This is a genomic window from Paucilactobacillus suebicus DSM 5007 = KCTC 3549 (genome assembly GCF_001434475.1).
GTDB classification, from domain to species: domain Bacteria; phylum Bacillota; class Bacilli; order Lactobacillales; family Lactobacillaceae; genus Paucilactobacillus; species Paucilactobacillus suebicus.
The window spans coordinates 57672-115342 of record NZ_AZGF01000004.1 but is presented as its reverse complement, the minus strand read 5'-3'; the positions used below and the strand labels follow the sequence as shown (position 1 = coordinate 115342).

Sequence of the window (57671 nt, the reverse complement as noted above, 5' to 3'; positions counted from 1 at the left end):
AGTTGCGGAGAAAATGGGATAGTTATCTTACAAGATGGAAGTGAATTTACGTGACAAAGTTATTAATCATTCATACCGGCGGAACTATTTCAATGCATACTGATGAAAATGGAAGCGTTGAAAAATCAGATCATAATCCGTTACTCACATTAATTGGCAATCAATCAAACGGCGTGACAATTGATCAAGAGGAACTATTTAACGAACCTTCTCCACACATGACACCAGCAAAAATGCTACAAATCAGCAACAAAATTAACGCTGTTGGTCAAAAATACGATGGCATTGTTGTCACACATGGTACCGATACACTTGAAGAAACTGCCTACTTTTTAGATTTAACAACCGATGTAGCTTGTCCAGTGGCTGTGACTGGTGCAATGCGATCCACAGATCAAATCGGCGCCGATGGAATCTCAAACATTCGGGCTGCTTTAACCGCGGTACTATCACCATTAGCACATGGACAAGGTGTAATGGTAGTCCTGGACCAACAAATTCATGCAGCTCGATATGTAACTAAATCAAATACCACCAGCTTGAGCACATTTAAAAGTCCTGAAATTGGCCCACTCGGAGAGATTATCGGTAGTAGTGCGTTCTTCTACAGCAACGTTACTAGGGATCAAACACTGAATATTGATCATCTCGCCACTGGTTTTTATATGTTCAAGGCATATGCGGGTATGGACGATTCTATCATTAACTTACTTGATATTACCACCACTCACGGTATTGTCATTGAAGGCATGGGAGCTGGTAACCTCCCCCCTAAAGTCGCTGAAGCACTTCAGCGATTCATCGATGCTGATATACCAGTAATTCTTGTGTCACGTTGTTATAGCGGTCAGGCGGTGCCTGTGTACGCCTATGATGGCGGCGGTGTGCAACTAGTTAAACACGGATTCATTATTAGTCGATATCTGAATGGTCAAAAAGCCTTGATCAGACTGCGTGTTGGGGTGAGTGCCGAGTTAAGGGGTAAGGAATTAGCAGATTATTTAAGGAATTAATGCTATTTAATTTTTTAACCTGAGCAGTGTTGAAGGGCAACAGTAATCAATTTAATGTTACTGTTGCCTCTTCTTTAATTTTGATAGTCGAAATGAGCTACGCCAAGCAAGCATCCATGATATTAACATAAAAAGAGGGTCATGCGTTCACAGTTCGAACGCATGACCCTCTTTTTATGTTAATATCACAATGCCTGAACGCTTGGCTACGCTCTCTCTATTTTGAGTACGACATTCTCTTCTCAAAGTAACGTGCAATGAGAGATAATGCATAACATACTACAAAGTATAGTACAGCTAACGCCACGAACATTGGGATGATGTAGTTTGTATTCTGACCGTAAATGATTTGAGCATGATACATCATTTCTGGTAACACAATGATCGTTGCCAACGATGTATCCTTAACCAGCGAAATAAACTGACTTACCAACGCTGGAATCATATTACGTAATGCTTGCGGTAAAATAATGATTCTCAATCCCTGCCAGTACGAAAGACCATTTGATAATGCTCCTTCCATCTGACCTGAATCGACCGCCATAATGCCTGACCGAACAATTTCCGCAATCATCATTGATTCGAACACCGTCATTGCTAAAATTGCTGCTTCAATAATTGCTGGTTTGAATCCTAGGTTTGGCAAACCAAAGTAAGTAAAGAAGATAATGATCAGCAATGGTAGATTACGAATCAGATCAATAATAAAGCCAATAATTGCCGAAACGTATTTGATGTTAGCATATCTAATAACACCTAAGATCGTACCAAAAATGAAACTAAGAATAATCGAAGCAACTGAAACTTCAACCGTTACCCATAACCCTTGAAGCAGGTAGTGGATATTGGTCCATGAATATGCATTAATAAAATTTTGCACGGTTTCCATCTACCTCCTTAGGCTAATTTCTTTTCAAGATGACGCATGTAATAACTTAATGGCATGGTAATAACCAAATACAAAACCGCCACAATGAAATAAGATGGCATTGTTTGAAGTGTATTATTAGCAATCATGTTACCTTGATACATCAAATCAAAACCGGCCACGAAGGCTAGCACTGATGAGTTCTTAACCAAGTTAATAAATTGGTTACCTAACGGTGGGATAACGATTTTAAATGCTTGTGGCAAAATAATAAATCGCATCGATTGCCAGAAAGTTAAACCATTTGATAACGCACCTTCCATTTGACCAGACTCTACTGACTGAATTCCTGATCGAACAGTTTCAGCGATAAAGGCTGAAGTATAGATTGTTAGGCCAATCGTGCCGGCAGTGAAGCCGTTAATCTTAGTAACGTATAATGGTATAACAACAAAGAAGAACATGGTAATAACCAGCAATGGAATATTTCTGAAAATTTCCACATAGACGTGACCGATAATTCGCATGACTCGATTAGGCATAATTTCAAAAATCGCAAACAACGATCCAATAATTAAACTGAAGAACAGTGCAATCACACTGCACAATATTGTGTGCCACAAGCCGGTTAACAGCAGTGGCCATTGGGTTGCAACAATATGGGCCATTAGCGCATCATCTCCTTATAGTTAAGTCCTGGAACATTACTGAACCACTTCTTCAAGATCTTGTTGTAGGTTCCATCTTTTTCAACCGCAGTAAGGGCCTTATTCAAACGATTACGGAAGTTCTTTTGTCCCTTGTTAACTGCAATCCCGTAAGGCTCTTTGGTAAATGAGCCCCCGACAACAACATAACCTGGGTTTTCAACTGACATACCATATAAAATACCGTTATCAGTAGTCAGTGCATCCCCCTGTCCAGATTTAAGGGCTGTAAATGCTTGAGCGTAATCTGATAGCTGAAGCACTCGAGCCTTAGGTGCGAACTTGCCGATGTTTTCAACGGAGTTTGACCCAGTAACACCCAGAACGACCTTGCCAGACTTGTTAAGATCGTAAACGTTCTTAATTGGGCTACCTTTTTTAACTAAAATTGCTTGGCCGGCATCAAAGTATGAACGAGTGAAATCAACTTGTTTTGCACGCTGAGGTGTAATCGTCATAGTTGCCATAATTGCATCAATATTGCCGTTACGTAACAGTGGCATCCGTGTTTGACTTGTCACAGGTACAAAGACGGCCTTACCGTTTTTACCTAGAATTTCTTTAGTTAGTGCTTTGGCGAGGTCAATTTCGAAACCTTCAACCTTACCAGTTTTAACATTCATTAAACCAAACAGCTTGGTATCAGCCTTAACACCCCAAGTAATGGTATTAGACTTTTTATCAGCTTGTAATACGTCTCGTTTTGATAGAGCTGTTGATGATCCACAAGATGTCAATGTAATTAACATTAATGTCAGAACAGAGAACAGCCCCATGAAGCACCAAAATTTTTTCATGGCTGTTCCTCCCCTACTTGTGAACGATAATTTTACTTAAGAATTGACGAGCACGCTCGTTACTTGGTTGGCCGTCAAAGAATGTTTCCTTGCTATCGTCTTCAAGTATTTGTCCATCGGCCATGAAAATAACACGATCGCCCACTTCACGAGCAAATCCCATTTCATGAGTTACGACAAGCATCGTCATATCAGAGTCACGAGCAATATCCTTCATAACATTCAAAACATCATCAATCATTTCTGGGTCGAGTGCTGACGTTGGTTCATCAAACAACAGACACTTTGGACGCATCGCTAAACTACGAGCAATCGCAATTCGTTGTTGTTGACCACCAGAAAGTTGGCGAGGATAGCTGTCCGCTTTGCTTGCCAGCCCGACTTGATCTAAGAGTTTCATCGCAAAGTCGCGGTTTTCATCATCATCACGTTTGAGAACAACTTTTGGTGCTAACATGATGTTTTCTAGCACAGTTTTATTGGCGTAGAGGTTAAAGTGTTGGAAAACCATCCCCACGTTTTTTCGAATTTTATTTGGATCTGTCTTCTTGTCAGCTAGATCATAACCATTGACAATCAGCTTACCATCTTGGATTGGTTCCAATCCATTAATCGTTCTGATTAAGGTACTCTTACCAGAACCTGATGGCCCAATTAAAACAACAGTTTCACCCGCTTCAACGGTTAAATTAATGTCCTTCAGGGCGTGGAAATCACCATAATATTTTTGAACATCGTGAAATTCGATCATCGACATGCGAATCTCCTCCAATTTGTAAAATTTATATGAATATTAACTTAAGATTTCCGTTCTAATTTAATAAACATTAAGCTAAATTTTAATTCATTTTTTTGAACACGTCAAAATATAACGTTAAATAAAATATTTTTATTTTGAAAATAACTTTTAAATTGGTTAACGTAGCCTAACTTTATAGGAATAGGATATCAATAATTAATATTAGTTAGCTTTTAAATTTGTGGCTAACAAATTTTATTATAATTATTTAGTTAGCCAGTGTCAATCTTAACTAAATACATTATGAACAAAAAGAACCAAGACCTCTGTCCTAGTTCTTGCTAACAATATCTAATTTCCATACCGGTCATTCAGATAGTTTCGGATACGTTCCATCGCTGAATGCAATTGTGTCATCGAAGAAGCATAACTGATTCTGATATGATTGGCACCACCAGGTCCAAACGGCGAACCAGCAGCTACTGCAACCTTATTTCTGTATGCTAAATTATGACAAAATGAAGCTTCATCTTCGTCAAACCAATCTGGCAATTCACAGAATAAGTAAAATGCTCCTTGAGGTTTATCGACACCAAAACCCATACTCTTCATCTGATCATAACAATAATTACCGCGTTTTTCATATTCTTGCCGCATTTTTTGACCGTCATTTAGTCCATTTTCAAAAGCCTCCTGCGCTGCATCTTGAGCTACATAGGTTGCGGTCGTCACACTGAATTGATGTAGCTTAAACAAGTTATCTACAATCAGCTTAGGTGCACAAATCACACCAATGCGCCAGCCGGTCATTGCATGAGACTTGGAAACTCCGTTGATCAAAATTGTCTGTTCAGGTAAATATTCAGCCACCGATACATGAGGCTCTCCATAAGTCAGTTCACTGTATATTTCGTCTGAAATGACAAAGACGTCGTACTCGGCAAGCACTGCAGCAATTGCCCTTGTGTCTTCACGGCGGTAAGTAATTCCAGTTGGATTAGACGGAAAATTTAACACAACCGCCTTCACACTGTCTCCATATTCTTGCAACGTTTTTTTCAAGCGCGCCGGTGTCAGAACATAGTTATCCGCTGAAGTATCAATAAAAATTGGTTCTGCTCCCTGCATTCGTGCAATCGGAATATACATGGGCCAAATTGGAGTTGGAATAATGATCCTATCACCTTTATTAACTACGGAACCAATGGCCACCGAGATGGCCTCAGTAGCTCCTACCGTGACAATCACGTTATCTGGTTGATAGTTTAAGTTATACTTCTGATTCAGAAAATTGGCCGCCGCCTTGCGTAAGCCAGGAGTCCCAATTGACTGAGGATAATGTGAGTGATCCGCTCTAATACTTCTAATCGCGGCATTTTTGATATGTTCTGGTGTACTGAAATCAGGTTCACCAAGCGTTAGCTTAATAATTCCTGGGATATCAGAAACTTCTTGATCGAACGCTCGAATTGCTGATGGTTTAACATTCCTTAGATCCGTGCGCATTCGACCTAGCAATCGTTGTACTTTGTCACTCATATTGCAATCCCTCAATCTTTTATTAAAATTTGATTAGACTACAGTATATCAATTTCTCATCTTAAAATCAAATTTCAATCAGTGGTTTTGGTCTTGTAAGCTACCTTAACATTCAGGTCATATGGTTCTTCAGAAACAATTGTTGAGTCCGACCGACCGGCTATTTTGACTGGTCCCCCGGAAATGAACACATTGGCCAAATACAATTTATAATTTTTTCTAGCCGTGCTTACTTCGGTCAGTCCAACACTGGTAATATGCCCAACTGCTAATCGTTCCATTTGGTTAATCCCAACGTAAATTTCCAGCCGTGCTCCGGTTGGTACCAGTTCAAAGTATGGAATTGGTTGTTCAGGCCTAAGTGCTGGAATTGCTTCTCCAGTTTCGCGATTTTGCGAAATAATTTCACTTTCGCTCATGCCATTGTAGTCATTCAACAATACCTCAGCTTCGATCATTTGTTTAACTACGCGCTTAAGGTTAGCCTTCTCATGTTCATTCGTAACCACATCTGCTGGCAATATTTGATCATCAGTAAAAAGTCCATTCGCTGGAATCACTGGCGCTGTATTTTGAACATTATTTTCTTGTTGTAGATCTTCTTTTCTTGGCCCACCCATTAATTTTTCAATTTTTGGGGAAATATCAAATTTACTACGTTTATTTGTAAAATAATAAATGATATTGAGCACAGAAAAATAGAAAATGAGGATGAACACAATTGTATACAACGATCCTCGCAATAATTTACCATTTTGAAGTAGTCGGATCGCAACGTACAGCAAATACCACTGCCCGACAAAGCCAATCACAGTGTAAAGCCGATTTTTAAGTTTCACATTAAGGTTAAAATAACCCAATGAATGGTTAATCATATCTAACAGACTAAGCATGAATTATTCCCCCTTAATTTAATTACTTTCAGAATCATCCGTTGTTGTCGTAGTAGTCGTTGGTGTTGAACTCGTTGTGGTTGTTGATGAACTAGATGCTTTTGTCGTATCATCCGCAGTTGAATTATCGTTGCTGGTTGCATTACTGGTTGAATTTTCATCTGTTGAAGTTGAATTAGCATCTGACGTCTTTGTTGCACTAGACTCATCTGTTGAAGACGACATATCACTACTGCTCTCACTAGGCTTATCATCCTTACTCGATGAATCACTACTTGATAGTGATGATTTGGATGACGTAGTGCTCGATGAGGTACTCGTGATGGCCGCCCCTTCATTAGTATGTGTTGTTTTGTTAACAACAATGTTTGTTGCCCCTAAGGCAAGAACAATCGAAACAATTGCAAAAGGTGTCATAAATGGTGGTGTACGATAGGCCATAGGTTATTCTCCTCTTATATTTTCCTAACAATATATTAACTCAGAATATTGAACTTTAATACGCTGAGATTATTAAGATTTATCAAAGTCACATTAATTTTTTATAATAAAAAAGCGGCCTTTCAGCGATCTCCATTTGTAAGGAGCGCATTAGGTCACTTGCTATCATTCTTAGCAGCACGACATTCGGCACATAGTCCCACCAGTTCAAATCTGTGACCGGTAATTTCCGCACCTGGTAGTTGGCTTTCAAAAAAAGACATATCAATTGGGCACATCTGAATTTCAGTTACCCGACCGCAATTTTGACAAACAAAGTGGTGATGGTGCTGATTAGCATAATCACACTGATATTTAACTTGCATTTGGTCATTTTCAATATGAGTCTCAACAATGCCGATTTCTTCAAATTCTTTGAGGTTACGGTAAATTGTATTGTGACTCATGCCTGGATACAATTGTCTTAAATATGAATCAATTTTTGTGATGTCCACGTAACGCTCCCGATGTGTAGATAAAAAGCCAATCAAGGATTTACGTTGTTTCGTCAATTTATAGTGGTTATCTTGTAGTATTTCTAGTGCTTGTGCAGTTGTTGTTTCCATTGGGGATTCGCCTCGTTCAATCCGTGATAATCTTTATAACTGTCATATTAACATAGACCAATGTTTAACCCAAACAAAGTGTGTTGTGTCAATGCTCTAATGATTTAACTAATTTATCAAGTTCCATCTTAGTTTTCTCCCAATCGTCGTTAACGATCACATTAGCAATGTCACTAAGTTGATCTGGCAGTGTCAGATCTCGATGGTACTCAGCACTGGCGATTCTCTGTTTGACCGCTGTCTTTAAGTCTCCACGCTGAGCTAATCGTCGCACCAAAGAATGCCGCTTAGTCACAGTTAGAAACAACACCACTGCTTTTTCACCAAGTGTTTTCCGATAAGTCTGTGCACCCTTTGTGTCTAGCACGATCGTTGCTAATTCACTATGTGCCCATGCTTTCTCAAGTCCCTCATATGACGATCCGTACAAATTATGATCGTACTCAACCTGTTCAAGCAAGTGCAACCGATCCATTGATTCGCGAGTTTCAAAATAGTAATCCACTCCATTAACTTCACCGTCACGTGGTTTTCTAGTCGTATGCGTGATTACTCGTGGTATATGATACGTTTCATTGAGATACCCACTCACCGTCGTCTTTCCCGATCCTGCTGCACCGGTGACGATTAATACATGCTTCATCAGTCTTCTTCCTATCTAGTTAGATTATTTTTCAGTTAAATGTTTATCGACTTGATCTAATAAACCTTTTAAATTATCGTATGTTAATTGTTGACGAGCATCAGAGTAATTAAACCAACCGGAATTTTTGATTTCCTCGTTCTGAAGTTTAATTTGATTTTGCTGATTTAATTCAGCTGTAAACAATGTCATTTTCTTATGATTGCCATTTGGTAAATCATATTCTGTTTTAACAGAAAAATCACTATTAATCTCCAAGTTAAGGTGAGTTTCTTCCATAATCTCTCGTTGGGCAGTTTGAATTAAATTTTCTCCATCTTCTACATGGCCCTTAGGAAATCCCCAAAAATGTCCCGGGTTTGGCTTTGTAGTAGTAAATACTCGATCTTATCATTTACCTGGCGATAAACTACTGCACCACTCGTTACTTCAATCTTCATAACTTCACGATTCCTTCCAAATATCAATAAATTAGTCTAATTTTAATTGACTTTTAATCTTAACCAACGGTATGATGTTACCTAGTTTAAACGCAATCATTCATTTTATCAAAGGTGGTTTGTTGTATGTTTTCTAATTTATTCCGTAAGGAAAGTCTAGACCGTTATCTTGAACGTGACAATCGTTTTGCAAAGACATTATCGGCATTTGACTTAATGGCCTTAGGAATTGGTGCCGTCATTGGTACCGGTATCTTTATTTTACCAGGAACTGTTGCTGCGACAACTAGTGGACCAGGAATTATTTTATCATTTTTAGGATCCGCAATTGTTTGTGCTCTTGCCGCAATGTGTTATGCAGAATTTGCTTCATCAATGCCCGTTGCCGGCAGTGCGTATTCATACGGTAACGTTGTTTTTGGAGAAATCATCGGCTGGATTCTTGGATGGGCACTAATCCTTGAATACATGTTGGCCGTTGCTGCCGTATCAACTGGATGGGCTGCTTACTTTAATTCGTTTATTGAAGGATTCGGCCTTCACGTACCAACGGCCATTGCGGGGCCATTTGATCCATCTCATGGTACGTACGTTAACTTGGTCGCAATTATTATCGTATTGTTAATTTCATTCCTCTTATCTCGTGGAATGACAACCTCAATGAGAATTAATAATTGGGCGGTCATCATTAAAATTGCCATCATCATTATTTTCATCATTGTTGGTGCATTTTACATCAAGCCAAGTAACTGGCATCCATTCTTACCATACAAATCAAGTGGTGTTCTACAGGGTGCAGCATTAGTTTTCTTCGCTTACTTAGGATTTGATGCCGTTTCTTCCTCTGCCGCAGAAGTAAAGAATGCTAAGAAGAATATGCCAATTGGCATTATTGGAACGCTGATCGTCGCCACTATTCTTTACATGGCCGTTTCAATTGTCCTGACTGGAATTGTTAAATATACCAAGTTAAACGTTGCTAACCCAGTAGCTTTTGCACTACAATACGTCAATCAAAACTGGGTTGCCGGATTAATTTCAATCGGTGCCTTGATTGGCATGTTCACCATGATGGTTACGATGATTTATTCTAGTTCTCGATTGGTATATTCAATTGGCCGTGATGGCCTCTTACCTAGCTATTTAGATAAGATTAACGAGAAACACAAGATACCAAGTAACGCCTTGATCACAGTGACCATCATTATCGCCGCAATGGGCGGACTAGTACCACTTGATCAATTAACCAGCTTGGTTAATATCGGTACACTACTGGCATTCACATTCGTCTCATTTGGAATTATTCCATTACGTCATCGTAAAGATATCAAAAATCAGGGTGGTTTCAAGGTTCCTTGGTACCCATTTCTGCCAATTTTGTCAGGCCTTGCTTGCTTGGTAATGCTGACACAACTAAAGATGGAAACATGGATCGGTGCCGGTATCTGGTTCTTGTTAGGAATCATTTTATACTTTAGTTATGGCTACAGACATAGTAAACTGAGTCATTCAAATTAATCAGTGTAATTTAAACAGTTAATCATCGTTAGAATAAGCCTCTAATCTAATAATCACGAAATCAATGGTTGTTGGAGTAGAGGCTTATTTTTTATTGTCGCCGTGATTTTGTGTAAATGTTCATTTTTCAAATAATGCCTGATTTTCATAATTTTTTTCTCTTCAATTTTCAGCTTATTCGTCTGAAACGTGCTTCAAGAGACTGCCCCACATCAAATAAGACTTTCGTTTTATTTCTCTTTCCTTTTGAGCTTTCCTCTTATGCAGCTGAAACGTGCTTTAAGAGACTGCCCCACATCAAATAAGACGATAACACATAAGTCCCAAATTCGGGGACTTATGTGTTATCGTCTTATTTGAAACGGGGCATAGCGTCTCTTAAAACACTCTCCTAAAATAATACTTCAACATCAGCGGTGCGATTAGCGTACTCAACACAATCACAATTACCAAATCAGAATATTGTCCACCCGATAAAATATTCGCTGACAACCCAATTTGTGCAATTATTAATGCCATCTCTCCTCGCGAAATCATTCCAGCTCCGACTGCTAACCCGGACGACCAACTGAAACCCGTCAGTTTGGCTCCAATAGCGCCACCGTAAAGTTTAGTTACAACTGCTAAAATCGTTAGTACTAAAATTAATACCCACTGATCCAGTACACCATCAAACTTCATTTCTAATCCAATGCTGACAAAAAATATTGGAATAAAAAATGCATAGCCAATTGGTGTAACTGTGTTTTCAATTTCTTGTCTGACACTTGTCTGGCCAACCGCAATTCCTGCGAAGAAGGCCCCGACAACGGCACTCAATCCAACTAAATCAGCGACATATGCCATTGTCAAACAAACAACGATCGAAAGAATGGTTGGTGCCGAATTAACTAACATTCGATTGCCAAGTCTCATCACCCATGGTGCTACCCATTTTACGAATAGATAAACGGCAACAAAGTAAACCAATTGAATCAACAGGCTCCACTGTAACGGCAGTTGATTACCGCTACCACCATCGTGGGTTAAAGTAACAAACACACTCAAAATTAAAACTGCCAATATATCGTCCACCACTGCTGCCCCTAAAATTGTGGTTCCTTCTTTGCCGTTCAGCCGCTTCATCTCTTGTAAAACTTCAACAGTAATTGAAACCGATGTTGCAGCAAATGTAATTCCCCAGAAAACGGCATGTTCCGTAGTGAGGTTGGCCACCTTGCCTGCCACCACAAACACAACCATTGGTACAATTACACCACAAACAGCAACACTCAAAGATGGCCTAAGGTAACGCTTTAGCAATTGCAAATCACTTTCTAACCCAGCCATAAACATCAGAATGATCACACCAATTTCTGCTAAAAACGATAGAATTTCGTTTGGATGAACTATGTTTAGTAACGCAGGACCAAGGATAATACCAACAACAATTTGCCCGATCACGGCTGGAATCTGAAATCTCTGTGCTAACGTGCCAACAATTGCTGTACAAAACAACATCAGTGCAATAATTCCTAATTCCGCCATTGTTTTTCTCCTCTAATTTGTCTTACTTCTTAAACATCTTAAACTCTAGAAATAAATCGTTGTAGTGACCGATCACTTTTAGTGGTAGGTCACGATAAACCTGTAAATGAGCAACCGTACTATTATCTGGATAAAATTCTTTATCATTTCTAACATTGGACGGTAAATACTTCATTGCGGCCTTGTTTGGAGTTGAGTAGCCAATATATTCCGCATTTTGAGCAGCATTTTTGGGTTCAAGCATAAAATTCAAAAACATGTAGGCAGCCTTTTTATGCTTAGCAGTTTTAGGGATCACCCAATTGTCAAACCACATATTACTGCCTTCGCTAGGTACCACATAATGAAGGTGTGAATTTTGACTCATCATCTCAGCCGCTTCACCAGAATATGTGACCGCAATTGGAGCCTCATTTTGCTCCATATACATTTTTATTTCATCTGCCACGACTGCCTTAGTATTAGGTGCCAACTGATCAAGTTTTTGCGATGCTTGTTGTAGATGGTGATAGTTGGTTGAATTAACTGAATAACCCAGAGTAATCAATGCCACTGCCATCATGTCCCGTGCGCTGTCAGTGAGCATAATATCATTTTTAAATTGCGGGTTCCATAATTGCTTCCAATGTTCAACCTGACTTCGTTTAACAAATTTATCATTATAAACAATGCCAAGAGTCCCCCAAAAATATGGTACCGAATAATCGTTGTGCGGGTCAAACGTTAAGTTCATAAACCGCGAATCAATATTTCTCAGGCCTGGTAGTTTACTCTTATCAAGCTTATCTACGAGGTGCTGTCGTCTCATTCTTTGAACCGTGTAATCACTAGGTACAGTTAGATCATAGCTAGTACCACCCTGTTTAATTTTAGTTAGCATTGCTTCGTTACTATCAAATGTCTCATAGTCGACGTGATAACCAGTTTCATGTTCAAACTTAGTTATCAGGGATGGATCAATATAATCTCCCCAATTGTAAATAGTCAAAGTCTTCTTTGTGTCACTGCCTGACTTCAGATTAATTTCATAATTAATTCCAAATAGTACTAAACACAAGGCTAGAATTCCCGCTAAGATTATCATTAATTTTTTCATTGGCTAATCTCTTCTTCTGCGGCTCTCGCACGATGGATTTTTTTACTTTCATTGTACCTAGTCAATGCGTAATATCCACCAACTAGTAACAATGACACCACAAACATTAATGTTGAAAGTGCGTTAACCTCCAAATCAATTCCTTGTCTTGCACGCGAATAAATTTCAACCGACAACGTTGAAAATCCGTTTCCAGTTACAAAAAAGGTCACGGCAAAATCATCGAGCGAGTACGTAAATGCCATAAAATAACCGGCAAAAATTCCTGGCGTAATTGCTGGTAAGACCACCCGAGTTAATGCTTGCCATTTTGTTGCTCCCAAATCATAGGCTGCATCGATCATGACCTGAGACATTTCATCAATTTTCGGTAGCACCATCAGGACAACAATTGGAATTGAAAAAGCAATATGGCTCAGTAATACGGAGCCAAATCCTAATTTAATTCCTAAGAAGGTAAAAAAGATTAAAAAACTAGCCCCAATGATAACGTCTGGAGAAACCATTAAAACATTATTCAAAGATAAAATACAATTTCGCAACGATCGTTTACGCAATTGTTGAATTCCCAGCGCGCCAAATGTCCCAATCAAAGTGGCAATCAGAGCAGATAAAACGGCGATAATGACAGTATTAATCACAATGCTGATCATTCGAGTATCTGCAAACAATGTTAAGTAGTGTTGCCACGAAAAGCCAGTGAATTTATCCATCGTCTTGCCAGCATTGAATGAGTAGAAAATCAAATACAGAATTGGTAAATATAAAACTGCAAATACCAAAATTAAGTAGAGGTTACTCAAATGAAACTTCTTTTTCATCGAATTTGACCTCCTCTATTTTTACGATCTCTGGTCAAAAACATGACCACAAACATTGCTAGAATCAAAATAATCCCAATTGTGGATCCCATCCCCCAGTTTTGAGTCACCAGGAAATGCTCTTCGATAGCAGTTCCAAGCGTAATCACCCGATTGCCACCAATTAATCTGGTAATCATGAAAAGGGATAACGACGGAATAAAAACGGCTTGAAATCCAGCCTTCACTCCAGGCATTGTCAGTGGCACAATCACTCGTCTAAAGGTTTGCCAATTACTTGCACCAAGATCACGACTAGCATTGATCAGAGATGGGTTTAGCTCATCCAAAGAATTAAAAATTGGCAAAATCATAAATGGAATCTCAATATACGTTGCCACAAAAATAAAACTCGCATCAGTAAATAAAATTTGATGACTACCAAGACCCACAAATCTCAAGAAATCATTTACGGAACCATTTTGACTAAACAACCCAATAAATGCATATGTCTTTAACAATAGATTAATCCAGGTTGGTAAAATAATTAGCAGCAACCACAACTGTTTATTCTTCAGCTGGTTAATTAAATACGCGGTTGGATAACTGATGGCCAGTGCCAACACGGTAATAATCAGGGCATACCAAATAGAGTTAAACGTCATTTTTAAATAAACGCTGGATGATAAATATTCTTCGTAGTTAGCGAAGGTGAAATGCCCTGTGATACTGAAAAATGATTGATACAAAATCAGTGCCATTGGTGCAATAACAAATAACGCAATCCATAGGAAATATGGTGTCAGATATGCAGCTTTACTTTTCACAATCCCATATCTCCTATTCATATTGTTCTAGTCTGGCGTCAAAAGTAGCCTCATCTTCACCAAAGCGCATCACGTGAATGTCTTCAGGATCAAAGTTCAGACCAACCATTTGACCAACGGTTGTTTTATGAATTGAATTAATCTTCCACTCATTATCGTTCACATCATGGGCTGTAATCTGATAGTCAACACCGCGAAATAGTTGTGTATCTACAGTTACATTCATTTTACCGGTATTTGCTGGGGCAATATCCAAATCTTCAGGACGAATAACGATTTCAACTGCTTCATTGGTCTTCATACCTGCATCCACACATTCAAAATCATGGCCATCAAAAGTGACAATATAATCGTCTTTCATTTTGCCGGGAATAATATTACTTTCTCCAATAAAATCTGCCACAAAATGGTTAATTGGCTCATCATAAATGTCAACTGGCGTACCGCTTTGTAAAATTTTGCCTGCATTCATGACAAAAATCTGGTCACTCATTGCTAAGGCCTCTTCTTGATCATGGGTTACAAAAATAAAGGTAATACCTAGGCGTTGCTGCAGTGCCCGCAGTTCACCTTGCATTTCCTTTCTTAATTTATGATCTAGCGCAGACAACGGTTCATCCAATAACAGCACCTTAGGCTCGTTTACAATTGCACGTGCAATCGCTACCCGTTGTTTCTGACCACCAGACAACTCATCAATATTTCGCTGACCATAGCCACTTAGCTGAACTAATTTCAAAGCGTCAGATATCTTATTCTTAATAATTTTTTTATCGACTTTTTTTATTTCTAACCCAAAAGCAACGTTTTGTTCCACATTTAGGTGCGGGAATAATGCGTAATCTTGGAATACTGTGTTAACTTGTCGTTGATTAGCTGGCACCTCGTTAATCGTTTGCCCGTTAAACAATATCTCACCGCTGGTTGGATGTAAAAAGCCGGCAATCAAACGTAAAATTGTCGTTTTTCCACAGCCTGAAGGCCCTAACAAGGTATAGAATTTCCCCGCCTCAATTTCGAAATCGATCTGTTTCAATACTTGTGTTTCGTCAAAACTTTTAATTACGTGACGAAATTCAATAACTTTACCAGCCAATCCATAACCTTCTTTACTGTCTCAATATATTTGATAGTTGTGGTAAACTAATCCTTAATCATTATACGGAATCTAACACTATTCGTGAACAAAAATGTTTGTCGGTATCCGAAAAATAAGGAGCATTTATGATGAAAAATAATCAGTTTGCAATTATGCCAGTTTCACATGAACAAAAGGTACGAGAATTAACTGAAATTGGGTTCTTAAATAATTCTACTATTATCACAGACGCCACGGAATTATGGCTGTCATTTCTTCATCGAGCCATTTTAACTAATCCAGCACCGGCTGGATGGAATCAATTTTGTCATAACACCCTTGCAACTGAAATTTATACTCTAGAAGAATTTATCGCTCGTGGCCTGCAAATTAACGAATCTGTTTTTAAACTGGTTTCGTTACAATTACTCGAATTCGAAGATGAAACTGACTTCCAAGTAACAGATCCAATCCAGGCTTGGGACACAATTCAGTTACCTGCTGTCAATATTACTAATAATTCAAATTCCATCATTGATGCTTGGTATGATTTACTATGTACTCATACAAAAAACGGAGTTCAATACCTGGATTTACTGACAAGCCAAGGGTTCTTCGTATCAACATACTCAAAATCAATCGATTCAAGGCCTCGTTTTTTCAATGGTAAAGCGCTGGCAGTATATGATGAAAGTAAGCTAATTCGTGAAGTGGTTTATGTTGAAACCGACATAGATACAGATAATGATCACCACGCTGATTTAGTTAAAGTGGAAGTCATGCGACCAGTTGAAACAAATAATGGTTTTAAGGCACCAGCAGTTTATACGGCTAGCCCATATAATCAGGGTACAAATGATAATTGGGGAGAACAAAGAACACATAACGTTCACACCAAGCTACATCATAAGTCTTCAGAGACTCACAGTAGCGAACCTGTTTTCAGCGAGGATTTTGAATATCAAATAACTAAGGGCATCACCAAGCAAACGGAAGAAACGTATACTCATCAGGCGTCTTATACATTGAATAATTATCTCGCCGTTCGCGGTTTTGCGATCGTCTATTCTGCTGGCATTGGTACAAAAGATAGTGATGGTTTTCAAACTTGTGGTTCTCCAGAACAAACCGATGCCACGGTTGCAGTCATTGAATGGCTTGCTGGCAAACGACAAGCATTCACTAATCGCACCGATGGCATTGCGGTCACCGCTTGGTGGTGCAATCAAAAAGTAGCGATGACCGGACGCTCTTACCTTGGAACACTAGCAACTGCTGCTGCAACGACTGGCACCCCTGCTTTAAAAACAATTATCAGTGAAGCCGCCATTTCCAATTGGTATGATTATTATCGCGAAAACGGTCTAGTAATGGCACCAGGCGGGTTTCCCGGAGAAGACGCAGATGTACTAGCAGCGGAAACTTTCAGTAGAACAAAAAATGTTGGTGATTATTCCAAAGTTAAACAATCCTTTTCGGATTATTTAGATTCAATGACCACTTCAATGGATCGCAATTCAGGTGATTACAACGAGTTTTGGCAACGGCGAAATTATCGATCTAACATTAAAAATATCACCGCTGATATCATGATGGTCCACGGATTAAATGACTGGAATGTTAAAGTTAATCAAGTGAAGAGTCTGTGGGACGAACTGCAAAAGCTACCCGTAGCTCACAAAATCGTCCTCCACCAAGGTCAACATATTTATATCAACGCTTTTAGATCAATTGATTTCACAGACATTGTTAACCTATGGCTCACTAATAAACTTTGGGATGTCCACAATGGAGCAAATGAGATAATACCTGATGTGATCGTTCAAGATAACGTTGCACCGGAAACATGGCGTTCGTTTGATAATTGGTCAACGAACAACCCTATAAAGTGGCAGTTATTGCCCCATACCCTGTCAAAAAATTCGACATCCGCCAATGAACAACAATCATTTAATGATCAGCTTGATGAAGATACATTTCGCCGTTTCGACCAGCATCCGGAACAGTGGCAGTCTGAATTGCTGACTTCAAAAAACGGGTACAGCCTATTATTTAAGACTGCACCCGTTAAGGATGAATTAATTTTACGTGGCACACCACAGTTAACGTTAAGTGTCGCTTCATCAAAAAATTACGGTATGATCAGCGCCCAGCTGGTTGATTTTGGTGAGGCAAAGCGATTCAATATTTCTCCGACTGTCCTTGATAGAAACGGAATTGAACTCGGCCACCTTTGGCAAAAGGATGATTTGCGCGAGTTCCAATTAGCAAGTAAATCATCCCCATATAAGGTCATTTCATACGGACATATCAATATGCAAAATCGAACCTCGAGCGATAAAGTTGATGATTTAAATGCAAATGAATTGGTTAACCTTACTTTTAACCTTCAGCCTCTTTTTCATCATCTAATTACAGGTCATCAACTTGGTCTAGTTGTCTTCAGTACCGATTTTGGCATGACCATTAGGGCTAATGACGATTTGAAATACACAATTTCACTCGATACAAGTTTCCTGAAAATACCAAGCTTTCAGCGAATTTGAAATGGTAGACGAGCGTAAGACAAAATTGTCTTAGCAACTGCGGTTGCAAGAACTGCTTTAATGATTCCTGGAATAATAAATGGAATTAAACCGGCAGTAAGAGCAGCCGGCCATGATAGTTGACTGTAAAACTTTAACCAAACGGTTCCCACCAATAACTGAGCGGCTGCTCCCACAATGTTACCAAGTGTCAGATAAAAGACTGTCGGCCGACGTCTTAAAGCAATAATTATCCATGATTGGATAAAAAAGCCAAGAATAAAACCGCCAAGCGGACCAAATAATACGCCAATTCCAGCTCCCGCACTCGCAAATACCGGTAGGCCTACTGCACCGAGTAACATATATAGAATTAATGTTTTATTTGCCAATCTAAAACTGACAATTGATGCTAAAAGACCCACCGCCAAAGTTTGACCAGTCAGTGGGACAACCGGTAACGGAATTGTTAGTTGTGAACAGACTGCCAAAATCACCGCTAACTCTGCGGCAAATAAATTTTCTCTTAATCTCTCATGATTACCCATGGTACTTTCCCTCTTTCAAGTTTAACTTCGTAATCTCACCGGCACTCACTACTTGAGTGCCTTTTTTGGTGTTTAAAACGAGTGCACCCTCATCATTGATTGTTTCAACACGCCCATCAAATTGCTCATTGCCAATTCGTACCGTTGCCTTTTTACCAATCACCATACAACGCTCCCGATAACGCTTCATATAGCTAATTTCTGGATGATCGACTAAGGTACTAACTTCGTTAATGACGTTAACCACAGTTTGATTACGGTCCAGTTGCTGATTATCCTCAGTGATTGCGCCGACTTTTTTTCTTAAATCAGCCGGGACAACGTCATTTTCTGCTAAATTGATGCCAATGCCAACAATGACACTTGAAATCTGCCGGCTTTCAACATCCGCAATGGCCTCGGATAAGATTCCTGCAACTTTATGATCGTTCACAATTAAGTCATTAACCCACTTAATTTTTACATTAACTGGATATTGTTTTTCGATCGCTTGAGCAGCGGCAACCGCGACACCCGTCGTCAATAACCCTGGATCAAAATCGGTTTGGGTAACTGGCAATAAGAAGCTTATATAAATTCCTGTATCGCTTGGAGAATAAAAATGACGACCAAATCTTCCATAACCGGTGGTCTGTTCATTAGCGACAACCACAGTCTGCTTTATTGGTAATTGTGCCGCCAATTCTTTAGCTCTTAAATTAGTTGAGTTTACCTGATCATGCACCTCGAGATGCCATCTTGAATCAATTTTATTTCTAATGATTGCATCGCTAAGTGTCTGATTCGGTGTAAAGAAATAACCCTTTCCAGACTGGCTATCTATCTGATAATTTTGCTCTTGCAATAATTTAATAGCTTTCCATACGGCGGTTCTTGAAATATTTAGTGTTTCAACTAGCTGCTTACTGCTTGTCCACTCTTTTGGATGCTGAGCTAAGTATTGCAAAACTGTTTGTTTTGTTTCGATCTCTTTCACCTCTGTTAACCAATAATTGATATTAGGTTAACAGAACTAAAATTATTTGGCAAGGCCCATATGTTTGAGCTACACTATAAACAACAAATTTTAGAAAACAGGTGACTCTATGAAACAAGGAACTACCATCTTAACACTTGATAACGGTTATCATCTTTGGACTAACACCCAAGGCACTGGCGATATTCATTTGCTATGTCTTCATGGTGGCCCTGGTGGTAACCACGAATACTGGGAAAACTTTGCTCAAGAACTCAAGAAACAGGGCCTCGACGTAACCGTCCATATGTACGATCAACTTGGTTCGTTTTACTCAGATCAGCCAGACTATTCAGATCCAAAAATTGCGGACAAGTATCTTACCTATGATTATTTTCTCGATGAAGTTGAAGAAGTCCGCCAAAAGCTCGGCTTAGATAACTTCTATCTGATCGGTCAAAGCTGGGGTGGCGCTCTTGTTCAAATGTATGCGTTGAAGTATGGCCAACACCTTAAAGGTGCGATCATTTCTTCAATGGTTGATAACATCGATGAATATGTCACAAACATTAACAAGGTTCGTGAAGATGCACTCCCAGAAGAGGCTGTTGCTTATATGAAGGAATGCGAAGCAAAAAACGATTACGATAACGAACGTTACCAGAAATATGTTGATGTTTTAAATGCCGGATACGTTGATCGGAAGCAGCCACCTGCCATTTCTCACTTGATCAGCACAATGGCAACACCAGTCTATAATGCATTCCAAGGAGATAACGAGTTCGTTATTACTGGTAAACTAAAGGAATGGGATGTTCGTGACCAAATTCATAACATTACTATGCCAACACTGATTACATTCGGTGAACATGAAACAATGCCGATCGCGACTGCTAAACGAATGGCAGAGACTATCCCTCATGCACGTTTAGTTACAACACCAAATGGTGGTCATCATCACATGATTGACAACGCTCCAGTCTATTTCAAACATCTGGCTGATTTTCTCAATGATGTTGAAACTGGTAATTTTAACGAGTAAATGGAGAGTTTAAAATGCTAAAAAACTTTATTTTCGATATTGATGGAACGTTAATCGATACAATTAATATGTACATGCCCGCAATGAAGACCACATTGGAAAAATATGGCTATCATGTTAGTAAGGATGACATGCGCATGTTGTTTGGCATCACAGCCATTGACGCCTTACGTGGTGCTCATGTTAAGGAAGAAGACATTCAACCGCTATTCAAAGAATGGTTTGCACTTGCTTATCAAAATAGTGACAAAGTGACTGTCTTCGATGGTGTAGATGAAACACTCAATACAATGTCACAAAGACCAGACATCAATCTTGTAGTGGCAACGTCCAAAACTACCGAAGAGTACAAGAACGAGTTTGAAACTCACTTTGGCATTGCAAAATACTTCAAAGCACACGTTACTGCAGATGATACTAGTAAGCACAAGCCAGACCCAGACCCGGTGATTGCAGGATTCACAAAGGTTAATGGGAAACCAGAAGAATCTGTATATATTGGCGACACTATTAATGATTTAAAGGCTGCCCACGCCGCCGGGGTTAAATTTGGTGCTGCTCTTTGGGGTTCTGCGCAACCGGAAAACCTAACCAAAGCGGACTTTTCATTAGAGAAGCCACAGGATTTACTTGAACTTATCTAAAACAAAAAAATTACCGCTAGCAAATTTCTGCTAACGGTAATTTTTTTATTAATTCAAATCAACATTATACTTGTCGATGAAGTACTGCAAAGGTTTAAGTTCCTGAGCATCATAATGTGCAAATAATTCTGGCAACGTCTTAATATCTGGACGGGAATGGTTCACATTGTAGACAGGGCTAACTGATTCTTTAATCTTACCATCTTCAACCTCAACCTTGAGGGCTTCAACCGGAAATGCCCTCTTATTGGTAATTTTAGCGTTGATTAAAAATGGTTTCCCTGCAGACAAAGCTGCCACTGCTTTTTCGACTGCGCCTGGTAATTCTGAACTCTTGGTGACAGTTGTTGCTTCAACACCTAATCCTTCAGAAGCCTTGGCCCAGTCAGCATCTTCAAGATCAATCCCACTGTAATCCTTCATATCAACATCGTCTTGCTCGCCCTTAATAAATCCTAAGACGCAATTGCTAGTAACGATGTTTAAAATTGGCAGTTTATATTTCTTTTCAGTAATCAGATCCTGCATAACCATTGAAAATGCACCGTCACCTTGAATCGAAACGACCTGACGATCTGGATAATTTAGTTTAGCCGCAATTGCGCCAGGAATACCAGATCCCATCGTAGCGAATAGCGCTGAAACGGTCCACTTATTCTTTGGTCCAACCTTCAGATAACGTAGCGTGTTGATCGTATTATCACCAACATCCAGTGAAACAATGGTATCCGGTGTTGCTACCTGATTCAGTGTCCGATACAGCTGTGGTGCTTCAAGTGGATCACTTTCACGATCGTAAGTCTTATTGATGTATTCTTTCCAATTATTATTATCAGCCACGGCTGCATTGTAGTAAGGACGATCAGAAACTTCTGTACTTCGGTCAAGCATCTTGTCAACAAACTGACTAGCATCTGACCAAATGCCCAGGTCAAGATAGTGGTGACGTCCAAATTCAGCTTCATCATGATCAACCTGGACGAATTTATAATTTTTATGGCGTGGATAAACATTGTTTGCAAATGGGAAATCGGCTCCAATGGCAATGATCAAATCTGAAATATCAATCATTTCGTTAGCAGACTTTGATCCGGCGCGGTTAACAACACCAATGTGTCCTTCATACTCCTCATCAATCAAGCCTTTTGCTAAGCCAGTCATAATTACCGGAATCTTCAACTTCTTTGACAATTCAATTAACTGATCACCATGATCTTTAATACCTTTACCAACGTGGAAAACTGGTCGTTTTGCGTTCTTAATTAAATCAAGCACCTGGTCGACCTCTTCGTCAGTTGCTTCTGGTTCCTATTGTCACTTGGTGAAACCGAGCTGTAAGGTTCCTCAGGAATTTCAACCATCCCAAAATCATTTGGAATGATAACAACTGCAACGCCACTATGCTTGTATGCTTCACGAATTGCCTTATCTACCACGTAAGGAAGACTTTCAGCAGTCATGACTGTTCTAGCATAGCAAGCAACATCTTGAAAAATTGGATTTTCATCAAATTCCTGAAAGAAATTGTAGTTCATATTGTAATGAGGAACCTGACCAACCAAAGCTAATACCGGCGCATGATCTTCACGAGCATCATATAAGCCATTTAGTAAATTAACAGCACCAGGTCCAGCTGAACCAAACGTTACTGCTACTTTACCAGTTAGTTTAGCTTCGGCAGCAGCAGCCAGTGCTCCAACCTGTTCATGACGAATTTGAATGTATTTGATGTTGTCCTTTTCGTCTTCTAATGCAGACATTGTTGAATTAAATGAACCACCAGGATAACCATAGACTTGTTTTACTCCCCAAGCTTCAAGCACCTTCAACATTGCAACACTCGCACGTACAGTCTTCTTATCAGACATAAAGCACACTCCCTTTTCCAAGTAATATTTTTTCTTGTTTACAGGTATAAACTAGCACTTTATGAAACCGTTTACAAGGACGATGCCCATCTTTTTTCACAAAGATTAAAATCATATTTTGTGCTATTATTAACAACCACTTTCCTATGATATCAATGATTACACTGATATTATTTATTAAATGCGACTGGTTGCATAAAAATGGGTGGAATTAAATTCACAATCTAAGCTATTTTTAAATAAAAATGATTGAATATTTTTTAATTTATCAATTGATAATAAAAAGCTGAGAATTTTAAAAATTCTCAGCTTCATTCCATTAATAATGCTCTTACTTTAAACTAAGCTTCTCAACGTTCAAGATTTTGTCGACCCAGCCGGTATAAAAACTCTCTTCGTGACTAACCAAAATCAGATTGCCGGGAAACTTTTTAAGGGCTTTTTTCAACCCTTCTTTTGTTTCATCGTCTAAATGATTGGTTGGTTCGTCCATAATCAAGAAATTACTTGGTGTTAACTCTAAAATAGCTAATTTAACTTTAGTTTGTTCCCCACCGGACAACAGGTTCATCTCTTTCATGGCATTGGCTGCGTTAATACCAGCACGTGCCAGTCTTGTCCGAATCGTTTTTGGCAACATAGTGGGAAACATATTTTGAATAGTTTGTAATGGGGTGAGTGTATTATCATCCCAAACTAAGTCTTGATCAAAATAATTAATTTTGGCAGATGGTGAGAATTTTGAACTACCACCCTTTGCCGGTATCTTGCCCAAAATAGACTTAATCAAAGTTGACTTACCAACACCGTTAAATCCTTTGAAAATTAGTTTTTCACCCATTGTCATTGAGAAAGTCACCGGTGCAAGTAATGGTTTATTATATCCCGCAGATAATTCTTCAACCCTTAATGCATTTTGAGAACCGGTATCCTCATAAGGAAAATCAAACGTGGCAACTAAATTCTCTGACGGTGGATCAATTTTATCCATCCGGGCCAGCATTTTCTCACGTGATTTCGCCATTGTGGACTTAGAACCAGCTTTATTTTTTCGAATGAAACGTTCTGCCTTTTCAATCTCCACTTGTTGTTTCTCGTATTCACGCAGTTGGGTTTCTTTTCGTTCCTCTTTTTGCCGCATTGCCTGCTGAAAACTACCACGATATTTAGTGATTTTACCGAATGATACATCACAAATACAGTTTGTAACCTTCTCCAAGAAATCGTAATCGTGTGAGATTACCATTGCTGCGCCATCAAAATCATTCAAATAATCGATTAGCCACTCAATATGAGCAGTATCCAAGTAGTTTGTCGGTTCATCTAGCAAAATAACATCCGGATGTTCCAACAGTAGTTTGGCTAAAATAATTTTTGAACGCTGCCCACCACTCATTTCGGCAACAATATGATCGTCACCCAACTCGTTGAGTCCTAATCCAGTTTTAACCCGATCAATTTCAGTTTCAATATCATAGAAGTTGCGTGCTTCTAATTGTGCCTGATATCGCCCTGCCCGTTCTAATAATTTGTCGTCCATATTTTCAGCATACTTGGTATAGCAATCATTCATTTGATCGTTAATCTCATACAGATCATCAAATGCAGTGTGCAGAAATTGAATCAGTGTTGTGCCGTCTTCAATATCTGCATACTGATCAAGGTACCCGATTCTAATATGATTTTGCCACTTAATATTACCTTCAACTGGCAAAACGGTTCCCGTCAGGATCTTAATTAAAGTACTTTTACCTGCTCCGTTTTGTCCGACGATTCCCATGTGATCACTAGCATTAAGCTGAAAACTGGCATCGTCATATAATTTTTTATCGGCAAAGCTCATGCTTAGGCCGTCTACTTCTAATAAACTCATTTCTCTTCCTTTTCTTAAACCGTTGAATAATTTCATTCAATCGTAGTCACTAATAAACAATGTTAACACTAGCATAGGCCAATTAACAACGTCAATTTCTATGCTATACTGAAATCAAACCGTAAATAAGGAAGATAACTATGAAAATTAAAGATATGGATCATATTACACTGACAGTAACTGATTTAGCACGCAGCACCCGCTTTTACCACGAAGTTTTTGATATGCCAGTCATTGAAACTGATGATGGTAGACAAACACTACTTTGTGGTAAACAAGCCATTAAATTGCAACTAGTCGATCATCCCCACCTGCCAGTTGCCGGTAAACCAACACCAGGATCAGCGGACTTTTGCTTCATCGTCAAGGACCCTTTAGATGACGTTAAAAACCATCTGGAAAGCTATTACGTCGATATTGTGGAGGGCCCAGTAGAACGCGATGGCGCACACGGTAAAATTAAATCAATTTACGTTAACGATCCGGATAATAATTTAATTGAAATTTCGGAGTACTAACCAGAGTGCGCAAGAGACACAGTTTGAGGCTGTGGAATAAGAGCACTTCGGGTATTGATCGCGCCTTTTGCGAATGATACCCGAAGTGCTCTTATTCATTAAGCCTCAGTGTCTCTGGAGCACGTTTCAAATCATAGATAGTGTAACAAACACGGTTTGAGACCGATATGTAACGCAACTATGACCATTAATTGTCAAAGATCGACGATCAATGGTCATAGTTGCGTTACATGTTGGTCTCAGCGTTTGTGGAGCTCATTTCAGCAAATAAAAGATCACAATTACTATGGCTTAAGGTATACTAGTATTTCTAATTTTTAACGTCACCAACAGTCCGACCTTCTTTAACGCGCAAACGATCCTTAACCGATCCCGCATGCCACAATGCTTTAGTCGTTGGTATCAAAAATAGTACATTAGCAACTTCCAAAATTGCCGTTGCCATAAACACACTCTGATAACTGAAGATACTAGCAACAACTGCACCCATCATCGGACCACCAACACTGCCCATCGCCTGAAATGATTGATTGTAACTAAAGATTCGTCCAAACCCACTTTTAGGTACATAGTATGTCATTAGTGACTGAATGGCTGGCAACAGTGCCGCATCGGAAATTCCCAGCAAAGCTCTCAACACACCTAATTGCCAGATATTGGTCACAAAGCTCATTGGAATAAAGCAGATGATTGCTATTAGTAGGCCATTCACCAATACCTTTTCGGGGCCAATATGGTCACTGAGCATCCCCAATAACGGTGAAGCAATCAATGTCACCACGCCCGGTAGTGAAGTGATAATTCCACTCACCAATGCGACCCTGCTTTGGTCCTTTGCTAATTCTTTAATCAGCAAACTAATCACGGACGTCATTGACATATTGGCCGCCTGAATTACCATAGTTGTCACAAAGAGTCCCCAAATCAACATTGGGTACTGAATTTGATGAAAAATCTGTTTGACTGGAACCATCTGTGATTTACTGATCGGTGTAAATTGTTCATGCACAAATAACGCTGTCGTTACAAATACTACTAACATCATTACACCAGTAACGTAGTACGATTCACGATAACCAAAAGTATCAGCCAGCACGCCTCCCAATAATGGTCCAAGAAGCGTACCAACCACGTTACCCGTGGCCAGCGTTCCAAGAGCTTTACCGCTTTTCTCAATTGGTACGCTGGCGGCCACAATCGCGTTGGCGTTATTAATATAACCTGAAAAACATCCTTGAATTGCTCGAAGAACTATCAAAATCCAAACATTGGGTACAAACCCGCATGCTGTGATGGTAAATGTCATTCCTAGCGAAGCTCTTAAACACATCGGCTTGCGGCCATATTGGTCGGCTAATTTACCCCAGTATGGTGAAACAATTGCTTTATCCAGAAATGTAATCGCAAATGCAACACCAGTTAGTATATTCAGTTGCCATTTATTGAAATCACCCAGCGTCTCTGTGGACTTAATTAGGTGTGCACTTTGATTAAAATTAAATTACCTACTATTATATGGATCTATCCTGCAACATGAGCATTGGCATTAGCATGTGCGTGCATTGATGCATGCTCGCGTGCTTGCACCTTATCGGTATGTGTACGCCAGTATGATGACAATACCGAACCAGAGATGTTGTGCCAGATACTAAAGATCGTTGAAGGAATAGCTGCAGCCGGTGCAAAATACTTCAATGCTAGAGTAGCACCTAAGCTTGAATCCTGCATTCCAACTTCAAAAGTAATTGCCTTACGTTGTGGATCACGTAAACGAATAATTTTTGAAAACAGGAATCCGAGACCGTAACCAGACAAATTGTGAAACTAGAGGCAGAGCTTCTGTAATTTTATCAATGTGCTTACCAAAAATTGAATGAACTACCACCCCTAAGACAATTGGTACAATAACGATTTCAATTGTGCTTAAGAACAGCGACTGAGTAGGAATAGTAACGTACTGGCCAGCATATAACAGTAACAAACCTGGTAATGCAACCGGTGCGATGATCGTTGATAAAGTTTCGATTGAAACATCCAATGCAACATCACCACCGGCTAAGTATGCCATCACACTTGATGAAGTCCCACTTGGGCAAGAACCAACTAAGATAACCCCGGCTGCGGTAGCACCCTGCAGATGAAATATTAAACAAAGTACCCAAGCAATTAACGGCATGATGACGTAATGAGCAACGGTACCTAAGATAACAGGAACAGGTCTTTTAACAATACGAGCAAAATCTTCACCTCGTAATGTTAATCCCATTCCAAACAGGATAATTCCAAGTAAATATGAGGTGTTTGGTACTACCCATGCGCTTGTTTTGGGTACAAAATAATTAAATTCCGCCCAAATAATAACTAATAATGTAAACCAACGACTAACTAGCTTCCCTAATTGTGCTACTTTTGTCATAATATTAAGTCCCTTCTATGTGTTCAATACAAAGTTCCAATTCAAAATCAATCTCTTGTTTTTTCTAATATATGTTCGAATGTTGTATGTATTGGTGACTAGCTTTTACTAGTGCACCTTTGTGATGATCTGTTAATTGAGTTTTTCTGACTTATTGAAACGTGTTTTGAATGCCAGTTCACTGCGCATAACCCGATTACTAACACGATCCCACAACCCAGGGATCATTTAATGACACACATTAATGCTCGTGATCTAACCGTTTGGCTCTGCGCTCTGTTTTAGCCGTGATATCCCAGTGCCATCCTTGCGTAACGACTCATCTTTGCCGGTGACCACGCCGGTTCCCACACAATCTTAATCTTGACATCATTAACTTCCGGTAGTTTTTCTAACGATGTTTCGATCATGTTCTGGAGAACTTGTGAAATTGGACAACCGACCATCGTTAACGTCATCGTGACGGTCACAACACCGTCCGTCATGCTCAAACCGTATATCAAGCCCAAATTCACCAAATCAATTCTCAATTCAGGATCAATCACATTTGATAGCTGATCCAGCATCCGATCTTGTAAGTCAGTAACCGCATCCTTTTCTTCGGTTTCACTAGCCATAACGATCGCCTACCTTTTGGCTATTTAATTTTTATCGTCTTCTTTACCAAATAACTCATCTGCACCCAGCATTACACCACCAGTATTAGCTGATGTTACTAGATATTGATAACGTGCCAAATATCCAAAACGAACCTTAGACTTAAATGGCTTTAATTCCTTGCGCCGGCGGGCAAATTCTTCTTCACTAACGTGAGCGTCCAAAGTCCTGTTCTTCAAATCGATAGTAATTTTATCGCCATCATGAATTAAAGCAATTTCACCACCCGAAGCTGCTTCAGGTGAAACATGACCAACACAGATTCCGTGAGTTGCACCAGAAAAACGACCATCTGTAATTAATCCAACGTCACGCCCAAGACCACGACCGATGATATCAGAAGTTGGATTCAACATTTCTGGCATACCTGGTCCACCCTTAGGGCCCTCATAACGAATGACAACAACGTCGCCCTTCTGAACGGTTCCATTATCAATTCCTTCAACAGCTTCATCATGAGAATCAAAACAACGTGCAGTCCCGGTAAATTCATGAATATCTGGATCAACACCGGCAACTTTGATAACTGACCCTTCTTTAGCAATGTTGCCAAACAGAACTGACAAACCGCCCTCCTTAGAGTAGGCATTATCGATTGTACGAATAACTTCTGTATTCAAGCTATGCGCATCCTTAACATTTTCACGAATAGTTTTACCGGTAACAGTCATCCGGTCCGGATGTAAAATACCGCCCTTTTCGATCAATTCATTCATGATTGCGGGGATTCCACCAGCTTCATGAACTTCTTCCATCGTATAGGATGACGATGGAGCAATCTTTGCGATATGTGGAGTTCTCTTTGCAATTTCATTGATATCCTTTTCTTCATAAGGAATACCAGCTTCATGAGCAATTGCTAATCCATGTAATACGGTGTTTGTAGAACCACCCATTGCCATATCAAGAGCAAATGCATCATCAATCGCATCTTTAGTTACAATATCACGTGGCTTAATATCAGCTTTGATATTTTCCATCACACGGCGTGCAGCCTGGCGTACAAGTTCGCGTCGTTGCTGCGACACGGCTAGTGCTGTACCGTTATATGGCAAAGCCAAGCCAAGTGCTTCCATCAATGAATTCATTGAATTAGCAGTATACATACCTGAACATGAGCCACAACTTGGGCAGGCATTTTGTTCAAGCTTCAAAAAATCTTCTTTCGACATTTTACCGTCTTTAAACGCACCAACAGCTTCGAAAACTGTTGATAGTGTAGCTGCCTTACCGTTTGGATCAAGTCCAGCTTTCATTGGACCACCAGACACAAAGGCACAGGGCACATTTGTCCGTAATGATGCCATCAGCATCCCAGGTGTAATCTTGTCACAGTTTGGCATATATAAAACACCATCAAACCAATGAGCATTAATTACCGTTTCTGCTGAGTCTGCAATCAATTCACGACTTGGAAGCGAGTAACGCATTCCAATATGTCCCATAGCGATCCCGTCATCAACACCAATTGTGTTGAATTCAAATGGGATTCCGCCGGCTTTTCTAATTTCTTCTTTGGCAATATCTGCCAGTCCCCGTAAATGAACGTGCCCGGGAACAATTTCTATGTACGAGTTACAAATTGCGATAAACGGTTTTTTCATGTCTTCGGGATTTTTAACCTGGCCAGTCGCATATAATAGACTGCGTCCAGGAGCCCGATCGACACCGACAGTAATTTCATCACTGCGTTTTTGCATATCTTTACCGCTAACGCTGAAATTTAACGTGTCGCTCATTAATAACCAACCCCCAAATATTTAATTGTCAAATTCCGAATCTTAAGTAAAACATCCTATTTCGTTCGGATAATTAGAACTTTATCACTATTTGTTTAATTGTCAACGCAATTTTCTAATTATTTTCTAATCTTACATAACTTTCTCTCATCTTTATAGTTATACCCTGTATGTTACTTAAAAAAATTAAGTCACATAAAAAACACCGTTAGTGACACATCGTGCGTCACTAAGAGTGTTTTAATTAATTTCATAAATTATCTTGAATGTAATCCTTCATCGCATCTGGCTGCACAACCACTTCTTGACGAGGTGTTAAATCAAAGAGTGCAGCAACTCCACCGGGCAGTTGACCGCCTAGTAGCCGATTAAGTTCATTAACTGCATTTAATCCAGTCCACTTACTTTTCCCATTGATCGCGGTCAAGACTGTTTCAGGGAACTTATATGGGCTAGCTGTTGAAAGCACAACAGTTGGCGTATCAGGATCATTTTCCTGATAACGATGAGCAACTGCAGATCCTACTGCGGTATGTGGATCAATTGCATAGCCGGTTTCATCATATACACGTTTAATTTCAGCCTGAATTTCTTTTTCATCAGCAGATCCAGCTGCAAAATCAACTAAGCCAGCTTTCATATCGTCATTGATTTGATAGGACCCATCACTGGCCAACTGAGCCATTAGCTTACGTACCTGTGCGTCATCCTGTCCAGCAATATCAAACAGCAGTCTTTCCAAGTTACTGGAAACCAAGATATCCATCGATGGAGAATTCGTTAGATAAAATGGGCGGTTGCGATCGTACTTACCAGTCGCAAAGAAGTCAGTTAGAACGTTATTTTGGTTGGAAGCACAAATCAATTTATTGATTGGTAACCCAATTTTCTTTGCATAATATCCCGCAAGAATATCACCAAAGTTGCCTGTAGGCACAGTAAAGTTAACCTTATCCCCCATCTTAATTTCATGACGTTTAGTTAACTGAGCATACGTGTAAAAATAATAAGCTACTTGCGGAATCAGACGTCCAATATTCATTGAGTTAGCCGAAGAAAATTGATGTCCTGTTCCAGCCAACCATTCATTAAATTGCTGATCTCCAAAAATCTTTTTTACGTTAGTTTGAGCTTGGTCAAAGTTTCCTTCGACGGCAACAACTTTTAAGTTTTTCCCTTGTTGAGTCAGCATCTGACGTAACTGTACGGGGCTAACACCATTATGAGGATAAAAAACGATTACTTGTGTGCCTTCAACATCTTGAAAACCACGCATTGATGCTGTTCCCGTATCACCCGAAGTTGCGGTTAAAATAACAATATCACTGTTAACACCTTGGTCTTTAACCGCACGAGTCATCAGTTGCGGCAATACTTGTAAAGCTAGATCCTTAAACGCAAGTGTTGGTCCGTGAAATAATTCCATGTAATAACTGCCAGCCGTTTTATCTGTTAACGGTACAATTTGATCGTCATCAAACTGCTGACCATAGGCAGCTACAACACTTTCTGACAACTCCTGATCAGTATAGTCATCAAAAAACCAGCTTAATACAGTATTAGCAGTCTCTTGATATGACAAGCCAACAAAATCATTTAGGTCTACCTTGGGTTGTGGAAAATCAACGGGGACATACAGTCCGCCATCTGGGGCTAGGCCTTGAATAATCGCTGCAGGTGAATCAATGGATTCTGACTGTGATCCTCTAGTACTCCGATATTTCATTAGAAAGTTGTCCTCCGGTTTTTCATAATATTCTCATTATATACATGCGCAATGCATTTGGCTATGATAAAATGGTAGAAATGATGTCGAAAATGAGGTGCTCATATATGGAAACAATCAAAATAGGATTGGTCGGCCTCGGCACTGTTGGGAGTGGTGTTCTCCAAATGGTGGAAAATAATCAAGATAAAATATCTAATATCACCGGCCGAAAACTTAGCGTCAAAACAATTGTAGTGAGAGACGTTCATAAACACCGTAATGTTGACACAGAAAATATTCACTTAACCACTGAACTGGATGACATTATTAACGATCCAGAGATTAAAATTGTAGTGGAAGTAATGGGTGGCATTCATCCCGCCAAAGAAACTATTACTGCTTTACTTAATGCAAAAAAACATGTGGTAACTGCTAATAAAGACCTAATTGCATCTGAAGGTGAAGAATTGACCTCCATTGCTCGCAAAAATAAATGTGACCTGATGTACGAAGCAAGTGTCGCTGGAGGAATTCCAATTCTGCGCACAATTGTCAACAGCTTTGCTGCTGATCAAATCACTGAAGTTAAAGGAATTGTGAACGGTACTACCAACTATATTTTAACCCAAATGCAACAAAAAAACTGCAGTTATGACGAAGCACTACAAAAGGCTCAAGAATTAGGTTTTGCCGAATCGGACCCCACAAACGACGTGGATGGTATTGATGCGGCTTACAAAATGATTATCCTGAGCCAGTTTTCTTTCGGAACACATTTGAAATTAGACGAAATGAAAATTCAAGGAATTCGCAAAATGCAGTTAACAGATGTTGAACAAGCTTCTCAGCTGGGCTACACAGTTAAATTACTGGGAATTGCTCGTCGTATTAACGATGGTGTTTTTGCTGAAGTCGGTCCAGTACTTGTACCAGCTGACCACCCGCTCGCAACCATTAACAATGAAAACAATGCTGTTATGGTAACCGGTCAAGCGGTTGGTGAAACTCTATTTTACGGACCAGGTGCGGGTGGCTTGCCAACTGCCAACAGTGTCCTGAGTGATATTGTTTCTGAAACCAAAAACATTGTGCTTGGTACTACCGGCAATTCATTCAACAATTATCAAAATGAAGCTGACCACGTCAAGGCTAGCGAGATTGTTTATCCTTACTACTTATCTTTGAAAATGCCAGATATCCCTGGTCAGATGTTGAAGGTTACCCAAATCATGACTAAGATTGGTGCCAGTTTCAGTCAAATTGTTCAAACTAGAAACGATAACGACTCAGCTCGGGTCGTTATCATCACGCATGACATGTCAAAGACACAACTTGCACAACTCAAAGAAGAACTGGATCAAAAAGACTCAATCGACCTCTTGGCCGCTTATAAAGTTCTATCTAACTAAAGGAAGTAAATCAATTATGCGCATTAAAGTCCCCGCAACCAGTGCGAATCTCGGCCCCGGATTTGATTCAATCGGCATTGCCGTGTCTCTATACCTAACAATTGATGTCATCGGTAAAAGCGATCACTGGTTAATTCATCATGATCTTGGCGATGAGGTTCCGAGTGATGAATCCAATTTAATTTTAAAAACGGCACTCAAATTAGCACCGGATTTAGCCCCCCACGAGTTTAACATGGTATCAGAGATTCCAGTCACTCGTGGACTAGGCAGTAGCTCTGCAGCCGTCGTGGCTGGCATTGAGATCGCAAATCAACTTGCTGGTCTAAACTTAACTGATCAGCAAAAAATTGAATTTGCATCTCAAATCGAAGGACATCCCGATAACGTCGCACCTGCCATTTTTGGCGATCTTGTCATTGGCACAAATATCGATAGCCATTTTGTCGCCATTAAAGCGCAGTTCCCTCGTTTATCGTTTGTCGCCTATATTCCAGACTACGAGCTAAAAACAAGTGATAGCCGTGGCGTCTTGCCAAAAACATTAGACTTTAAAGATGCAGTTCACGCCAGCGCTGTTGGTAATACGTTTGTGGCATCGTTATTTACTAAAAACTATGATGTACTTGGCCAGTTGATTGAAGATGATCAGTTCCACGAACCTTATCGACAAAAGCTTGTACCTGAATTATTAAAGATTCGCGCAATATCTCATCGTTGTGGCGCATTGGCTACTTACTTAAGTGGTGCAGGACCAACAGTAATGACAATTATCGATGATAAAAATCTTAATAGATTCAAACAAGCCTTAATTGACAATGGTCTCACAGCTAATACTGTTTCTTTGTCAATTGTTACAGACGGTGTTCAAGTTATTGAGTAGTATCCAGAGCAGAGGCATTAGTATCTGCTCCTTTTTTATTTATATTTAGACAAAAGCAACGGAATGCTCAAAATCATTCCGTTGCTTTTGTCTAAATAATACTAACCTTTGTGATGTTGTTGACCATTATTTCTGTTTCTTTGACGCGCACTTAATTTGTTAGCCTCTGCCTGCTTGGCAGCTTCTTCTTTTCTCCTGATTTCTTCACGTTGTCGTTCCTGCTTATCGTGAGCTTCCATCAATTGTTGCCATGTTTCTGCGTGCCCAGCTTCCAAAGATTTCGTAAAATGGTTCATATCTTTAACATTTCTAACATTCTCTGGGATCGTCTCTAACGCAGCTTGGTCCTCTTTAACAATTTGTTCTTGCTGATTTAATTGAGAAATAATTTCCCGATAGTCGGCATCATCGCTATTGTAAGATTGCGCAAATGGTTCAATGGCTTCGTCATAGTTGGCTGCCAAATCCGTTTTAATATCATCTAGTTTAGCCTGAACCGGTTTTAGTTCATCTTTTTTCTTTTGTGCATATTTAACTAGCTGTGGACGATACTTACGCCAATAGAAATAACGATAAAAGCCATAGAATATTGCCAAGAAGAAAAACATGGTATAGATGCTGGTAACTAAACGCTTAGTGGTTCCACCAAAATTACTGGTTGACGACCCGGTGATGAAAAATTTACCATAAATCAACGCAATTAATCCCAAAACAACTAATACTGAAACGGCAATTATTGAACGTGTCTTGAACTTTTTTTGTATCTCCACTGGGTGCTGTGCCAACTTCATCCGTTCGTCGGCTATTCTTAACTGCTGACGTAAATCCTTCACATCGTCTTTATTGAGGGCATCTTTACGAGCTTGTTTGGCCTGTCTTCCTGCTTCAGTTTCTTCGAAGTAGGGTGCTAAAAACTCATCGCGCTGACGACGAACTGCAGCCACCTTTTTTTCATCTTCAGGTAACTTTTGTGCTTTATGTAAGGTATCAAGTAATGCATCACGATCCATAGAATCAATATCCATAATATAGTCTCCTAATTGTTTTATGGTACTAGTATATCAGAGTGTCAAACAAAGCGCATAGACGCTGGTGATATAAGTAAGATAATCGTGAATCGGTGAATTTCCGATTGGCGATTATCTTACTTATATCATGGGCATCTGCTTTGTTTGACACGTTTCAGATCAAAGTGCAAGAAAGTATTTAATCATAAGTATCTGCTTTCTTTTACCCATTTCAAAACAATAAAATTACTCGACAAATAAAAAAAGGCCTCTAACAATTAGAGGTCTTAAAAATTCTACATATATGTAACAAACTCAACAATCATCTTCCAACGCGCAAGTGAGTTAGTCGCTGAAAATTTAGCCAATATCTTTTTGATTAGTTTCATCCCCCATCGACCAAACCACAATCCCTGCGAACAGCGCAATTGCACTGATTGTCCAGAAAATCATGTTAGTGGTCGTAACCCTAAGCATCCATGCAACAACGATCGGCATTGCCACTGTAAATAATTTGGCAATTCCATTAGCAATCCCTGAACCACGAAATCTGAAAACAGTTGGAAATAGTTCGGCAACATAAACGGCTACAACACTAGCCATCAAAACATAGAAACAGGTAGTCAGCATAAATCCAATTACGACCACACCAGCCATTGTATCTTGACGTGCATAGAAAATACCGAAAACGGCGGTCAAAATAAACGCTGGCACGATGGTCTTTTTACGACCGATTTTATCAACTAGGTAAGCACCAATTGCACATCCCACCGGTGCACCAAGCATCATCAAAGTTGAAAGGCCAAGTGAACCAGAAACATTAATACCACGTTTAACTAACAGAGTCGGTACCCACGAAGTAAACGTATATTGGCAAATAATCGTGGCAGAAACGGCAACGATGGCAACAAACAAACTGATGCCGATTGAATGGTGAACAGATTCACGTTTAGTTTTCTGTGGTTCATCAAAATTGTCGCTACCATTTACTTCCAATTGTTCAATAATCGCTTCTGCTTGATCACTTTTCCCGTGAGCCATCAACCAGCGAGGTGATTCTGGAATATCACGACGTAAGTACCAAAGAATGGCCGCAATAACACCAATCCCCATGAACATTACCCGCCAACCAAAGTGAGGAATAATTGCGTAACACAACAACATCGTGATGGGTGCACCTGAATTGGCAATCAGTGAAACTCCGGCGCACCATTTACCTCGACTGTGAATTGGAGCAAATTCGTTCACCATGGCGTAACCAGTCACAATTTCGGAGCCTAATCCGATGCTGGACATTACCCGACAAATTGTCAGTATCGCCATATTTGGCGCAAACGCAGCTAAAAAGGTGAAACCACCAAACAATAACAGATTAATTTGGTAAGCCACGCGACGACCTTTTAGATCACCAATGAATCCGGCAATTAGTGATCCGATAAATAGCCCAAGAAATCCGCTTGATAGGAAATACGATTCCTGCGATAAAGTTGCCCAGCCTGATTTTAAGACAGAACTACCAACTGAACTTGCCATGTAGACATCGGCTGCGTCCAAAAACATTCCACCAGCAACTAGTGCAAAAATTTTATAAAATAAAGGTGATTCATGTGTGCGATCAATTCTTCTCTGTAGTTCTATGCCATTTTGTATTTCCATAAGCAGTACCTTCTCTCAATTAGTTATAGCTGGGAATATTGGCCTCATAATTCTCAATTTGATCTTCATATCCCATTGTGATGGCAATGTCATCCAATCCGTTAATAAACTTGTGCTTCCACAGTGGATCAATATCAAATGGAAAAGTATAATCTTCGTACCGTACTTCCTGATTTGGTAAATCAACAGTAATTTCAGCGTCCGGAGCAACGGCTGCTAAAATTTTACGTTGGTCTTCAGGTAAAATAATTGCTAAAACTCCATTCTTAGTACTGTTCATGTAGAAGATATCGCTGTACCCACCAGCAATAACAACTTTAAAACCCCAGTCTTTCAATGCCCACACGGCGTGTTCACGAGACGAACCACAACCAAAGTTATCGCCTGTCACAAGAATTTCTGCTCCTTGTCGCTCTGGTTTATTCAAAATAAAGTCAGGATTAGGCTTATTTGGTGCAACATAGCGCCAGTCAAAGAAAAGATTCTTTCCGTAACCAACTTTTAAGATATTTTTCAAAAATTGCTTTGGAATAATTTGATCAGTGTCAATGTTCTCACGCATTAGTGGAATACTTGTACTTGTTACAGTCGTAATTGGTTCCATTAGGCTTCTTCCTTTCTGATATCAACAAAGTGGCCATTAATCGCCGCATAAGCAACCATCGCTGGACTGGCCAGATGGGTTCTTGAACCGGCACCTTGCCGGCCCTCAAAGTTACGGTTTGAAGTTGACGCACAATGTAATCCGGCTGGTACTTGATCGGGATTCATCCCCAGACAAGCTGAGCAACCAGGTTCACGCCATTCGCAACCAGCATCCTTAAAAATTTGATCAATTCCCATTTTTTCAGCGGCCTTTTTAATAGCTCGTGATCCGGGGACAACGAGTGCTTGCATTCCTTCAGCAATATGATGACCCTTCAAAATACTTGCGGCAATTTTCAAATCTGACAAGCGACCGTTTGTACATGAACCGAAGAAGATAAACTGAATTGGAATGTCAGTTGCCTCTTCTCCAGGATGTAGTCCCACGTAGTCGTATGCCTTTTGATCGTCATCATTCTTGATCTCAGGTAATTTTTGATCAACAGGAACCGACATACCCGGGTTAGTACCCCAAGAAATGAATGGTGCAAGATTACTAACGTCAAAGTCGATGACTTGATCAAAGGCCTCTGGACTATCGGTATAATACTGTTTCCAGTCTTCGATTGCTTTGTCCATATTCTTTGGTGCATATTTACGACCAGCCACATAATCAAATGTTGTTTGATCTGGCTTAACCATACACATCTTGGCGCCGCCTTCAATTCCCATGTTGCAAAGTGTCATTCGTTCTTCCATGCTCATATTTTCAATAGTGTCGCCGTACATTTCAACTGCGTTACCAGTTCCAAATGCCACACCCTCACGAGCAATGATGCCCATGATAATATCCTTTGCGTATACACCATGAGGTAACTTGCCATGAACATGAATACCCATTGTTTTAGGCTTTGTTTGCCAGATTGTTTGCGTAGCTAAAACGTGTTCAACTTCGCTCGTGCCAATTCCAAAAGCAATGGAACCAAAAGCACCATGAGTTGCAGTGTGTGAATCACCGCAAACAATCACCATGCCAGGTTGTGTTAATCCCAATTGAGGACCGACAACGTGGATAATACCCTGATCTTCATGTCCCATCCCCGCCAAACGAATGTTAAAGTCTTTCGCATTCTTAGCAAGTGTCTCAATCTGCTTTCTGGAAATTGCATCTTGAACGTTGAAAATATCCTTCGTTGGCACGTTATGATCCATCGTGGCAAATGTTTTATCTGTTCGACGAACCTGACGATTATTCTCACGCAGTCCTTCGAAAGCCTGCGGTGAAGTAACTTCATGAAGTAAATGAAGATCCACATAAATTAATTGTGGCTCACCGGGTTTCCCGGATATAACGTGTCGATTCCAAAGTTTATCAAACATTGTCTGTTGCATAACTGTGCCTGCTTTCTTTTATTGAACTAATAATTGCTGCCGTAACTTCCTTTGTTGTTGCGTGCCCACCTAAATCAGGAGTTACGACCTGCTGACTAATTACTTCATTAATTGCATTCGTAATTTCAGTTGCGAGGTCCTGACGGTCAAAAGAGTTAGCCAGCATCATAGCCACTGATTTAACCATCGAAATTGGATCCGCAATCCCTTTACCTGCGATGTCTGGTGCTGAGCCATGGATTGGTTCATATAGTGCTGGTCCATTACTGCCTTGACTCATAGAAGGAATGGTTCCAAGAGAACCCGTAATCTCAGCCGATTCATCACTGAGAATGTCGCCGAAGAGATTTTCGGTTAAAATCACATCGAATTGATCGGGACTAGAAATTATCTTCATCGCGGCGGCATCCACATAACTTGTGTCGTAATTAACCTGTGGATAATCCTGAGCAATTTCACCGACAATCTCACGCCAAAACTTACTGGTAGCAAGAACGTTCGCTTTATCAACCAAAGTAACGTGATTGCGACGCTTAGTCGCCATCTCAAATGCTAGCTTGGTAATGCGTTGAATTTCCTCTTTCCTGTAACGCATTGTATCTAATGCATAATCTGCCGTTTTCTCTCGTGGAGTACCAAAGTAAATCCCACTGGTTAACTCACGAACAATCACAAAATCAACCGGATTCTCATTCTTGATTGGTGAATATTGTCTCATCGCTTCACTGATTGCAGTAGGACGAATGTTAGCAAATAAATTTAATTCCTTGCGAATCTGCAACAGCCCAGCTTCTGGACGTTTCTCTGCATTATCCCATTTAGGACCACCAATCGCCGCTAGCAAAATTGCATCGCTTTGTTGACAGGTTGCCAGTGTTTGCGCCGGCAATGGATCTCCTGCTTGATCAATGGCTGCACCACCAAATGGTTCTTCATGAATTTGATAATTGAATTTACCATCTTCACTAACGGCTTTAAGGACCTCCAAACCCGCTGCCATAATTTCGGGACCAATGTAGTCGCCGGCTAATACGGCGATCTGAGCTGTTTGATTCTTTTGCATTATGCAACCACCTCTTTGACTTGTTTCATAATATTGCGAAGATCATCTTCACCAACAATGGCTGTATGATCAGCTTTATTCTTAAAGATTGGGAAGATCTTTTTCATGTCATCTCGATCAACATCGAAGCCCATCTTGTTGAGTTTAGTCATGACAGCATGCGAACCGGAAAGTTTGCCCAGTGGCAATGTCGTCTTATGTGCACCCACAGTTTCGGGGGTAATAATTTCATATGTGTTAGGGTTCTTCAACATGCCATCTTGATGAATCCCTGATTCATGAGCAAAGGCGTTTGCGCCAACCACGGCCTTGTTATGTGGCACTGGCATCTTAGCGTAATCACTAATCATGTCACTGGTTTCTTTGGTTTCTGCCAAGTTGATATTGTCAGTTGCATCGTAGTAATTCTTGCGAACATAAAGAGCATCTGCAACTTCTTCTAGTGCTGCATTACCGGCACGTTCACCAATACCATTGATGGTACCTTCAATTCTGGTTGCCCCGTTTTTAATCGAAGCCAGACTGTTTGCAACGGCCATTCCCAGATCATCATGACAGTGAACGGAGAACGTTACATCGTCAAATGATGGAATATGTTTTTGCATGTACTGGAATAATTCAGCAAACTCTTCTGGATTGGTGTAGCCAACCGTATCTGGAATATTAATAACTGTTGCACCAGCATCAATAGCCGTTTGAATTGCTTCGCAAAGGTAATCGTGTTCTGTTCTGGTGGCATCTTCTGGTGAAAATTCAACGATGTCGAAAAATTGATGTGCGTATGTAACGGTGTCCTTGATTGTGTCGAGCACTTGTTGTTTTGTCATATGTAACTTTGAATCACGGTGAACTGGGCTAGTAGCAATGAAAACATGAATTTGCTTATGAGCAGCATTGGCAGTTGCCTTCACGCATGCATCAATGTCTCCCTTACGTGCTCGTGCAAGACCAGTTACGCAAGTATGTTTGACGGCATTAGCAACGGCGCTCACGGCTTCAAAGTCTCCTTCAGATGCAACGGGGAAACCAGCTTCAATACAATCAACGCCCCACGCTTCAAGTTGTTTAGCAATCTCTACCTTTTCTTCAATGCTGAAATTAACCCCAATTGTTTGTTCCCCATCACGCAATGTTGTATCGAAAAATTGAATTTGTTTTGTCATAATGTATCACCTTTCCTTATCCTTAACTTCTGTTTACTAACAATAAAAAAAGCACCCCATCTGAAATGGGGTGCTGGTCAAGCCCCATTTCATAACGCAAATAGGACTCGACATATAATTGTCAGAGTCCTGCGTCATAATAATAAGGCTTGAAGATTTGAGGCTACAGCTGAAGTAGCGTTTTGAATGTATGTTTTGATCATTGCTTGTTTCATGGTTGTAACCTCCTTCAATTTGATATTCCTAACTTAACATTCATTATGAGAGAATGCAACCTTGTTTTTAATATTTCTCATTTTTTGTATTTGGACTTGAAATATTTATGCTTGCAAAACATTGATATAGCAAAGATTACGTAGTAACCACATTTAACAATTATTTTTTTGTTGTTTGTGTTTGTTTTCATTATTAAAAAATGAGAAAGTTAGTGTGACTTATACTGATGTTATTTTACAGAAATTTTTAATTCTGAAACGTGTAAAAAGAAGCAAATGCGCATAAAATAGCCGGGATTATGACCGGCCCAAGTTCAGGACCAATCATAATTCCGGCTATTTTAGACGCATTTTTTCACTTCTTTTTGCACTCTGGGTTTTCTGAAACGTGCAAAAACACACAGATGCACATAAAATAACGGGGTTAATGACCGATCACAAAACCCGTGATCAATCATTAACCCCGTTATTTTAAACGCATCTAACCGTGTGTTTTTGCACTCTACTTAGTGTATTCCCAACTCCATCCGGGCCTCTCTCGACATTTTTTCAATTGACCATGCCGGTTCCCATACTAAGTTGATTTTTACTTCTTTAACCTCGTCAAAACCTTGTAGTTCTTCCGTGATTGCGTCATTTAGATAATCTGTTAATGGGCATCCTGCAATTGTTAATGTCATTGTGACCACACAGTTACTATCTTCGTCTAATTCAACGTTATAGATCAATCCTAGGTTCACGATATCAATACCGAGTTCTGGATCGATGACATTTTCCAATGCGGCAAGTGCCCGCTCCTTAAATGGTGTCTCGTTACTCATTTGAAAGTCCTCCTTGCTTTTTTGCCCACCAACTAGCTGACATTATTAGCCAATTGATCCTTCCATTTCGAAACTAATTAGTCTGTTCAATTCAACAGCGTACTCCATTGGCAGCTCTTTTGTAAATGGTTCAACGAAACTCATGACAATCATTTCCGTTGCCTTAGCCTCCGAAATACCGCGACTCATCAGATAATATAACTCCTCTTCAGAAATTTTAGAAACTTTAGCTTCGTGTTCCATGGACACATTACTATTCAAAATTTCATTATATGGAATCGTATCACTTGTCGACTTATCGTCCATGATTATAGTATCACATTCAACGTGAGCAAACGAGCCATCCGAATGGCGACCAAACTTAATTTTACCACGATAATCAACCGCACCGCCGTCCTTCGAAATCGACTTTGACACAACCGATGACGATGTATTAGGAGCATTATGAATCATTTGGGCACCCGTGTCGGAATCAATATTTTTACCAGCAACGGCAATCGACAACATTGTGCCACGGGCCCCCTCACCATTCAAATAAACTGAAGGGTACTTCATTGTCACTTTAGATCCAAGGTTGCCATCAACCCATTCCATGACAGCATTATCTAAGGCTTGGGCACGCTTGGTTTCCAAACTATAAATATTGTTAGACCAGTTTTGAATGGTTGTGTAACGGCAATATGCATCTGGCAAGACGTTAACTTCAACAACCGCTGCGTGCAAACTATCCTTTGAATAAGTTGGGGCCGTACAACCTTCAACATATTCAACATGAGCCCCTTCATCAACTATGATCAAAGTCCGTTCAAACTGACCAGACTCTTCAGCATTGATTCGGAAATACGACTGGATTGGCGTCGTCACTTTCACGCCCTTCGGCACGTAAATGAAAGTACCACCAGACCAAACTGCAGAGTTCAGCGCTGCATACTTGTTATTCGTCGGTTTAACGAGCTTACCAAACCACTTACGGAATAACTCGGGGTACTTCTTCAAAGCAGTATCAGTATCAGTAAAGATAATCCCTAATTTTTCAAAAGACTCTTCCATGTTGTGATAGACAACTTCAGACTCATATTGAGCTGAAGAACCAGCCAAATACTTTCGTTCAGCTTCTGGCACACCTAACTTGTCAAATGTTGTTTTAATTTCCTGAGGAACATCATCCCAGTCACGGTACTGCTTATCGGTGGCCTTTTGATAGAAGGTCATATTGTCCAAATCCAACTTAGTCAGATCCGGACCCCAGGCTGGTTCAGGCATCTTTAAAAACGCCTGGTATGATTTCAAACGGAAATCAAGCATCCACTGAGGTTCTTCCTTTTCGGCGGAAATTTGACGAATAATATCCTCGTTAATTCCTTTGCCGGTTTGGAATGCGTAGTCGATGTCGTCATGAAATCCAAATTCATAATCTTTATCCTGAATAATGTCTTTAACATCAGCCATTCTTTTCAGCCTCCTTCTTTTCTAATAACTCATCAAGCGCATGCCATGATAACGCCGCACACTTAATGCGAGTCGGAAATTCTGCGACAGTGCCAATCACTGCAGCATCCCCAAGCTCGTCTTCAGCCTCTTCGCTGATTTCTTTACCCATAATCAAATTAGAAAAATCAGTGATCAACTCACGCGCATGTTCCACTGGTTGACCAGTCAACGCCGTGGTCATCATGCTAGCAGAAGCTTGCGAAATTGTGCAGCCACTACCCTCGAAGTATAATTTTTCAATTTTATTATCATTAATTTGAACCTGAACACTGATGACATCACCACAAGTTGGGTTACGTAACTCCAGTTCGCCGTTAGCCTCTGGTAGCTTACCCTTGTGATGTGGATGCTGTGAATGATCTAATACAACCTCACGATATAATTGATTTAATTTAGCTAGCCCCATTGTTAAAGAACTCCTTTACTGCTTCGATCGATTCAATTAAATGATCTGCTTCAGCTTTCGTGTTGTAGAAATAGAAACTAGCACGAGCAGTTGCTGTAACGTTTAAATATTCCATTAAAGGCTGTGCACAGTGATGACCAGCGCGAACAGCAATCCCCTCCATGTCCAGACCAGTTGCGACATCATGAGGATGTAAGTTATCCAAATTAAATGCCATCACACCTGTATGTTTGGCTGGATCATGGGGACCGTACACTGTCACACCATCAATGGCCACTAATTTGGGTAATGTGTATTCTACTAATTCATGTTCATAAGCTTCAATATTGTCCATTCCTAAATCGTTTAAGTAATCAATGGCAGCACCAAATGCGATTGCACCACTAATATTTTGTGTACCGGCTTCAAATTTCCAAGGTAATTCCTTCCATGAAGCCGTCTGATGATGGACAAAATCAATCATTTCACCGCCAAATTGTGCCGGCGGCATTTGATTAAGTAAGTCTTCCTTGCCATATAAAGCACCAATTCCAGTTGGCGCCAACATTTTGTGACCTGAAAATGCGTAAAAATCAACATCCAAATCCTGAACGTCAATCTTCATATGGGGAGCAGCTTGAGCCCCATCTGCGATCATGTATGCACCATGAGAATGAGCTATCTTAGCTAATTCTTTAATGGGATTAGTGACGCCCATGACGTTAGCTGCCTGTGCAATTGACACAATTTTGGTGTCGTCCGTAATCTTCTGGCGAGCATCGTCCATGTCAAGCTCACCATCTTTAGTGAGCCCAATATACTTCAGCGTCGCGTGCTGTTTAGCAGCTACCTGTTGCCACGGAACAACATTACTATGGTGTTCCAGCTCGGAAATAACTATTTCGTCACCTTCATTAACCACCAAATTGCCGAAACTACTAGCAACCCAGTTCAATCCTTCAGTCGTTGATCGTGTGTAAATCACCGTTTTGCGGCTAGGAGCATTAATGAACGCAGCAATCTTATCGCGTGCCGCTTCAAAACTGGTTGTTGCGCGTTCGGCTAGTGTGTGAACACCGCGATGAACATTTGCATTATCGTGTTCGTAATAACGCATAATTTCATTTAAAACCGCCATCGGTTTTTGAGTGGTCGCAGCATTATCTAAGTAAACTAACTCTTCGCCATTAACTTGTTGGTCTAAAATTGGAAAATCTTTTCTCGAATTATTCAGTCCGTTGTCCATTGATTAGCTTCCTTTCGATCATTGCAATCATTTGGTTACGCACAGCGGCAATTGGAATTTCGGTTAAAACAACCCCCAAAAATCCCAAAATAACCAGTCGTTGAGCAACTTCTTTAGTTAAGCCACGACTCATTAAGTAATACAACTGTTTTTGATCAACTCGACCAACACTGGCTGCGTGCCCAGCGATCACATCGTTTTCATCAATTAAGAGAATTGGATTAGCATCCCCACGAGCCTCTGGCGACAACATCAAAATTCGGTTTTCTTGTTGGGCTTTTGAACCATGAGCTCCGTGAATAATTTTACCAACACCATTAAATACTAGTGCAGACTTTTCAAGCAAAACGCCACGTTGCAGGATGTTACCCTCTGAATGTTTTCCATAATTTGTAACACTGGTATCGATACCTTGTGTCTGTTTGCCAGTCGAAATGGCAACTGTCTGAACCTCGGCATGAGAACCGGTACCTTTTAGATCAGAATCAAAATCTGCAATCGTGTTGCCATCATTTAAGACACCCATCGTCCAATCAATTTCTGAATCTTTTTCAAGATGACCTCGACGATTAAAGTAAGCATTAGTTTTTTCACTCAAAGAATCTAGTGAAGAAAATTTGATATGACTACCTGGTCCTGAAATCACCTCAACAGCAACACTCGCAGGATTTTCAGCATCACCAATGGTCTCAGTTCTCTGAAGTACCTGAACACTACTGTTGTCGTCTGTCACAATCACGTTATGATTCACAAAATTAGTTTTTTGACGACTGTCCTGAACCTGCAACAAACTGATAGGTTCTTTAATTGAAACGTCATGAGGAACATACAGGAAAACACCACTATCCATCAACGATGCATTAACGGCCGTCAACCGATCCTCATCCGGCTTAATTGCTTTAGTAAATAAATATTTTGATAGTAACTCTGCATGTTTCTTAGCGGCAGTTTGCAAATCGCAAAAAACAACTCCCTGCTTCACTAAATCATCAGGAATCGCAGATTTAACAGTTGTTTTGCCAACTGAAACAAAGTTATATGATTCAGTCTCTGCCTGAATATCATCGGGAATATTGGTATTAGTCTGACCATCTTGAGCAAATTCTAGTAATGGCCAGTGACGATAATTAATCTTGGCAAACTCTGGTAATGCCAACTCTTTTGCCTTGTCCCATGAAGATTGACGTAAATCCGTTAACCACTGGGGCTCGTCATCAAATTTAGCTGCAGACAAAAGAACTGGATCGAGTGCCAATACTGCTGACTTTGGCATTCTAATCATCTCCATTTCCGGTGGCGTCTGCGGTCTGATCAACGTCGTCATCAACTAAGTTTGCATCAATGCCTAACTCATCACGTAAACCGGCGTACCCCTTTTCCTCAAGTTCTTCGGCCAATGAGGCATCCCCAGTTTTGACAATGCGGCCATCCATCATCACATGAACTTGATCTGGGTGAATATAGTTAAGTAAACGCTGGTAATGAGTAATCATCAAAGTCCCAAAATCTGGGCTAGCCATTTCATTAACGCCCTGGGCAACAACTTGGAGAGCGTCAATATCAAGACCAGAGTCAATTTCGTCAAGAATGGCAAACTTAGGTTTGATCATCATCAATTGTAAAATTTCATTACGCTTTTTTTCACCACCAGAGAATCCTTCATTTAAGTAGCGTTCAGTCATTTCTTCGGTCATGTTCAACGTTTTAATGTTTTTATCTAATTCTTTTAAGAAACTACGAATAGAGATTTGGTCATCATCCGCACGGCGTGAATTAATAGCTGCACGCATAAACTCAGCATTGGTAATTCCTTTAATTTCAGCAGGATACTGCATTGCTAAAAACAATCCTAATCTTGCGCGTTCATCAACGGGCTTGCCTAAAATACTTTCTCCATCAATGGTGACGTCCCCTTGAGTGACGATATAATTAGGATTTCCCATAATCGTTTCAGAAAGAGTCGACTTACCAGTCCCGTTAGGCCCCATGATTGCATGAGTTTCACCGGTGTTGATTGTTAAATCAACCCCCTTTAAAATTTCCCGTTCTGTTTTTTCTTCTTCATCAGTAACACTGACGTGAAGGTCTGTGACCTTAAGTGTTGACATACTGACAAGCCCCTTTCTCATTTATGTTATTAATTGCTGTCAAGCAGCGTTGTAAATTATGGTGCGATAACCATTCACGAAATAGTCATCATTAACCACGGTGCAAAACATTTCAAGTCTTATGTTATCACGTTTTACTATTTGTTCAGCAAACTGTAACATTGCCCGTCGTGTTATCACTATGTAGGTAGTTCAACTGGTCACTTAAATCAAATCTGACACATTCACCAACCAGTCAAATTTGATTGGGCTTTCACCTCTTTATTAATTAAAATTGAATTAAATTATAACCACAACGACCTACTATTTGCAATCTTAATTAAATCACTAAATGCCACAAATACCCAAGTGATCGCGGAAAGCTATGTTATAAAATTAGAAACTATCTTAATATAAATTTGGAATATTTTAAACCACTTTTGTCATTTTAATTGTAATTAATGCAAATAATGATGAATTTTTGTGTAAAATGCACAATTTAATAAATTAATTTAGTGAAAATTACATTGCTTTGAAAGAATAATTAGAATATCATGAGAAATTAAGCAAAGAATTTAATTTTTAACTAATGTTTATTAAAGTAGGTGGTTAAATGAGCAGTCAAATGTCCAAAGGTAAGTTAATGTATTCCCCCGAGTTTGAACATGATGCTTGTGGGATGGGATTTATTACACAAGTTGATGGTAATGCTAGCCATGAATTGGTTGAAAAAGCTTTGACCATGCTCCAAAGAATGAATCACCGTGGCGGTACCGGTGCCGAACCTGACACTGGTGACGGTGCCGGAATTTTAATGGCTATGCCTGATTCATTCTTTCGTAGTCAAATGGCCGCTAAGAATCAAGCACTGCCAGACTACGGAGATTATGCAGTAGCCCAGTTGTTTTTACCTCACGATAGTCGTGAAAAGGAAACAATGTTGGCTTCAATCAGAACACAAATTAATGATGCGGGTTTTCCTATACTATGGACCAGAAACGTGCCTTTCGTTTATGAAAGTTGCGGGCCTGCAGCCCAAAAGTCAATGCCCGCGTTCATTCAATTAATTATTAAACGACCAGTGGACGTTAAAATTGGCCGTCCTTTTGAGGATCAACTTTATCATTTACGACGTCAGCTTGAAAAGACATTTGGCCATCAATCATTTGCCATCTGCTCACTTTCAAGCCGCACAATTGTGTATAAGGGGATGCTTCATGCGTACCAAGTTGGCCTATTCTACCCAGATTTGCACGAACCAAGTATGCAAAGTGCCATTTGTTTGATTCATTCACGGTTCTCAACCAACACCTTCCCAAGCTGGGAACGTGCACAACCATTTAGATTTCTTGCCCACAACGGTGAAATCAACACCTTAAAAGGTGCGGAAAATTGGCTGACTTCCCATGGCATTGAAATTTATGATGAAGATGATTCCGACTCTGCCAAGTTGGAAAATTGCATGGAATATTTATATCGTCATGGACGATCAATTCCCCAGGCACTGATGATGATGATTCCTGAAGCTTGGGGACCTGATGCATCAATGGCTCCAGAAGAACGCGCATTTGACGAATACAACGCAACCTTCATGGCTCCATGGGACGGGCCTGCCGCCCTATGTTTCACCGATGGTATCCAGGTCGGCGCATTTTTGGATCGTAATGGTTTGCGTCCTTCCAGATATACGTTAACTAATGACAATGTGCTAGTTGTCGGATCGGAGTCAGGAATTGTAGATATTAAGCCAACTGATATCAAGGAAAAGGGCATCTTATCACCTGCTGAAATGTTACTGGTAGATACCAACAAACATAAAATTTATAAGTCTGATCAACTAAAACAAGAATTTTCAACCGCTCACCCTTACCAGCAATGGTTAACTGCTAATCGATTAACACTTGATAATTTGCCAGAAGTTAAGGCAGATGCCAAAATCAGTGATGACGAGCTACAAAAATTATGGCGTCGCAACGGCTATACTCACGAAGTGATCGAGACTGCACTAATACCGATGGCTCAAAATGGTGGCGAACCTGTTGTTGCCATGGGGTTTGACTCTCCGTTGGCAGTCTTGAGTAAAAAGTCTGAGTCCCTGTTTACATATTTCAAACAGTCATTCGCTCAAGTTACTAATCCACCAATTGATCCCTTACGTGAAAAGGTGGTTATCGACACTACCTTATTCTTAGGTCGCGACGATGATATTACAAAAGACATTGCTGACAACTGTCAAAAGCTAAAAATTGATAGTCCAATTTTAAATAACCAAGAATTTGCTAAATTGACTAGTTTGGATCTTCCTTCATTAAAGGTTAAGGAAATTTCGCTAGCATATGATCTGAACGATATTCCTAATCGGCTCGGTCACGCACTTGAAGCAGTATTTAAGCGTGCAGAAAATGCCATCGACAACGGAGCGTCAATTTTGATTTTGACTGATCGTAGTGTGGCTGATAACCAGATGACAATCCCTGTTTTACTGGCAGTGGCCGGTTTACACAATTACTTAGTCGCTCAGGGAAAAGGCACTGATGCTTCAATTGTCGTCGATACGGCGGAAGCATGTGAAATTCACCATTTTGCCTGCCTCGTTGGATACGGTGCAGCTGCCATTCACCCATATGGCGCATTCGCTACCCTAGTGGAACGCGGTTACGAAAAACAATTAGATAATTACTGTCATGCTTCTGTTAAAGGGATTGTTAAAATCATGAGCAGAATGGGTATTTCAACAGTTGCTGGGTATCAAGGTGCTCAATTGTTTGAAGCTGTCGGTTTGAATGATGAAGTCGTTAGCCAATACTTTACTGGTACACCAAGTAGAATCGGTGGACTTGATCTTAACCAAATTGAATCAGAGTACTATGAAAAATACCAAGACGCATTCGATAATCACGCCATTGATGATCTACCTTCCGGTGGTAGCTTTCAATTTAAAGTTGATGGTGAACATCATCTTTACAATCCAAAATCAATTTATCAGTTTCAAAAGGCGGTTCGGACTGGTAAGTATGATGAATATCAAAAATATGCTGACCAGATGAACCAGGAAGCTTTAACTGACCCGGTTACCCTGCGCTCAATGTGGAACATCGATAGTACGGATCGTCAATCAGTTCCAATCGATGAAGTTGAGCCGGTCAGTTCAATTGTTAAACGGTTCAAGAGTGGAGCCATGAGTTTTGGTTCACTATCACAAGAAGCACATGAAACAATTGCGATTGCGATGAATAAACTAGGAGCTAAAAGTAATACTGGTGAAGGTGGAGAAGACCGTCGTCGTTTCAAAGTCGGTGCTGATGGTCTCGATCGTCACAGTAAAATTAAACAAGTTTCAACCGCTCGTTTTGGCGTGAATACAGAGTACCTAATGAACGCTGAAGAAATTCAAATTAAAATGGCTCAAGGTGCTAAGCCCGGCGAAGGTGGTCAGTTACCTGCTGGTAAAGCTTACCCGTGGGTCGCTGACATTCGTGGATCAATTGCAGGCGTGCAGCTCATCTCTCCGCCACCTCATCACGATATTTACTCAATTGAAGATTTAGCACAGTTAATCTATGACCTAAAGCAGGTTAATCCCTACGCAATCATTAACGTTAAACTGGTTTCTTCAACTGGTGTCGGAACAATAGCCGCCGGCGTTGTTAAAGCTGGCGCTAATACAGTTGTCATTGCTGGCTACGATGGTGGCACAGGTGCGGCACCCCGCAACTCAACTCGTGACAGTGGTCTGCCATGGGAAATGGGACTTGCTGATGCACACCAAACACTAGCCTTAAATCATTTACGCCAACGGACGACGTTAGAAGTAGATGGTAAACTCATGACTGGTCGTGACATTGCTGTTGCCATCATGCTTGGTGCCGAGGAATTTAGCTTTGCGACGTTAACAATGGTCTCAATTGGTTGTGTCATGATGCGCAAATGTAACTTGAATACTTGTCCAATTGGTATTACGACTCAGAATCCAGATTTACGCAAACTTTATGCTGGCAAGCCTGAACACGTCATGAACATGATGCGTTTCTTGGCACAGGACCTGCGTGAAGAAATGGCCAAACTGGGATACCGGACAATTGATGAAATGGTTGGCCACGGTGAACACCTATCCCCACGGTATATACCCGCAGGTAAGGCTAAATCACTGAACTACGATCGGATGATTGGTAAAACCATTTCGATTGAAAGAAAAGCAAAGGATCCATTCAAACCGAAGTACGACTGGCCAGATTTGGATGCGTTTGCCAAGACCAGCTTGGAAAATGGCAATGCTACGACCATTAATCTGCCAATCAATAATACGGACAGAACTGCTGGCGCCCGTATGGGTGGCTGGATTGCAGCTCACTTCGGCAATAACACTTTGAAACCTGGACTAATGAAATTCAATTACAAGGGTACTGCAGGACAAAGCTTTGGTGCATTTATCACTCAGGGTTTGGAAATCAAACTAACTGGTGAAGCCAATGATTATGTTGGTAAAGGATTATCCGGTGGGCGTTTGATCGTTGCTGCTCCAAAACAGGCTCAAGACCTTTACGCACACGCTCCAATCGTTGGCAACGTTGCATGCTTTGGTGCCACTAGTGGTGAAGCATACTTTAATGGCCGTGCTGGCGAGCGTTTCTGCGTTCGTAATTCCGGTGCAAAAGTCGTCGTTGAAGGTGTCGGCAATAACGGTTGTGAATACATGACCGGTGGTGTGGCCGTTATCCTTGGCAGAACTGGACGTAACTTTGCTGCCGGCATGTCTGGTGGTGTAGCTTATGTGTACGACTGGACTCACCAATTTAAGAAACAACTTAATCCAGAATTGGTTGATACTTTTAAACTCGACGAAACTAGTGATGATACAACGGTATTGAAAGATCTGTTGCAAAAACATTACTACTTTACTAATTCATTCACTGCCAAAAAGATTTTGGACAACTGGGACGAAGAAAAAGATACGTTCATCAAAGTCTATCCACGTGATTATCACAAGATGCACGATCTGATTAAACAATATGAAGATGCTGGTGTACCTGAAGAACAGGTAGTTGAAAAGGCATTTTACGCCGCTACCAGCAGCCAAAGTTAGGAGGAATCAACAATGGGAAATCCGAGAGGCTTTCTATTATATGCCCGGAAAAATAACCCAATGCGTCCAATCATGAAACGAATCAAGGACTTTGACGTGATGGAATTGGACTTGAGTGATGAAGATCGACGTATCCAGGCCGCACGATGTATGAACTGCGGGATTCCATTCTGCCATCACGGCGTATTCTATGGAGATGGTAAAGCCGTCAGTGGCTGTCCTAACGACAACTTAATTCCAGAATGGAACGATTTGGTTTACAAAAACCAAGATAAACGTGCTTTTGAACGATTGACCAGAACCAACTACCTACCAGACATGACTGGCCGAGTTTGTCCTGCTCCATGTGAAGTTTCGTGTGTTAATGCGTTGAACGGCCCCGGCGTTACAATCCGTAATAATGAAAAGTTTATTATTGAACAGGCGTTCAAAAATGGTTGGGTTGTTGATTCCGGCAGACCAATCCGGAGAACAGGCAAAAAAATTGCAGTTATCGGTAGTGGACCCGCTGGTATTTCAGCAGCGTGGCGCCTTAATCAGCTAGGCCATTCAGTCACTTTATACGAACGGGATGATCGTTTCGGCGGTTTCCTCATGTATGGCATTCCTAATATGAAATTGCCAAAGGAAATTGTGGAACGCAGAATCGATGCATTACGCCAAGTTGGCATCAAATTAATGCCAAATACCGAAGTTGGCAAAGATATTACTGCTGAAGCAATCAAAGAACAGTACGACAGAGTGGTTATTTGTACTGGATCCCGTCAGGCTCGTGATCTCGATGTTCCTGGTCGTGAATTAGAAGGAATTTATCAGGCAGCAGAATACCTAAAAATAGCAACACAGTCTGTCCTTAAAGACGGCACTAAGGCCAGTACCAAGTTAGCTGGCAAGCATGTGCTAGTACTCGGTGGTGGTGATACAGGTAATGACTGTATTGCAACTGCCATTCGTCAAGGTTGTGCCGGTATAACACAGTTGGAAATCACACCAGCGCTTCCAAAGGAACGAACACCTGAAAATCAGTGGCCCGAATGGCCAATGGTGCTCAAGAATGGTTACGGACAACAGGAAGCAAGAACTCTGTTCGGTGAAATCACCGAGTACACAGCCACAGCTACGGCCTTTGCTGGTCGGAATGGCCATGTCAGTGAGGTTGAGGTTAGTGGTGTGGATCATTTCAAACCCATTCCAGGTAGTGAAAAACGTGTTCCGGCAGATTTGGTTCTACTGGCAATGGGATTCACTGGTGCTGAACAATGGCTGTTTGATGAATTTGGCATTACAGAAAAGAACAAAGATTATACTACTAATGATGACCAAATTTTTGTGGCAGGAGATTGTCGTCGTGGACCAAGTCTTGTTATTTGGGGTATTCACGAGGGCCGGATGTGCGCAGAAAGAGTTAATGATTCATTGAACGCACTTGCAAGCCAGAGCGTGAAGGCACGCGCATAAATGTTTGTGTTATAAAAAGGAACTCATTAATCGTGAAATTTTACGATTGGTGAGTTCCTTTTTTTGTTTATTTACTTTTTATTGCTGAAACGTGCTAAAAAAGCCAACTCCCGCGCATATAAGGCGCTGAATCAAATACTCAAGCCCAGAGTATCTGATTCAGCGCCTTATATACAGGGAGTTAATCGGCTTTTTTAGCACTCTTTTCTGAAACATGCTCCGAAATCCAGTTCATTCCGCTTAACCAACAAACACCAATCATTCCAAAACCAGGAATAATCGGTGTTTGTCCGTTAATGCTCATGAACTAATCGGATTTCTCCGCACTCTTTTCCGGAAACCAAATCCCGATCTCCTCCTCCGCAGCTGGGACGCTGTCCGAGCTGTGGACTACATTTCTTAAAATTCCATCCGGCCATTCACGGCCAAAATCTCCCCTAATCGTGCCAAAATCAGCGTCTGATGGGTTTGTCGCTCCGGCCATTCGGTGAAATACTTTGACAATATTAGTTCCGCTGGCAATCATTGCCACGATTGGCCCTTCCTGCATGTAACTTTCAATTTCAGGATAAAATGGCTTGTCTACTAATTGTTTATAATGGCGTGCTAACTGATCCTTAGTTGCTAACACTATTTTAAGGTCATCAATGTGATACCCTTTCTTTTCCAGTCGGGATACAACTTCGCCAATGTGGCCGCTAGCGACCCCATCTGGTTTTACCAAAATTAATATGCGTTCATCGTCCATATAACCCCTACCTTTCATCAAAACCATAACCAACTACCCACAATTTATATTATGTTGTGAAACCGATTACATTTCAATTGATAAAAGCAGGTGTATACAGGTAATACTGATACACCAAGGGTTAGACCCGTTAATTATTTTTGTAAGCTCCATAAATGTGGCCAGTTTACGTTGGTGGTTCTATGAATATGTGTCATGTCTTATCATCCTTTCACCAAAGTTTATGTGTTGAATAATATATTGTTCTATGTGTTATGTAACTATTATGTGTTGTGAGTACTGAAAGCCTATGTTTTATATGTGTGAATTGAATGAAAAAAGCGTCCTTGCTACAGAACATTGTCTGCAACAAGGACGCTTTCGCGTGTTACCACCTTAATTTATGGCATACTCACATATACCATCTCAACAGGTACTATTAATACCCCGACATTATATTGGGTGTCTGCCCATCATCCCTCGAAAAGGATGAGCGCTCTAGTCAATCTTTCATAATAAGGAACCTGCATCTTCCCATTAACGATGCTTGCTGTAAGGTTCGCTTACCATTACTCCACCGGCTAATTAGCACGCCGTTCATCAATTCATTAGTATGAGTATACCTAATATTGATACCAACTGTCAATATAATTTCTCATTATTTTTTAATTAATTCTAATTTTTAACGGACGGGTGTCTAATACCGCGTACTCTGATTACTTCATCAATTGACAGGCACTTTTCTTCAAACCGTTGATAATGTTCTTCATCCATTTGATCGACATCAATCATCGTGTACGCATAATCTCCACGTGACGAGTTAATCATGTTAGCAATGTTAATATTCAAGTCAGCCAGAATGGTGGCCACTCGTCCGACCATGTTAGGAACATTTTGGTGAAGAAGCGTTAGTCGGTAAGGTGAATTAAATGGCATTCTCACATCCGGGTAATTAACTGAATGTTCAATTTCTCCCGTCTCTAAATACTTTCGCAATGTGGTAGAAACCATGTAAGCACAATTATCTTCTGCCTCTTTTGTAGTTCCACCAAGATGTGGAGTAACCACAACCTTATCATGGTTAATTAATCCATCTGATGCAAAATCAGTCCAGTACTGGTCTAGTTGATTAACATTTAGGGCTGCTAAGACAGCTGTCTCATCAACGATGCCATTACGAGAATAGTTTAGCAATACCGCACCCTTTTTCATCATCAATAGCTCTTCTGCACCAATCAAATTCTTGTTTTCTTCATTATATGGAATATGGATTGTGACATAGTCGCTTTCGGCTAGGACCTCTTTCAAAGAATCGGCACGGGGAATGTCACTTTGTACCTGCCATGCATGCTCAACAGAAATATATGGATCATATCCGATAACATTCATCCCCATTTGATTGGCCATATCCGCCACCTTTGAGCCAACAGCACCGAGTCCAATGACGCCCAGTGTTTTGCCTGCTAATTCGGTTCCACGATAATGGTTCTTACCCGCTTCCGCCTGAAGTGTTACATCCGCCGTGTCGCCACTCTTTAACGACTTTGTCCATTCAATTGCTGGCAACACAGGGCGTGCTGCTAAAATTAAAATGGCAATAACTAATTCTTTAACCGCATTGGCATTGGCACCCGGTGCATTGAACACTACCACACCGTTCTCGCTAGCTTTATCAAGCGGAATATTATTGACACCTGCACCAGCACGACCAATTGCTAACAAGCTAACTGGCAGGACACCACGATGTAAATTTTGGCTTCTAATCAGAAGTGCGTCAGGTTCCTGCGCTCCATTAATCACGTACTGATCCTTTGGAAACACAGCTAACCCAACATTTGAAATTACGTTATATGTTTTAATTGCGTACATTTAATGAAGTCCTCCGTTGTCTATTTCAAATCGTTTCATAAAATCAATCAGTGCATCAACACCCTCGTTTGGCATTGCATTATATAAACTAGCTCGCATGCCACCTACTAGTCGATGGCCCCCAAGGCTGATCAATCCTTGACGGTTGGCCTGCGTAACAAACTGCTGGTCAAGATTGTCATCGCCTGTTTTAAAGACAATGTTAGTCAGTGAACGTTCCCGTGTTGGCACATCATTCTTAAATAGCTTCGAGTTATCGATAGAATCGTATAAAGTTCTTGCCTGTTCTTGATTTTGCTCATAAATTCTGTCAACACCACCAAACTGTTTCAACCACTTGAACGTCAGGCCAGCGGCATAAATGCAAAATACAGGTGGGGTATTGAGTGCTGAATGTTTTTTCGCTTCAAGATGATAATCCATGATTTCTGACAAAATTGGTTGCTCGTGTAATCGATTCTTTTTGACAATCACGATTGCCATTCCCGCAGGCCCAATGTTTTTTTGTGCTCCTGCGAAAATCAAATCAAACTGATTAACATCGTATGGTTCGGCCAGAATGTTTGATGACATATCAGCCACCAATGGCGTATTAATCTTCGGAATCTGATGGTACGTTGTCCCTTCAATCGTATTATTTGTGGTCACATACAAATAATCCAGAGGCCCAACCGATGGATTTTTAATAGATGGTAAATACCCCGTTTTCTCCGGTTGAATGTCTTCAACAGTCAAACCATCAATTCGATTGGCCGCATCCAAAGCCTTCTTTGCCCAATGGCCAGAATTTAAGTACGCCACGTGGTGATTTTTGGTTGCTAAATTCAACGGAACATTGGTGAATTGAAGAGTCCCACCACCATGAAGGAACAATACTTCGTAGTCATCACTGATTTGCATTAAATCACGCAGGTCAGTTTCTGCCTGTTGTGCCATTTCGTCATAAAGTGCAGATCGATGGCTGATTTCCATGATACTCATACCGCTATCTTTATAAGACGGCATGTCCCTTTTGATTTGTTCTACTACCGCTGCAGGCATGATCCCAGGCCCAGCCGAAAAATTATATCCCACTTTAAATTCCTCCGTTTTCAATTTGATTATCAT

47 protein-coding genes and 3 pseudogenes are annotated in these 57671 nt (G+C 40.4%); 10 read left to right on the top strand and 40 right to left on the bottom strand.

Annotated features, from left to right (window positions below; translation table 11 throughout):
* Nucleotides 1–50: 50 nt before the first annotated feature.
* Nucleotides 51–1013, top strand: coding sequence for an asparaginase (locus tag FD16_RS03010; RefSeq protein ID WP_010621548.1), 963 nt, complete (start codon nucleotides 51–53; stop codon nucleotides 1011–1013).
* A gap of 217 nt (nucleotides 1014–1230) precedes the next feature.
* On the opposite strand, the gene FD16_RS03005 is transcribed toward FD16_RS03010, so the two are convergent.
* The 10 genes and pseudogenes from FD16_RS03005 to FD16_RS02960 form a co-directional block, all read right to left on the bottom strand.
* Nucleotides 1231–1893, bottom strand: a complete 663-nt coding sequence (locus FD16_RS03005; RefSeq protein WP_010621547.1) for an amino acid ABC transporter permease — start codon at nucleotides 1891–1893, stop codon at nucleotides 1231–1233.
* Between the two features lie 17 nt (nucleotides 1894–1910).
* On the bottom strand, nucleotides 1911–2549 hold the full coding sequence (locus FD16_RS03000; RefSeq protein ID WP_010621546.1) for an amino acid ABC transporter permease: 639 nt from the start codon (nucleotides 2547–2549) through the stop codon (nucleotides 1911–1913).
* Nucleotides 2549–3385, bottom strand: a complete 837-nt coding sequence (locus tag FD16_RS02995) for a transporter substrate-binding domain-containing protein (RefSeq protein WP_010621545.1) — start codon at nucleotides 3383–3385, stop codon at nucleotides 2549–2551. The genes FD16_RS03000 and FD16_RS02995 overlap by 1 nt, the downstream gene beginning before the upstream one ends.
* 13 nt (nucleotides 3386–3398) lie before the next feature.
* The gene (locus FD16_RS02990) at nucleotides 3399–4142 is read right to left on the bottom strand and encodes an amino acid ABC transporter ATP-binding protein (protein WP_029508321.1); all 744 of its coding nucleotides are present in this window, start codon (nucleotides 4140–4142) and stop codon (nucleotides 3399–3401) included.
* Between the two features lie 333 nt (nucleotides 4143–4475).
* Entirely contained in the window at nucleotides 4476–5663 is a 1188-nt protein-coding gene (locus tag FD16_RS02985; RefSeq protein ID WP_010621543.1) for an aminotransferase class I/II-fold pyridoxal phosphate-dependent enzyme, read from the bottom strand.
* A gap of 74 nt (nucleotides 5664–5737) precedes the next feature.
* The gene (locus FD16_RS02980; RefSeq protein ID WP_010621542.1) at nucleotides 5738–6556 is read right to left on the bottom strand and encodes a DUF6681 family protein; all 819 of its coding nucleotides are present in this window, start codon (nucleotides 6554–6556) and stop codon (nucleotides 5738–5740) included.
* A gap of 18 nt (nucleotides 6557–6574) precedes the next feature.
* Nucleotides 6575–6997, bottom strand: a complete 423-nt coding sequence (locus FD16_RS02975; protein ID WP_010621541.1) for a hypothetical protein — start codon at nucleotides 6995–6997, stop codon at nucleotides 6575–6577.
* Nucleotides 6998–7152: 155 nt separating this feature from the next.
* Nucleotides 7153–7602 carry a Fur family transcriptional regulator gene (locus tag FD16_RS02970; protein ID WP_010621540.1) on the bottom strand — a complete coding sequence of 150 codons (450 nt, stop codon included), beginning with the start codon at nucleotides 7600–7602 and terminating at the stop codon, nucleotides 7153–7155.
* A gap of 88 nt (nucleotides 7603–7690) precedes the next feature.
* Nucleotides 7691–8245 (bottom strand): guanylate kinase, encoded by a 555-nt coding sequence (locus FD16_RS02965; RefSeq protein ID WP_010621539.1) that lies wholly within the window; start codon nucleotides 8243–8245, stop codon nucleotides 7691–7693.
* Nucleotides 8246–8269: 24 nt separating this feature from the next.
* A pseudogene (locus tag FD16_RS02960) lies at nucleotides 8270–8685 on the bottom strand (bis(5'-nucleosyl)-tetraphosphatase).
* 126 nt (nucleotides 8686–8811) lie between these two features.
* Here FD16_RS02960 and FD16_RS02955 point away from each other — a divergent pair.
* Nucleotides 8812–10203 carry an APC family permease gene (locus FD16_RS02955; RefSeq protein WP_010621536.1) on the top strand — a complete coding sequence of 464 codons (1392 nt, stop codon included), beginning with the start codon at nucleotides 8812–8814 and terminating at the stop codon, nucleotides 10201–10203.
* Nucleotides 10204–10581: 378 nt separating this feature from the next.
* Here FD16_RS02955 and FD16_RS02950 read toward each other — a convergent pair whose 3' ends face one another.
* The 5 genes from FD16_RS02950 to FD16_RS02930 are packed head-to-tail and all read right to left on the bottom strand — an operon-like array spanning nucleotide 10582 to nucleotide 15549.
* The gene (locus FD16_RS02950; protein ID WP_010621535.1) at nucleotides 10582–11730 is read right to left on the bottom strand and encodes a cation:proton antiporter; all 1149 of its coding nucleotides are present in this window, start codon (nucleotides 11728–11730) and stop codon (nucleotides 10582–10584) included.
* 22 nt (nucleotides 11731–11752) lie between these two features.
* Complete coding sequence (locus FD16_RS02945; RefSeq protein WP_010621534.1) at nucleotides 11753–12826, bottom strand: ABC transporter substrate-binding protein; 1074 nt, start codon at nucleotides 12824–12826, stop codon at nucleotides 11753–11755.
* Entirely contained in the window at nucleotides 12823–13647 is an 825-nt protein-coding gene (locus tag FD16_RS02940) for an ABC transporter permease (RefSeq protein ID WP_010621533.1), read from the bottom strand. Before FD16_RS02940 ends, FD16_RS02945 begins: the two co-directional genes overlap by 4 nt.
* On the bottom strand, nucleotides 13644–14474 hold the full coding sequence (locus FD16_RS02935; RefSeq protein ID WP_405045382.1) for an ABC transporter permease: 831 nt from the start codon (nucleotides 14472–14474) through the stop codon (nucleotides 13644–13646). Before FD16_RS02935 ends, FD16_RS02940 begins: the two co-directional genes overlap by 4 nt.
* Entirely contained in the window at nucleotides 14467–15549 is a 1083-nt protein-coding gene (locus FD16_RS02930; protein WP_010621531.1) for an ABC transporter ATP-binding protein, read from the bottom strand. The genes FD16_RS02935 and FD16_RS02930 overlap by 8 nt, the downstream gene beginning before the upstream one ends.
* A gap of 131 nt (nucleotides 15550–15680) precedes the next feature.
* Between FD16_RS02930 and FD16_RS02925 the strand changes: the two genes are divergently transcribed.
* Entirely contained in the window at nucleotides 15681–18077 is a 2397-nt protein-coding gene (locus FD16_RS02925) for a Xaa-Pro dipeptidyl-peptidase (RefSeq protein ID WP_010621530.1), read from the top strand.
* Here FD16_RS02925 and FD16_RS02920 read toward each other — a convergent pair.
* Together FD16_RS02920 and FD16_RS02915 are read right to left on the bottom strand one after the other, a co-directional pair.
* A complete protein-coding gene (locus FD16_RS02920) occupies nucleotides 18065–18604 on the bottom strand; it encodes a biotin transporter BioY (RefSeq protein WP_010621529.1) in 540 nt (179 codons plus the stop codon). The genes FD16_RS02925 and FD16_RS02920 overlap by 13 nt on opposite strands.
* Nucleotides 18597–19580 carry a biotin--[acetyl-CoA-carboxylase] ligase gene (locus tag FD16_RS02915; protein WP_010621528.1) on the bottom strand — a complete coding sequence of 328 codons (984 nt, stop codon included), beginning with the start codon at nucleotides 19578–19580 and terminating at the stop codon, nucleotides 18597–18599. The genes FD16_RS02920 and FD16_RS02915 overlap by 8 nt, the downstream gene beginning before the upstream one ends.
* Before the next feature lie 109 nt (nucleotides 19581–19689).
* Between FD16_RS02915 and FD16_RS02910 the strand changes: the two genes are divergently transcribed.
* Both FD16_RS02910 and FD16_RS02905 read left to right on the top strand, forming a co-directional pair.
* Nucleotides 19690–20601: a proline-specific peptidase family protein gene (locus FD16_RS02910; protein WP_010621527.1), complete on the top strand. Its 912-nt coding sequence runs from the start codon at nucleotides 19690–19692 to the stop codon at nucleotides 20599–20601.
* 14 nt (nucleotides 20602–20615) lie between these two features.
* Nucleotides 20616–21245 carry an HAD family hydrolase gene (locus tag FD16_RS02905; protein WP_010621526.1) on the top strand — a complete coding sequence of 210 codons (630 nt, stop codon included), beginning with the start codon at nucleotides 20616–20618 and terminating at the stop codon, nucleotides 21243–21245.
* 48 nt (nucleotides 21246–21293) lie between these two features.
* On the opposite strand, the pseudogene spxB reads toward FD16_RS02905, so the two are convergent.
* Nucleotides 21294–23113 (bottom strand): annotated as a pseudogene (gene spxB / locus FD16_RS02900) (pyruvate oxidase).
* Between the two features lie 331 nt (nucleotides 23114–23444).
* Nucleotides 23445–24986 (bottom strand): ABC-F family ATP-binding cassette domain-containing protein, encoded by a 1542-nt coding sequence (locus FD16_RS02895; RefSeq protein ID WP_010621525.1) that lies wholly within the window; start codon nucleotides 24984–24986, stop codon nucleotides 23445–23447.
* Between the two features lie 140 nt (nucleotides 24987–25126).
* Between FD16_RS02895 and FD16_RS02890 the strand changes: the two genes are divergently transcribed.
* Nucleotides 25127–25504, top strand: coding sequence for a VOC family protein (locus FD16_RS02890; RefSeq protein WP_010621524.1), 378 nt, complete (start codon nucleotides 25127–25129; stop codon nucleotides 25502–25504).
* A gap of 310 nt (nucleotides 25505–25814) precedes the next feature.
* Here the strand turns inward: FD16_RS02890 and FD16_RS02885 are convergent, their stop codons facing one another.
* The 5 genes and pseudogenes from FD16_RS02885 to thrC form a co-directional block, all read right to left on the bottom strand.
* On the bottom strand, nucleotides 25815–26960 hold the full coding sequence (locus FD16_RS02885; protein WP_076625530.1) for an MFS transporter: 1146 nt from the start codon (nucleotides 26958–26960) through the stop codon (nucleotides 25815–25817).
* 65 nt (nucleotides 26961–27025) lie between these two features.
* A pseudogene (locus FD16_RS02880) lies at nucleotides 27026–27920 on the bottom strand (bile acid:sodium symporter family protein).
* Nucleotides 27921–28201: 281 nt separating this feature from the next.
* On the bottom strand, nucleotides 28202–28537 hold the full coding sequence (locus FD16_RS02875; protein WP_010621522.1) for a metal-sulfur cluster assembly factor: 336 nt from the start codon (nucleotides 28535–28537) through the stop codon (nucleotides 28202–28204).
* 24 nt (nucleotides 28538–28561) lie between these two features.
* Nucleotides 28562–30316 (bottom strand): dihydroxy-acid dehydratase, encoded by a 1755-nt coding sequence (ilvD, locus tag FD16_RS02870; RefSeq protein ID WP_010621521.1) that lies wholly within the window; start codon nucleotides 30314–30316, stop codon nucleotides 28562–28564.
* 250 nt (nucleotides 30317–30566) lie between these two features.
* Nucleotides 30567–32042 (bottom strand): threonine synthase, encoded by a 1476-nt coding sequence (gene thrC, locus FD16_RS02865; RefSeq protein ID WP_010621520.1) that lies wholly within the window; start codon nucleotides 32040–32042, stop codon nucleotides 30567–30569.
* Between the two features lie 107 nt (nucleotides 32043–32149).
* Between thrC and FD16_RS02860 the strand changes: the two genes are divergently transcribed.
* The gene (locus FD16_RS02860) at nucleotides 32150–33433 is read left to right on the top strand and encodes a homoserine dehydrogenase (protein ID WP_010621519.1); all 1284 of its coding nucleotides are present in this window, start codon (nucleotides 32150–32152) and stop codon (nucleotides 33431–33433) included.
* Nucleotides 33434–33449: 16 nt separating this feature from the next.
* Nucleotides 33450–34316: a homoserine kinase gene (gene thrB, locus FD16_RS02855; protein WP_010621518.1), complete on the top strand. Its 867-nt coding sequence runs from the start codon at nucleotides 33450–33452 to the stop codon at nucleotides 34314–34316.
* A 101-nt stretch (nucleotides 34317–34417) separates the two neighbouring features.
* Here the strand turns inward: thrB and FD16_RS02850 are convergent, their stop codons facing one another.
* The 12 genes from FD16_RS02850 to sufC form a co-directional block, all read right to left on the bottom strand.
* The gene (locus FD16_RS02850; protein WP_010621517.1) at nucleotides 34418–35341 is read right to left on the bottom strand and encodes a hypothetical protein; all 924 of its coding nucleotides are present in this window, start codon (nucleotides 35339–35341) and stop codon (nucleotides 34418–34420) included.
* A 342-nt stretch (nucleotides 35342–35683) separates the two neighbouring features.
* On the bottom strand, nucleotides 35684–36979 hold the full coding sequence (locus FD16_RS02845) for an MFS transporter (RefSeq protein ID WP_010621516.1): 1296 nt from the start codon (nucleotides 36977–36979) through the stop codon (nucleotides 35684–35686).
* A gap of 19 nt (nucleotides 36980–36998) precedes the next feature.
* Complete coding sequence (gene leuD / locus FD16_RS02840; protein WP_010621515.1) at nucleotides 36999–37583, bottom strand: 3-isopropylmalate dehydratase small subunit; 585 nt, start codon at nucleotides 37581–37583, stop codon at nucleotides 36999–37001.
* Entirely contained in the window at nucleotides 37583–38956 is a 1374-nt protein-coding gene (gene leuC, locus FD16_RS02835; RefSeq protein WP_010621514.1) for a 3-isopropylmalate dehydratase large subunit, read from the bottom strand. The genes leuD and leuC overlap by 1 nt, the downstream gene beginning before the upstream one ends.
* A complete protein-coding gene (gene leuB / locus FD16_RS02830; RefSeq protein WP_010621513.1) occupies nucleotides 38937–40019 on the bottom strand; it encodes a 3-isopropylmalate dehydrogenase in 1083 nt (360 codons plus the stop codon). The genes leuC and leuB overlap by 20 nt, the downstream gene beginning before the upstream one ends.
* The gene (locus FD16_RS02825; RefSeq protein ID WP_010621512.1) at nucleotides 40019–41182 is read right to left on the bottom strand and encodes a 2-isopropylmalate synthase; all 1164 of its coding nucleotides are present in this window, start codon (nucleotides 41180–41182) and stop codon (nucleotides 40019–40021) included. The genes leuB and FD16_RS02825 overlap by 1 nt, the downstream gene beginning before the upstream one ends.
* A gap of 721 nt (nucleotides 41183–41903) precedes the next feature.
* Nucleotides 41904–42218, bottom strand: coding sequence for a metal-sulfur cluster assembly factor (locus FD16_RS02820; RefSeq protein WP_010621511.1), 315 nt, complete (start codon nucleotides 42216–42218; stop codon nucleotides 41904–41906).
* A 45-nt stretch (nucleotides 42219–42263) separates the two neighbouring features.
* The gene (sufB, locus tag FD16_RS02815; RefSeq protein WP_010621510.1) at nucleotides 42264–43667 is read right to left on the bottom strand and encodes a Fe-S cluster assembly protein SufB; all 1404 of its coding nucleotides are present in this window, start codon (nucleotides 43665–43667) and stop codon (nucleotides 42264–42266) included.
* Nucleotides 43660–44115, bottom strand: a complete 456-nt coding sequence (gene sufU, locus FD16_RS02810) for a Fe-S cluster assembly sulfur transfer protein SufU (protein ID WP_010621509.1) — start codon at nucleotides 44113–44115, stop codon at nucleotides 43660–43662. Before sufU ends, sufB begins: the two co-directional genes overlap by 8 nt.
* Nucleotides 44102–45340 (bottom strand): cysteine desulfurase, encoded by a 1239-nt coding sequence (locus FD16_RS02805; protein WP_010621508.1) that lies wholly within the window; start codon nucleotides 45338–45340, stop codon nucleotides 44102–44104. Before FD16_RS02805 ends, sufU begins: the two co-directional genes overlap by 14 nt.
* The gene (gene sufD, locus FD16_RS02800; RefSeq protein ID WP_010621507.1) at nucleotides 45321–46613 is read right to left on the bottom strand and encodes a Fe-S cluster assembly protein SufD; all 1293 of its coding nucleotides are present in this window, start codon (nucleotides 46611–46613) and stop codon (nucleotides 45321–45323) included. Before sufD ends, FD16_RS02805 begins: the two co-directional genes overlap by 20 nt.
* Before the next feature lies 1 nt (nucleotide 46614).
* Nucleotides 46615–47448: a Fe-S cluster assembly ATPase SufC gene (gene sufC, locus FD16_RS02795; RefSeq protein WP_010621506.1), complete on the bottom strand. Its 834-nt coding sequence runs from the start codon at nucleotides 47446–47448 to the stop codon at nucleotides 46615–46617.
* A 592-nt stretch (nucleotides 47449–48040) separates the two neighbouring features.
* Between sufC and gltB the strand changes: the two genes are divergently transcribed.
* On the top strand, nucleotides 48041–52510 hold the full coding sequence (gltB, locus tag FD16_RS02790; RefSeq protein WP_010621505.1) for a glutamate synthase large subunit: 4470 nt from the start codon (nucleotides 48041–48043) through the stop codon (nucleotides 52508–52510).
* A 12-nt stretch (nucleotides 52511–52522) separates the two neighbouring features.
* Nucleotides 52523–53968: a glutamate synthase subunit beta gene (locus tag FD16_RS02785; protein ID WP_010621504.1), complete on the top strand. Its 1446-nt coding sequence runs from the start codon at nucleotides 52523–52525 to the stop codon at nucleotides 53966–53968.
* 181 nt (nucleotides 53969–54149) lie between these two features.
* On the opposite strand, the gene FD16_RS13240 is transcribed toward FD16_RS02785, so the two are convergent.
* The 4 genes from FD16_RS13240 to serC form a co-directional block, all read right to left on the bottom strand.
* On the bottom strand, nucleotides 54150–54272 hold the full coding sequence (locus tag FD16_RS13240; protein WP_268869679.1) for a hypothetical protein: 123 nt from the start codon (nucleotides 54270–54272) through the stop codon (nucleotides 54150–54152).
* Nucleotides 54273–54275: 3 nt separating this feature from the next.
* Complete coding sequence (locus FD16_RS02780; protein ID WP_029508318.1) at nucleotides 54276–54716, bottom strand: nucleoside-diphosphate kinase; 441 nt, start codon at nucleotides 54714–54716, stop codon at nucleotides 54276–54278.
* Nucleotides 54717–55370: 654 nt separating this feature from the next.
* Nucleotides 55371–56564 (bottom strand): phosphoglycerate dehydrogenase, encoded by a 1194-nt coding sequence (locus tag FD16_RS02775; protein ID WP_010621502.1) that lies wholly within the window; start codon nucleotides 56562–56564, stop codon nucleotides 55371–55373.
* Nucleotides 56565–57638: a 3-phosphoserine/phosphohydroxythreonine transaminase gene (gene serC / locus FD16_RS02770; RefSeq protein ID WP_010621501.1), complete on the bottom strand. Its 1074-nt coding sequence runs from the start codon at nucleotides 57636–57638 to the stop codon at nucleotides 56565–56567.
* Nucleotides 57639–57671: the final 33 nt, after the last annotated feature.

Excerpts from the sequence above, each read along its gene's own strand:
- FD16_RS03000 (WP_010621546.1), bottom strand. The coding sequence starts at position 2,549 with ATGGCCCATATTGTTGCAACCCAATGGCCACTGCTGTTAACCGGCTTG.
- FD16_RS02995 (WP_010621545.1), bottom strand. The coding sequence starts at position 3,385 with ATGAAAAAATTTTGGTGCTTCATGGGGCTGTTCTCTGTTCTGACATTA.
- FD16_RS02990 (WP_029508321.1), bottom strand. The coding sequence starts at position 4,142 with ATGTCGATGATCGAATTTCACGATGTTCAAAAATATTATGGTGATTTC.
- FD16_RS02985 (WP_010621543.1), bottom strand. The coding sequence starts at position 5,663 with ATGAGTGACAAAGTACAACGATTGCTAGGTCGAATGCGCACGGATCTA.
- FD16_RS02980 (WP_010621542.1), bottom strand. The coding sequence starts at position 6,556 with ATGCTTAGTCTGTTAGATATGATTAACCATTCATTGGGTTATTTTAAC.
- FD16_RS02975 (WP_010621541.1), bottom strand. The coding sequence starts at position 6,997 with ATGGCCTATCGTACACCACCATTTATGACACCTTTTGCAATTGTTTCG.
- FD16_RS02970 (WP_010621540.1), bottom strand. The coding sequence starts at position 7,602 with ATGGAAACAACAACTGCACAAGCACTAGAAATACTACAAGATAACCAC.
- FD16_RS02965 (WP_010621539.1), bottom strand. The coding sequence starts at position 8,245 with ATGAAGCATGTATTAATCGTCACCGGTGCAGCAGGATCGGGAAAGACG.
- FD16_RS02955 (WP_010621536.1), top strand. The coding sequence starts at position 8,812 with ATGTTTTCTAATTTATTCCGTAAGGAAAGTCTAGACCGTTATCTTGAA.
- FD16_RS02950 (WP_010621535.1), bottom strand. The coding sequence starts at position 11,730 with ATGGCGGAATTAGGAATTATTGCACTGATGTTGTTTTGTACAGCAATT.
- FD16_RS02945 (WP_010621534.1), bottom strand. The coding sequence starts at position 12,826 with ATGAAAAAATTAATGATAATCTTAGCGGGAATTCTAGCCTTGTGTTTA.
- FD16_RS02940 (WP_010621533.1), bottom strand. The coding sequence starts at position 13,647 with ATGAAAAAGAAGTTTCATTTGAGTAACCTCTACTTAATTTTGGTATTT.
- FD16_RS02935 (WP_405045382.1), bottom strand. The coding sequence starts at position 14,474 with ATGAATAGGAGATATGGGATTGTGAAAAGTAAAGCTGCATATCTGACA.
- FD16_RS02925 (WP_010621530.1), top strand. The coding sequence starts at position 15,681 with ATGAAAAATAATCAGTTTGCAATTATGCCAGTTTCACATGAACAAAAG.
- FD16_RS02920 (WP_010621529.1), bottom strand. The coding sequence starts at position 18,604 with ATGGGTAATCATGAGAGATTAAGAGAAAATTTATTTGCCGCAGAGTTA.
- FD16_RS02910 (WP_010621527.1), top strand. The coding sequence starts at position 19,690 with ATGAAACAAGGAACTACCATCTTAACACTTGATAACGGTTATCATCTT.
- FD16_RS02905 (WP_010621526.1), top strand. The coding sequence starts at position 20,616 with ATGCTAAAAAACTTTATTTTCGATATTGATGGAACGTTAATCGATACA.
- FD16_RS02895 (WP_010621525.1), bottom strand. The coding sequence starts at position 24,986 with ATGAGTTTATTAGAAGTAGACGGCCTAAGCATGAGCTTTGCCGATAAA.
- FD16_RS02890 (WP_010621524.1), top strand. The coding sequence starts at position 25,127 with ATGAAAATTAAAGATATGGATCATATTACACTGACAGTAACTGATTTA.
- FD16_RS02875 (WP_010621522.1), bottom strand. The coding sequence starts at position 28,537 with ATGGCTAGTGAAACCGAAGAAAAGGATGCGGTTACTGACTTACAAGAT.
- ilvD (WP_010621521.1), bottom strand. The coding sequence starts at position 30,316 with ATGAGCGACACGTTAAATTTCAGCGTTAGCGGTAAAGATATGCAAAAA.
- thrC (WP_010621520.1), bottom strand. The coding sequence starts at position 32,042 with ATGAAATATCGGAGTACTAGAGGATCACAGTCAGAATCCATTGATTCA.
- FD16_RS02860 (WP_010621519.1), top strand. The coding sequence starts at position 32,150 with ATGGAAACAATCAAAATAGGATTGGTCGGCCTCGGCACTGTTGGGAGT.
- thrB (WP_010621518.1), top strand. The coding sequence starts at position 33,450 with ATGCGCATTAAAGTCCCCGCAACCAGTGCGAATCTCGGCCCCGGATTT.
- FD16_RS02850 (WP_010621517.1), bottom strand. The coding sequence starts at position 35,341 with ATGGATATTGATTCTATGGATCGTGATGCATTACTTGATACCTTACAT.
- FD16_RS02845 (WP_010621516.1), bottom strand. The coding sequence starts at position 36,979 with ATGGAAATACAAAATGGCATAGAACTACAGAGAAGAATTGATCGCACA.
- leuD (WP_010621515.1), bottom strand. The coding sequence starts at position 37,583 with ATGGAACCAATTACGACTGTAACAAGTACAAGTATTCCACTAATGCGT.
- leuC (WP_010621514.1), bottom strand. The coding sequence starts at position 38,956 with ATGCAACAGACAATGTTTGATAAACTTTGGAATCGACACGTTATATCC.
- leuB (WP_010621513.1), bottom strand. The coding sequence starts at position 40,019 with ATGCAAAAGAATCAAACAGCTCAGATCGCCGTATTAGCCGGCGACTAC.
- FD16_RS02825 (WP_010621512.1), bottom strand. The coding sequence starts at position 41,182 with ATGACAAAACAAATTCAATTTTTCGATACAACATTGCGTGATGGGGAA.
- FD16_RS02820 (WP_010621511.1), bottom strand. The coding sequence starts at position 42,218 with ATGAGTAACGAGACACCATTTAAGGAGCGGGCACTTGCCGCATTGGAA.
- sufB (WP_010621510.1), bottom strand. The coding sequence starts at position 43,667 with ATGGCTGATGTTAAAGACATTATTCAGGATAAAGATTATGAATTTGGA.
- sufU (WP_010621509.1), bottom strand. The coding sequence starts at position 44,115 with ATGGGGCTAGCTAAATTAAATCAATTATATCGTGAGGTTGTATTAGAT.
- FD16_RS02805 (WP_010621508.1), bottom strand. The coding sequence starts at position 45,340 with ATGGACAACGGACTGAATAATTCGAGAAAAGATTTTCCAATTTTAGAC.
- sufD (WP_010621507.1), bottom strand. The coding sequence starts at position 46,613 with ATGCCAAAGTCAGCAGTATTGGCACTCGATCCAGTTCTTTTGTCTGCA.
- sufC (WP_010621506.1), bottom strand. The coding sequence starts at position 47,448 with ATGTCAACACTTAAGGTCACAGACCTTCACGTCAGTGTTACTGATGAA.
- gltB (WP_010621505.1), top strand. The coding sequence starts at position 48,041 with ATGAGCAGTCAAATGTCCAAAGGTAAGTTAATGTATTCCCCCGAGTTT.
- FD16_RS02785 (WP_010621504.1), top strand. The coding sequence starts at position 52,523 with ATGGGAAATCCGAGAGGCTTTCTATTATATGCCCGGAAAAATAACCCA.
- FD16_RS13240 (WP_268869679.1), bottom strand. The coding sequence starts at position 54,272 with ATGAGCATTAACGGACAAACACCGATTATTCCTGGTTTTGGAATGATT.
- FD16_RS02780 (WP_029508318.1), bottom strand. The coding sequence starts at position 54,716 with ATGGACGATGAACGCATATTAATTTTGGTAAAACCAGATGGGGTCGCT.
- FD16_RS02775 (WP_010621502.1), bottom strand. The coding sequence starts at position 56,564 with ATGTACGCAATTAAAACATATAACGTAATTTCAAATGTTGGGTTAGCT.